The sequence below is a fragment of the Methanotorris formicicus Mc-S-70 genome, from assembly GCF_000243455.1.
GTDB lineage: Archaea > AGJL01 > Methanococci > Methanococcales > Methanococcaceae > Methanotorris > Methanotorris formicicus.
The window spans coordinates 1-43300 of record NZ_AGJL01000009.1; the positions used below are offsets into that span (position 1 = coordinate 1).

49 protein-coding genes and 1 pseudogene are annotated in these 43300 nt (G+C 32.4%); 34 read left to right on the top strand and 16 right to left on the bottom strand.

From position 1 onward, the window contains the following. Positions 1–203: 203 nt before the first annotated feature. Positions 204–1877 (bottom strand): glutamate--tRNA ligase, encoded by a 1674-nt coding sequence (locus tag METFODRAFT_RS02310; RefSeq protein WP_007043919.1) that lies wholly within the window; start codon positions 1875–1877, stop codon positions 204–206. Between the two features lie 198 nt (positions 1878–2075). Here METFODRAFT_RS02310 and carB (METFODRAFT_RS02315) point away from each other — a divergent pair, with 198 nt between their 5' ends. Genes carB (METFODRAFT_RS02315) through carB (METFODRAFT_RS02335) form a run of 5 tightly spaced genes read left to right on the top strand, consistent with a single transcriptional unit; the run spans position 2076 to position 6172 of the window. Continuing rightward, positions 2076–3521: a carbamoyl-phosphate synthase large subunit gene (carB, locus tag METFODRAFT_RS02315; RefSeq protein WP_007043920.1), complete on the top strand. Its 1446-nt coding sequence runs from the start codon at positions 2076–2078 to the stop codon at positions 3519–3521. A 9-nt stretch (positions 3522–3530) separates the two neighbouring features. Beyond that, positions 3531–3692 carry a hypothetical protein gene (locus METFODRAFT_RS02320; RefSeq protein WP_007043921.1) on the top strand — a complete coding sequence of 54 codons (162 nt, stop codon included), beginning with the start codon at positions 3531–3533 and terminating at the stop codon, positions 3690–3692. A 9-nt stretch (positions 3693–3701) separates the two neighbouring features. After that, entirely contained in the window at positions 3702–3998 is a 297-nt protein-coding gene (locus METFODRAFT_RS02325; protein ID WP_007043922.1) for a nucleotidyltransferase family protein, read from the top strand. A 9-nt stretch (positions 3999–4007) separates the two neighbouring features. Beyond that, the gene (locus METFODRAFT_RS02330) at positions 4008–4349 is read left to right on the top strand and encodes a HepT-like ribonuclease domain-containing protein (RefSeq protein ID WP_007043923.1); all 342 of its coding nucleotides are present in this window, start codon (positions 4008–4010) and stop codon (positions 4347–4349) included. Between the two features lie 32 nt (positions 4350–4381). Beyond that, complete coding sequence (carB, locus tag METFODRAFT_RS02335; RefSeq protein WP_394296031.1) at positions 4382–6172, top strand: carbamoyl-phosphate synthase large subunit; 1791 nt, start codon at positions 4382–4384, stop codon at positions 6170–6172. A 5-nt stretch (positions 6173–6177) separates the two neighbouring features. Here carB (METFODRAFT_RS02335) and serA read toward each other — a convergent pair whose 3' ends face one another. Further along, a complete protein-coding gene (gene serA / locus METFODRAFT_RS02340; protein ID WP_007043925.1) occupies positions 6178–7749 on the bottom strand; it encodes a phosphoglycerate dehydrogenase in 1572 nt (523 codons plus the stop codon). Between the two features lie 283 nt (positions 7750–8032). Between serA and carA the strand changes: the two genes are divergently transcribed. Next, positions 8033–9103: a glutamine-hydrolyzing carbamoyl-phosphate synthase small subunit gene (carA, locus tag METFODRAFT_RS02345; protein ID WP_007043926.1), complete on the top strand. Its 1071-nt coding sequence runs from the start codon at positions 8033–8035 to the stop codon at positions 9101–9103. Between the two features lie 240 nt (positions 9104–9343). Continuing rightward, a complete protein-coding gene (gene eif5A / locus METFODRAFT_RS02350; protein WP_007043927.1) occupies positions 9344–9742 on the top strand; it encodes a translation initiation factor IF-5A in 399 nt (132 codons plus the stop codon). Between the two features lie 108 nt (positions 9743–9850). Here the strand turns inward: eif5A and METFODRAFT_RS02355 are convergent, their stop codons facing one another. The 3 genes from METFODRAFT_RS02355 to METFODRAFT_RS02365 all read right to left on the bottom strand — a co-directional run bounded on the left by METFODRAFT_RS02355 (position 9851) and on the right by METFODRAFT_RS02365 (position 11753). Then, on the bottom strand, positions 9851–10009 hold the full coding sequence (locus tag METFODRAFT_RS02355; protein ID WP_007043928.1) for an AbrB/MazE/SpoVT family DNA-binding domain-containing protein: 159 nt from the start codon (positions 10007–10009) through the stop codon (positions 9851–9853). Positions 10010–10121: 112 nt separating this feature from the next. After that, entirely contained in the window at positions 10122–10460 is a 339-nt protein-coding gene (locus tag METFODRAFT_RS02360) for a P-II family nitrogen regulator (RefSeq protein WP_007043929.1), read from the bottom strand. Positions 10461–10502: 42 nt separating this feature from the next. Beyond that, positions 10503–11753 (bottom strand): ammonium transporter, encoded by a 1251-nt coding sequence (locus METFODRAFT_RS02365; protein ID WP_007043930.1) that lies wholly within the window; start codon positions 11751–11753, stop codon positions 10503–10505. Positions 11754–11965: 212 nt separating this feature from the next. On the opposite strand from METFODRAFT_RS02365, the gene METFODRAFT_RS02370 reads away from it, so the two are divergent. After that, positions 11966–12970: an AI-2E family transporter gene (locus METFODRAFT_RS02370; protein ID WP_007043931.1), complete on the top strand. Its 1005-nt coding sequence runs from the start codon at positions 11966–11968 to the stop codon at positions 12968–12970. Between the two features lie 18 nt (positions 12971–12988). After that, positions 12989–13438 carry an adenylyltransferase/cytidyltransferase family protein gene (locus tag METFODRAFT_RS02375; RefSeq protein ID WP_007043932.1) on the top strand — a complete coding sequence of 150 codons (450 nt, stop codon included), beginning with the start codon at positions 12989–12991 and terminating at the stop codon, positions 13436–13438. A 338-nt stretch (positions 13439–13776) separates the two neighbouring features. Here the strand turns inward: METFODRAFT_RS02375 and METFODRAFT_RS02380 are convergent, their stop codons facing one another. Both METFODRAFT_RS02380 and METFODRAFT_RS02385 read right to left on the bottom strand, forming a co-directional pair. Continuing rightward, a complete protein-coding gene (locus METFODRAFT_RS02380; protein ID WP_007043933.1) occupies positions 13777–14376 on the bottom strand; it encodes a 16S rRNA methyltransferase in 600 nt (199 codons plus the stop codon). An 8-nt stretch (positions 14377–14384) separates the two neighbouring features. Further along, positions 14385–15167: a DUF7839 domain-containing protein gene (locus tag METFODRAFT_RS02385; protein ID WP_007043934.1), complete on the bottom strand. Its 783-nt coding sequence runs from the start codon at positions 15165–15167 to the stop codon at positions 14385–14387. Positions 15168–15307: 140 nt separating this feature from the next. On the opposite strand from METFODRAFT_RS02385, the gene surE reads away from it, so the two are divergent. From surE to METFODRAFT_RS09895, 7 genes are all read left to right on the top strand, one after another. Further along, the gene (surE, locus tag METFODRAFT_RS02390; RefSeq protein ID WP_048115381.1) at positions 15308–16105 is read left to right on the top strand and encodes a 5'/3'-nucleotidase SurE; all 798 of its coding nucleotides are present in this window, start codon (positions 15308–15310) and stop codon (positions 16103–16105) included. 152 nt (positions 16106–16257) lie between these two features. Continuing rightward, on the top strand, positions 16258–17097 hold the full coding sequence (locus METFODRAFT_RS02395) for a histone deacetylase family protein (RefSeq protein ID WP_007043936.1): 840 nt from the start codon (positions 16258–16260) through the stop codon (positions 17095–17097). After that, a complete protein-coding gene (locus METFODRAFT_RS02400; protein ID WP_007043937.1) occupies positions 17094–17396 on the top strand; it encodes a DUF167 family protein in 303 nt (100 codons plus the stop codon). The genes METFODRAFT_RS02395 and METFODRAFT_RS02400 overlap by 4 nt, the downstream gene beginning before the upstream one ends. A 46-nt stretch (positions 17397–17442) precedes the next feature. Further along, positions 17443–18615 carry a YcaO-related McrA-glycine thioamidation protein gene (locus METFODRAFT_RS02405; RefSeq protein ID WP_007043938.1) on the top strand — a complete coding sequence of 391 codons (1173 nt, stop codon included), beginning with the start codon at positions 17443–17445 and terminating at the stop codon, positions 18613–18615. Between the two features lie 4 nt (positions 18616–18619). Continuing rightward, positions 18620–18784 carry an AAA family ATPase gene (locus METFODRAFT_RS11295; protein ID WP_007043939.1) on the top strand — a complete coding sequence of 55 codons (165 nt, stop codon included), beginning with the start codon at positions 18620–18622 and terminating at the stop codon, positions 18782–18784. After that, on the top strand, positions 18744–18995 hold the full coding sequence (locus METFODRAFT_RS11300; RefSeq protein ID WP_007043940.1) for a hypothetical protein: 252 nt from the start codon (positions 18744–18746) through the stop codon (positions 18993–18995). Before METFODRAFT_RS11295 ends, METFODRAFT_RS11300 begins: the two co-directional genes overlap by 41 nt. A 153-nt stretch (positions 18996–19148) precedes the next feature. Then, positions 19149–19349 (top strand): hypothetical protein, encoded by a 201-nt coding sequence (locus METFODRAFT_RS09895; RefSeq protein ID WP_083820831.1) that lies wholly within the window; start codon positions 19149–19151, stop codon positions 19347–19349. A gap of 68 nt (positions 19350–19417) precedes the next feature. Here METFODRAFT_RS09895 and METFODRAFT_RS02415 read toward each other — a convergent pair whose 3' ends face one another. Next, a complete protein-coding gene (locus METFODRAFT_RS02415) occupies positions 19418–20749 on the bottom strand; it encodes a phosphomannomutase/phosphoglucomutase (protein WP_007043941.1) in 1332 nt (443 codons plus the stop codon). Positions 20750–20839: 90 nt separating this feature from the next. On the opposite strand from METFODRAFT_RS02415, the gene METFODRAFT_RS02420 reads away from it, so the two are divergent. The 7 genes from METFODRAFT_RS02420 to atwA all read left to right on the top strand — a co-directional run bounded on the left by METFODRAFT_RS02420 (position 20840) and on the right by atwA (position 25977). Further along, the gene (locus METFODRAFT_RS02420; RefSeq protein ID WP_007043942.1) at positions 20840–22093 is read left to right on the top strand and encodes a tRNA(Ile)(2)-agmatinylcytidine synthase; all 1254 of its coding nucleotides are present in this window, start codon (positions 20840–20842) and stop codon (positions 22091–22093) included. Between the two features lie 172 nt (positions 22094–22265). Continuing rightward, positions 22266–22907: a DNA repair and recombination protein RadB gene (gene radB / locus METFODRAFT_RS02425; RefSeq protein ID WP_007043943.1), complete on the top strand. Its 642-nt coding sequence runs from the start codon at positions 22266–22268 to the stop codon at positions 22905–22907. A gap of 13 nt (positions 22908–22920) precedes the next feature. Next, positions 22921–23136 (top strand): FeoA family protein, encoded by a 216-nt coding sequence (locus tag METFODRAFT_RS02430; protein ID WP_007043944.1) that lies wholly within the window; start codon positions 22921–22923, stop codon positions 23134–23136. Between the two features lie 146 nt (positions 23137–23282). Beyond that, the gene (locus METFODRAFT_RS02435) at positions 23283–23606 is read left to right on the top strand and encodes an MJ1244 family protein (protein ID WP_007043945.1); all 324 of its coding nucleotides are present in this window, start codon (positions 23283–23285) and stop codon (positions 23604–23606) included. Positions 23607–23618: 12 nt separating this feature from the next. Further along, a complete protein-coding gene (locus METFODRAFT_RS02440) occupies positions 23619–23951 on the top strand; it encodes an MJ1244 family protein (protein ID WP_007043946.1) in 333 nt (110 codons plus the stop codon). A 25-nt stretch (positions 23952–23976) separates the two neighbouring features. Next, positions 23977–24369, top strand: coding sequence for a DUF134 domain-containing protein (locus METFODRAFT_RS02445; RefSeq protein ID WP_007043947.1), 393 nt, complete (start codon positions 23977–23979; stop codon positions 24367–24369). 12 nt (positions 24370–24381) lie between these two features. Continuing rightward, entirely contained in the window at positions 24382–25977 is a 1596-nt protein-coding gene (gene atwA / locus METFODRAFT_RS02450) for a methyl coenzyme M reductase system, component A2 (protein ID WP_007043948.1), read from the top strand. 3 nt (positions 25978–25980) lie between these two features. Here the strand turns inward: atwA and METFODRAFT_RS02455 are convergent, their stop codons facing one another. The 4 genes from METFODRAFT_RS02455 to METFODRAFT_RS02470 all read right to left on the bottom strand — a co-directional run bounded on the left by METFODRAFT_RS02455 (position 25981) and on the right by METFODRAFT_RS02470 (position 30024). Beyond that, positions 25981–26601, bottom strand: a complete 621-nt coding sequence (locus tag METFODRAFT_RS02455; protein WP_007043949.1) for a fumarylacetoacetate hydrolase family protein — start codon at positions 26599–26601, stop codon at positions 25981–25983. Between the two features lie 18 nt (positions 26602–26619). Then, entirely contained in the window at positions 26620–27888 is a 1269-nt protein-coding gene (locus tag METFODRAFT_RS02460) for a WD40 repeat domain-containing protein (protein ID WP_007043950.1), read from the bottom strand. A 50-nt stretch (positions 27889–27938) separates the two neighbouring features. Further along, positions 27939–28490, bottom strand: a complete 552-nt coding sequence (gene hpt / locus METFODRAFT_RS02465; protein WP_007043951.1) for a hypoxanthine/guanine phosphoribosyltransferase — start codon at positions 28488–28490, stop codon at positions 27939–27941. A 283-nt stretch (positions 28491–28773) separates the two neighbouring features. Then, complete coding sequence (locus METFODRAFT_RS02470) at positions 28774–30024, bottom strand: M20 family metallo-hydrolase (RefSeq protein WP_007043952.1); 1251 nt, start codon at positions 30022–30024, stop codon at positions 28774–28776. 67 nt (positions 30025–30091) lie between these two features. Between METFODRAFT_RS02470 and METFODRAFT_RS02475 the strand changes: the two genes are divergently transcribed. From METFODRAFT_RS02475 to METFODRAFT_RS11305, 3 genes are all read left to right on the top strand, one after another. Beyond that, a complete protein-coding gene (locus tag METFODRAFT_RS02475; protein ID WP_007043953.1) occupies positions 30092–30661 on the top strand; it encodes a DUF1847 domain-containing protein in 570 nt (189 codons plus the stop codon). A 236-nt stretch (positions 30662–30897) separates the two neighbouring features. Next, positions 30898–31233 (top strand): hypothetical protein, encoded by a 336-nt coding sequence (locus tag METFODRAFT_RS11135; RefSeq protein WP_007043954.1) that lies wholly within the window; start codon positions 30898–30900, stop codon positions 31231–31233. Next, positions 31212–31388: a hypothetical protein gene (locus METFODRAFT_RS11305; protein WP_245528887.1), complete on the top strand. Its 177-nt coding sequence runs from the start codon at positions 31212–31214 to the stop codon at positions 31386–31388. The genes METFODRAFT_RS11135 and METFODRAFT_RS11305 overlap by 22 nt, the downstream gene beginning before the upstream one ends. Positions 31389–31396: 8 nt before the next feature. On the opposite strand, the gene METFODRAFT_RS02485 is transcribed toward METFODRAFT_RS11305, so the two are convergent. The 4 genes from METFODRAFT_RS02485 to METFODRAFT_RS11315 all read right to left on the bottom strand — a co-directional run bounded on the left by METFODRAFT_RS02485 (position 31397) and on the right by METFODRAFT_RS11315 (position 32442). Continuing rightward, positions 31397–31615 (bottom strand): hypothetical protein, encoded by a 219-nt coding sequence (locus tag METFODRAFT_RS02485; RefSeq protein WP_007043956.1) that lies wholly within the window; start codon positions 31613–31615, stop codon positions 31397–31399. Between the two features lie 11 nt (positions 31616–31626). Further along, entirely contained in the window at positions 31627–31914 is a 288-nt protein-coding gene (locus tag METFODRAFT_RS11020; protein ID WP_007043957.1) for a hypothetical protein, read from the bottom strand. A gap of 110 nt (positions 31915–32024) precedes the next feature. After that, positions 32025–32249, bottom strand: coding sequence for a hypothetical protein (locus METFODRAFT_RS11310; RefSeq protein ID WP_245528882.1), 225 nt, complete (start codon positions 32247–32249; stop codon positions 32025–32027). Next, complete coding sequence (locus tag METFODRAFT_RS11315) at positions 32209–32442, bottom strand: hypothetical protein (protein WP_245528884.1); 234 nt, start codon at positions 32440–32442, stop codon at positions 32209–32211. Before METFODRAFT_RS11315 ends, METFODRAFT_RS11310 begins: the two co-directional genes overlap by 41 nt. A gap of 90 nt (positions 32443–32532) precedes the next feature. On the opposite strand from METFODRAFT_RS11315, the pseudogene METFODRAFT_RS11925 reads away from it, so the two are divergent. The 8 genes and pseudogenes from METFODRAFT_RS11925 to METFODRAFT_RS02525 form a co-directional block, all read left to right on the top strand. Continuing rightward, positions 32533–34598 (top strand): annotated as a pseudogene (locus tag METFODRAFT_RS11925) (DUF1156 domain-containing protein); the annotation flags it as partial. A gap of 39 nt (positions 34599–34637) precedes the next feature. Further along, positions 34638–35666 (top strand): ATP-binding protein, encoded by a 1029-nt coding sequence (locus tag METFODRAFT_RS02505; RefSeq protein ID WP_007043960.1) that lies wholly within the window; start codon positions 34638–34640, stop codon positions 35664–35666. 15 nt (positions 35667–35681) lie between these two features. Beyond that, a complete protein-coding gene (locus METFODRAFT_RS02510; protein WP_007043961.1) occupies positions 35682–38996 on the top strand; it encodes a DUF499 domain-containing protein in 3315 nt (1104 codons plus the stop codon). 51 nt (positions 38997–39047) lie between these two features. Continuing rightward, a complete protein-coding gene (locus METFODRAFT_RS02515; RefSeq protein WP_007043962.1) occupies positions 39048–39506 on the top strand; it encodes a hypothetical protein in 459 nt (152 codons plus the stop codon). Positions 39507–39527: 21 nt separating this feature from the next. Continuing rightward, the gene (locus METFODRAFT_RS11700; protein WP_007043963.1) at positions 39528–39929 is read left to right on the top strand and encodes an SNF2-related protein; all 402 of its coding nucleotides are present in this window, start codon (positions 39528–39530) and stop codon (positions 39927–39929) included. Beyond that, positions 39929–41605: a helicase-related protein gene (locus METFODRAFT_RS11705; protein WP_007043964.1), complete on the top strand. Its 1677-nt coding sequence runs from the start codon at positions 39929–39931 to the stop codon at positions 41603–41605. The genes METFODRAFT_RS11700 and METFODRAFT_RS11705 overlap by 1 nt, the downstream gene beginning before the upstream one ends. Positions 41606–41607: 2 nt before the next feature. After that, positions 41608–42525, top strand: coding sequence for a DUF3883 domain-containing protein (locus tag METFODRAFT_RS11340; protein WP_007043965.1), 918 nt, complete (start codon positions 41608–41610; stop codon positions 42523–42525). 61 nt (positions 42526–42586) lie between these two features. Further along, positions 42587–43018, top strand: coding sequence for an EVE domain-containing protein (locus METFODRAFT_RS02525; RefSeq protein ID WP_007043966.1), 432 nt, complete (start codon positions 42587–42589; stop codon positions 43016–43018). The last annotated feature ends 282 nt before the right edge of the window (positions 43019–43300 follow it).

Genomic DNA, 43300 nt, shown 5'->3' on the forward strand with positions numbered 1-43300 from the left:
ATAATTGCAATACACTCCTCATCCTTTGGTATGAATAACTTATATACTTCGACGCTCATAAAATTATATATTGCGATTATTATTTATATATGTAATTGTAAGTGAAGATGGGCGATCCGCAGAATTCACAAAACAACTCAAAAAAAAGAATAAAATGGATTTACTAAAATGATAGGATGCCTCGCTTTGCTCAGCATCCTCTCTTATTTATGTGCGAAATAACAGATAACTTCATCATCTTTCTTATTATCAACTCTAACGAATCCAACTCTCTCAAATTGCACAATTTCATCAACATTGACTACTTTAAAGTCCTTTTCAGCAAATCCAATATGTTCTTTTGCATCGGTGTCTATTATAATTGTTTTTATGCAGTCTTTTGTAGGAATCCAGTGGATGATTTTTGCCTTATTTTCCCTACCTGTTTTGAAATCTCTACTGTGGTATTTTGTATAGATAATGTTGTTTTCAACCTTCTCAACAACGATATTAAACAACTCCATCAACCTATACATCTTTCCCTCTTCCAATTCATCTGCAACATATATTTCCCCATCAAAAATCAATTCCCTTGTTCCCAACTCCTTGTTATCAGGATGCATTCTTAGATGTAAAACTTCTTTCTCCGCATCTTTAACAACAACTTTCTTTGGATTTTCAACAAAGAAGAACCTTCTTGCATCTTTGTCAATAATATCTTTGTTTATTGCATATAGGTTTTCCCATGAGAATCTAACATCCGCCTGCTTTATTCCAATCCTTTTCATGATCTCATATATTGCCTCACTTTTAATACCTCTTCTTCTTAAAGCCCTCAATGTTCCCAATCTTGGGTCATCCCAGCCCTTATAAATTCCCTCTTTAATCCCCTCATGCATCTTTGAAGTGCTTAAAACCATTCCCTCAATCTTCAAAATTCCATAGTGGATGTATTCTGGCATTTCCCATCCAAAGTGGTTGTATATGTATGATTGCTTTTCAGTATTTACAATGTGGTCTTTTCCTCTTAAAACATGTGTCATTCCAAGTAAATGGTCATCAATTGGAACTGAGAAGTTCATTAATGGATAAACAACATATTTATCCCCTGTTCTTGGATGTGGTGTTTTTTCAATTCTAAATATTGGAAAGTCCCTTATTGATGGGTTTTTGTGTTTTATGTCTGTTTTTAACCTAACAGCAACATTTTCAATTTCCCCATTTAGCATCTTTTCCCAAAGTTCAAGGTTCTCCTCAATATCTCTCTCCCTACATTTGCATGGAATTCCCTTATTCCTCAACTCCCTAAACTCCTCTGGGTTACATGCACAAACATAAGCATGTCCCATCTCAATTAATTTTTTTCCATACTCATAGTAAATATGCATCCTATCGGATTGGATAACAATCTCATCAACCTTAACCCCCAACCACTCCAAATCTTCCTTAATCATATCATAAGCATCAGGTAGAACTCTCTTTGGATCTGTATCCTCTAATCTTAAAATTAATTTTCCACCATATTTTTTAACAAAGTAATCATTTAAAACTGCTGCCCTCGCATGTCCAATATGCAAAGGTCCTGAAGGATTTGGGGCAAATCTCATAATTACTTTTCCTTTTACGTCTTTTAATTCTAAATCTTTATCTTTTTCTTTCTTACCTTTATCTTCTTCAAGCATCTCTGGTGCAATTTCTTTTAATTTTGCTATTTGTTCTTCAACTGATAATTTCTCAACTTCTTTTGATAATTCTTCTATTATACTTAAAACTTCTTTTGCATTTTTTCTATACTCTGCATTCTCTGCCAAAAACTTCCCTAAAACTGCCTTTGGATTTGCCTTTCCACTGTATTTTATCGCATTTTGGAGAACATATTTTAAAATTGCGTCTCTCAATTTATCACCATTCCATTAAATTTAAAAATGATGTGTGATATATTATGTTGAAGATGTATATATCTCCCAAAATTATATAAATAAAATTCACGTATTTTGGATAAATTCAATTTGAATAATAATGATTTATACTTATCGTTTTTTGAGCATCAATATTTTACTATGACATGAGTATGCAAAAATCCCAAAGGTGGAATTTTGAAGAGGGAAGATATAAATAAGGTTATGATTTTGGGTTCTGGGCCTATTGTAATAGGTCAGGCAGCAGAGTTCGATTTTTCTGGTTCTCAGGCATGTAAGGCATTAAGAGAAGAGGGGATATACACTATTTTAGTGAATTCAAACCCTGCAACAATCCAAACTGACACAAATATTGCAGATAAAGTTTACTTAGAGCCACTACATCCAAAGATTGTTGAGAAGATTATTGAAAAGGAAAGACCAGATGCCATATTACCAACAATGGGAGGTCAGACGGGACTTAATCTTGCAATGGAGTTATATAAAAGAGGTGTTTTGGAGAAATACAATGTTGAGTTAATTGGTTCTAATGCAAAGGTAATTGAAATTTCTGAGGATAGGGCATTGTTCGATAAGGCAATGAAGGAAATAGGGGAGCCAACAACAAAATCAAAGGCAGTTAATAGCGTAGAGGAGGCTTTGGAGTTCGTTGAAGAGATTGGTTATCCAGTTATTGTAAGACCCGCGTTTACATTAGGAGGAACTGGAGGGGGAATTGCCCACAATGAAGAGGAACTTATAGAGATTGTTAAGAAGGGTTTAAAATACTCATTAATTGGGCAAGTTTTGATTGATGAAAGTGTTTTGGGTTGGAAAGAGTTTGAGTATGAAGTTATGAGAGACAGAAAAAATACATGTATAGTTGTTTGTAACATGGAGAATATTGATCCAATGGGAATACACACAGGAGAAAGTATAGTTGTTGCTCCAGCACAAACATTGAGCGATGAATTCCACCAAAAATTAAGGAATGCTGCATTAAAAATCATTAGGCATTTGGGGATTGAAGGAGGGTGTAATGTTCAATTTGCAGTAAATAAAGAGATGACAGAGTATAGGGTTATTGAGGTAAACCCGAGGGTTTCAAGGAGTTCAGCATTGGCAAGTAAGGCAACTGGTTACCCAATAGCAAGGATTGCAGCAAAGATAGCAATAGGTATGACATTGGATGAGATTAGAAATGACGTCACAAAAGAAACACCAGCAAGTTTTGAGCCAACATTGGATTATGTTGTTGTGAAAATCCCAAGATGGCCATTTGATAAATTTAGGACAGTTGATAAGAGATTGGGAACAAGTATGAAATCAACTGGAGAAGTTATGGCAATTGGTAGAAGTTTTGAAGAGGCCTTGCAAAAAGCAATTAGAAGTTTAGACATTGGAAGATTTGGTTTAATTGGAGATGGAAAGGATAAAGAATATAGCGATGAGGAGACTGAAAAAATATTAAAGAACCCAACAGATGAGAGGATATTTGTTATTGCTCATGCATTGGATAAGGGTTGGAGTGTTGAGAAGATTTGTGAGTTATCAAATATTAACGAGTTCTTCATTAAAAAAATCAAGAATATTGTGGATATGAAGAAGGAGTTAGAGAAACTTGGAAAGAAATTAAATGCCTAATGGGAGATTATGAAAAAAGAAACCAAAATCAAAATAATTATTTTTATGAATACTATACTTATAGCGATGACTTTATACGCCCTGCTAACCGGGAGGATATTGGTAACTTTAGTTGGGATTGTATGTATAATTAATGGAATTTTGGCATTAAAGAGAGCCAAAGAAGAGTAAAGTGGGACTATGAAGACACTCTCTGAGATTAAAGAAATTCTTAGAAAGCATAAAAAGGAGTTAAAGGATAGGTATAAAGTTAAATCTATTGCTATATTTGGCAGTTATGCAAGAGGAGAGCAAAAAGAGACATCAGACATTGATATATTAGTAGAGTTTTATGAAACTCCTGACTATCTTAAATTTTTTGAGTTAGAAGATTATTTATCAAATTTATTGGGGATTCAGGTAGATTTAGTTATTAAAGGAACTATAAAAAATCCTTACATCAAAAAATCAATTGAAGAGGACTTAATCTATGTTTAGGTGGGTTAAATGCCTAAAAAAGATGTTAGAGCATTTTTGTATGATATTTTAGAAAATATGAACGACATAATTGAATTCACAAAATATATGGACTTTGATGAATTTTTAAAAGATAAAAAGACACAAAAGGCAGTAATTAGAAGTTTAGAAGTTATTGGAGAGGCGGTTAAAAACCTTCCAGAGGACTTCATAAATAAATATCCACAAGTTCCATGGAAAGGAATGGCAAGGTTAAGAGATAAGTTGATTCATCACTATTTTGGAATAAATTATGAAATAATTTGGGATATTGCAGCCAATAAAATCCCCAAAGATATAAAACATATAGAAAAAATTTTAAAAGAATATTGAAAATGACAAATAAGGTGATTATAATGGATATGGTGGAAATATTATTAAAAGCAAAAAAAATGGGTTTCTCTGATGCTCAATTATCACATTTGTTAGGAATGAGCGAAAATGAGGTTAGGGAGTTGAGAAAAAAGTATGGAATAACTCCGACCTACAAAATGGTGGATACATGTGCTGCTGAGTTTGAGGCAAAAACTCCATACTACTACTCTGCCTATGAAAGAATAATTTATAAGGAGCAAGATGAAAGCAACCCATCTCCAAACAAAAAGGTTATCATCCTCGGTTCTGGACCTATAAGAATTGGGCAGGGAGTAGAGTTTGATTACTCAACAGTTCACGCAATATTCGCCTTAAAGGAAATGGGAATTGAGGCAACCATAATAAACAATAACCCAGAGACGGTTTCAACCGATTATGATACATCAGACAAACTCTACTTTGAACCAATAACCTTTGAAGATGTGATGAATATTGTTGAAAAAGAGAGGGAAAATGGAGAATTGTTGGGAGTTATGGTTCAATTTGGTGGACAGACAGCAATAAACTTAGCAATGAAACTCCATAAAGCAGGAGTTAAAATATTAGGAACTTCTCCTGAAAGTATAGATTTAGCAGAAGATAGAGAGCAATTCTCTAAACTCCTGAATAAATTGGGCATCCCACAGGCAGAGGGAGGGACTGCATTTACTGAAGAAGAAGCAATAAAAATTGCAGAGAGGATTGGGTATCCCGTATTGGTTAGACCTTCCTATGTCCTTGGTGGAAGGGCAATGCAGATAGTTTATAATACAGATGAATTGAAAGATTACATGAGAGAGGCAGTTAGAGTTTCCCCAGAGCATCCTGTTTTGATTGATAAGTTTTTGGAGGATGCCATTGAGATTGATGTTGATGCTGTGTGTGATGGGGAAGATGTGTTTATTGGAGCAATAATGGAGCATATTGAGGAAGCGGGAGTGCACAGTGGAGATAGTGCCTGTGTAATCCCTCCTCAAACACTGCCAAAAGAAGTTATTGATACAATAATAGATTACACAACAAAATTGGCAAGGGCATTAAATATTGTTGGTTTAATAAATATCCAATATGCAGTTAAGGATGGGAAGGTTTATATCTTAGAGGCAAACCCAAGGGCATCAAGAACAGTTCCTTATGTAAGTAAATCAATTGGTATTCCACTTGCAAAGATTGCTACAAAGGTAATTATGGGGCAAAAACTTAAAGATTTAGGATATGTTGGAATAGCAAAACCAAAATATGTTTCAGTTAAAGAGGCAGTATTCCCATTCCAAAAATTGCCCGGGGTTGATCCTGTTTTAGGGCCAGAGATGAAATCCACTGGAGAGGCAATAGGTATTGATATTGATTTTGGTAGGGCATACTACAAATCTCAACTATCAGCAAATATGGAATTGCCAATGTCAGGAACAGTGTTTATAAGCGTTAAGGATAGGGATAAGAAATATATTGGAGATATTGCTAAGAAGTTCCATGAATTGGGCTTTGAGATATTTGCAACAAAGGGAACTGGTGAAATTATAAGAAAAGAGGGTATTCCAGTTAGGGAGGTTAAGAAAATCTCTGAAAGCACAAGCGACAATATCCTAACATTAATTCAGCAGGGTAAGGTTGATTTGATAATAAATACTTCCTCTGGAGATGCTGCAAAAACAGATGGCTATTATATAAGAAGGGCTGCAGTGGAGTTCAATATCCCATACATAACCACAATACAAGGTGCAAAAGCAGCAATTAAAGCAATTGAAGCAGTTAAAGATGGATTGTTGGGAGTTTATTCCTTAAATGAAATGGAAAATTAAAATAATTATAGATTGATAACCTTCATATCTTTTATATTTTCAAGTTTCTTTATTTTCTCCACAACTTCTTCTGGAACCACGTGGTCAACATCCAACAACATAATGCTTCCCCCACCAGGTGATTCCCTACCAACCTGCATTCCAGCAATGTTTATTCCATAATCTCCAAGGGTTAGGCAAACCTTCCCAATTGTGCCAGGTCTGTCTATGTGTTTTATGATGCAGAATATCCCCTCTGGACTGAAGTTAACTTTATATCCATTGATTTCACATAGCATTGGTTTTTCATTTGTAATAGTGCCAGTGATTGAGATTTTATCTGTTTCTCCCTCTGCAATAACTTTTATTGCATTTCCATATTCACTCTCTGATAAAGTCCCTTCAACAACCTTGATGTTTCTATTCTTTGCAACAACTGGAGCGTTGACTAAGTTGATTCCCGCAAGTAATATTGGTGACAAAAGACCTTTTAAAAATGCTCTTTTTATTAAATCTGTTTTTTCCTTTGCCAATTCTCCAGCATAGATAATCTCTATTTTTCTTACAGATTTGTCAAGCAATTGCATAGTTATATTTCCTAACTTCTCTGCCAACACCATATATGGCTTTATCTTACTCATCTTTTCAGGAGGAATCATTGGTAGATTAACGATATTTTCAGCAGGTTCTCCTCTCAATATTTTTTTTATCTGCTCAGCAACTATTGTTCCTGCACTTTTTTGTGCCTCCTCTGTTGAAGCACCTTGGTGTGGGGTTCCTATAACGTTATCCAAGGTTAATAATGGATTGTCTTTTGGTGGTTCTTCTTCAAAGACATCAAGTGCAGCCGCTCTTATTCTCTTTTCTTTTAATGCCTCATACAATGCCTTCTCATCAATTAATCCACCTCTTGCACAGTTTACAATTATGGTGTTTTTCTTCATCAAGTCAATCTGTTCTTTTCCAATCATGTGTTTTGTTTTTGGTGTCAATGGAACGTGGAGGGTTATGAAATCACTCTCTTTGCAGAGGTCATTTATACTAACCAACCTTATTCCAAGTGAATTGGCAATTTCCTCAGGGATATATGGGTCGTAGGCAATTATATTCATTCCAAATGCCTGTGCTCTTTTAGCAACTTGTTGCCCAATCCTTCCTAAACCAACAATTCCAAGTGTTTTTCCATACAACTCAATTCCTTTAAATCTCTTCCTGTCCCATTCTCCTCTTTTTAATGATTCTGTTGCCTGTGGGATGTTTCTCGCTGCTGCAAGCATTAAACCCATTGTCAACTCTGCAACTGAAATTGATGATGCGTCTGGGGCATTGACAACAATAATCCCTTTCTCAGTTGCAGTATCTAAGTCAATATTATCAACACCAACCCCTGCTCTACCAATAACTTTTAATTTTTCTGCATGTTCAATGACTTCCCTTGTTACTTTTGTTCCACTTCTAACGACTAAAACTTCTGCATCTTTAATTTTCTCCAACAACTCTTCTTTACTTAAACCAGTTGCTACCTCAACATCACCAACTTCCTTTAAAATCTTTATAGCATCTTCATGCAACGGGTCTGTTACCAGTATCTTCACCATTTTATCACCCAAATTCCAATAATCTGAATTTTTATAACCGTTCTGCAATAAAGAATTTAAATTCAAATGTTTTTTGTTAAACAATAAATTAAGTTAAGTTAATAATTACTTGCAGAACGACACAATCGAACAAAAAATATAAATAAAGATAAGGCGTATTGATTTCATGATTATGTTTTCTTATTTAAATAGTTAATTTTTATCGATTCATCTATGTTTGCATATGAGGTTAATTATACGCTGAATAACTTATACTTAATAAATATATATCTTTGGTGGAAAAATGTATGCTGTTTTGGTTTTGGAAGATGGAACTGTTTTTAAAGGAATTGGTCATGGTTCTGAAAGAGAGATTTTGGGAGAATTGGTATTTAACACAAGTATGACCGGGTATGTTGAAATCTTAACAGACCCTTCATATAAAGGACAGATAGTCACAATGACTTACCCATTAGAAGGGAACTATGGGGTTAGTAAGGAGTGGTATGAATCTGATGGAATAAAGGCAGAAGGTTTTGTTATTAGAGAATTAACCGGTAAAGAATTGAATGATTTTTTGAAAGAATATGATATTCCATGCATATCCAATATTGATACAAGGTTTATAACAAGAAAGATTAGGGATAAAGGGGTTGTAAGAGCAGCGTTAAAAACATCATCAGAACCAATAGGCGATGAGGATATTGAAGAACTATTAAAAAAAGCAAGAGAGCATAAGGATTTATCAGAAATTGATTTAGTTCCAATGGTATCTACAAAAGAGGTAAAAATCAATGAACCTATTGGGGAGAAAAAGGCAAGATGTGTCTTAATTGATTGTGGGGTTAAGAATAGCATAATAAAATGTTTGGTTGAGAGGGGTTGTGAGGTTATCCAAGTTCCATACAACACAAAGGCAGATGAAATCTTAGAGTATAAGGCAGATTTCGTTTTGGTTTCAAACGGTCCAGGAGATCCTGTTAGGGTTGAAGAGACAATAAACACAGTAAAAGAATTAATTGGAGTGGTCCCAATAACTGGAATTTGTTTAGGGCATCAAATTATTACTTTAGCATTAGGAGGAGAAACATACAAACTCAAATTTGGACATAGGGGAGGAAACCAGCCAGTTAAAGATCTAACAACTGGAAGAGTATATATAACCTCCCAAAACCATGGATTTGCAACAAAAGAAGAATCTCTCCCTGATGATGTTGAAATTATGCATATAAATCTAAACGACAATACCATTGAAGGAATAAAACATAAGGATTTACCAATTTGGAGCATCCAATACCACCCAGAAGCAGGGCCTGGGCCACACGATGCCAAGTTTTTGTTTGATGAGATGATTAAGTTGAGACATGCTAAATAAACTTATGAATTTGAATTCGTAATAATAAAACAAACCAAAGTTTTATATATAAAATTTTGGTTAATTATAGTCATTCTGTAAATTGGTTATTTAAACAGACCAAAATCTAAAGTAAGAAAATGATTAATACTTAATTAGGAAATTTTTAGTCGTTGCGTTATATAAAGCATAAATCTTGCTTCATTTAAAATTTTATGGTTATTTGTTGTTTTTATGCTAAAAAGATGAAAGGTGATATAAATGGCAGGAACAAAGCAAGTAAACTTAGGTTCATTGAAAAAAGGGCAATACATCATGATAGATGGAGTACCATGTGAAATTGTAGATATAAGCGTATCAAAACCAGGAAAACACGGAGGAGCAAAGGCAAGAGTTACAGCAATTGGTATTTTTGAACCAATTAAAAAAGAACATGTAGGACCTACAGCATCAAAAGTAGAAGTTCCAATCATTGACAAAAGAAAAGGGCAAGTTTTAGCATTAATGGGTGATTTAGTCCAAATTATGGATTTGGAAAGTTATGAAACATTAGAACTTCCAATTCCAGAGGGCATGGAAGGTTTGGAACCAGGTGCTGAAGTAGAGTACTTTGAGGCAGTTGGAAGATACAAAATAACGAGGGTTATTGGCGGAAAATAACTCCAATAATTGTTTTATTTTATTCAAATTAATTTTTATTTAGTAATTCAAATTATTGTTGATTATATATAATCAAACATTTAAGATTTAAATTTATGGTTATGTACTTTAATCGGAGAACTCCAATTCCTCTTTTTTAAACACTTTTTTAATTTCAACCTCAACGAGATCTTCGGTTTCAAGATTAAATTTTTTTCGAATAGATGCAGGAATTGTTATTTTTCCTTTTTTATCTATTTTTTGTGTAAATGATACGCTAATATTCATAATACCACCACATTTGTTGTGAGATAATACCCCTTTTTAATTATTCAAACCCACTTTAAAAAGGAATTTTCTGAAAATTAAACTGGATAAAAATAAAAAAATAATATAGGAATTATAAGGCATCTTTTCCTCTTTCTCCGGTTCTTACCCTTACAACTTCCTCTACTGGAACGACAAATATCTTACCATCTCCAAACTCTCCTGTTTTAGCATTTTCGCAAATTATACCAATGAATTTCTCTACATCCTCATCGTTGACAACCATCTCAAGTTTTACCTTTGGCAATAAATCAACAACGTATTCTCTCCCCCTGTATCTCTCAACAATTCCTCCTTGGACTCCTCTTCCTTTAACCTCACTAACTGTTAAACCTTTACATCCTTCTTTGATTAATGCATTTTTTACATCCTCTAACTTTGAAGTTCTTATAATTGCCTCTATCTTTTTCATCATTTCACCCACCTATTTTGTAAAAATTAAAATTTAAGGATTTTATGCCATTGAGGTTTCTTCTTCTGGGTAAGCAGGCATTTTGTGTTCTGCCAAGTCAAGACCTTTAAATTCTTCTTCTTCACTAACTCTCAATCCACCACATACGATTCCTGCTATTTTAGCAATGATGAAACCTAATCCAGTACCGTAGATGATACAGAATACTGATGCAATTATTTGGTCAACTAAACTTACATCACCTGCCCCACCTAAAGCAGTCATTCCAAAGATACCTGCTAATACAGCCCCAACAACCCCTGCTGTTCCGTGGACTGGAACGACACCACAAACGTCATCCAATTTAGCATTTTCTAATAATCTGTAAACAATTGGTACTTGGATTCCTGCTGCCAATCCAATTAATAAACCACCAATTGGACTTACGATATCTGTTCCTGAACAAATTGCAACTAAACCAGCAACAATACCGTTTGCTGTGAATAGAACATCTTTCTTAGATGCAAGTAATGCCCCGATTCCTCCTCCAGCCATTGCTAATGTTGTTGTTGCACAAACTAACCCACTAATATCTCCTAATGCTAATGAACTCCCTACGTTGAATCCATACCAACCAATTGCTAATGCAAATGCCCCAAATACAGCCATTGGGATGTTGTGTCCTAAAATTGGAACTGGTTTTCCATCTTTAAATCTTCCAACTCTTGGACCTAATGCCATTATTGCCCCTAATGCTAAGAATCCACCTAAACCGTGGACGACTAAACTTCCTGCATAGTCATGCCATGGAACTACACTTGCTCCCCAAGGACCTAAGTAAACGAACAGAGGATACAAGAACGCTGTAATAATCAATGATATCAATACATAAGCACTGAACTTAATTCTCTCTGCAACTCCTCCTGAGACGATTGTTGCAGCAGTAGCACAGAATACCAAACCAAAGAACCAGTTTGCTAAATCAAGTCCATTATTTGCCCAGTTTGTTCCGAATATCTGTTGCCACCAACTTATGAAATCAGCCGGATTTATTGATGCACATAAAACACCACCAATTAACAACCATGAAACACAACCAATAAACCAATCAACCATGTTCTTCATCATAACATTGTTAACATTTTTCTTCCTAACCTGCCCTCCTTCAAGCATTGCAAAGCCCCATTGCATCATGAAGACGAGGACACCCATAACAACGAGGAAGAATACATCACTTGCATTAGCCATTGCAGTTAAAGCCTGCACAATTGAATTTATATCCGTTGCATTTTGGAACAGATCTGCAGTCGCCATTTATATCACCTTTGTTGTATTTTTCATACAAGGTATTCGGATATCGGAAAGTTGTTTCCGTTTTCCTATAATTCATTTATTATATATAAAGGTTATGAATTTGTGTAATATAATGTCATAACTATACTCAATTATTAAATTACCAATATTTTTAAATCTTATGATGTGCAAATTTATATCGAATTTTTGATAGTAAAGAAGAGTGTGATTATATGAACATTGAAGAATTTAAATTATTAAAAAGAGTTGTTGCTATTGCGGTATTTTTATCTTGTTTTTACATGGTATGGCCGTTTATTGATGTTTTGGCGTTTTCATGTGCATTTGCATATATGACAAAACCAATATACGATAAATTGCATCCCTACATTGGGAAATCTATATCTGCACTTGCATGTTTATTGCTCTTTACAATCCCAACAGTAGTTTTAATGCTTGTGGTGTTGAAGGAAATTTTGTTGTATATGCAAACCATCGATATTAATGCCATAACCAACGACATCATAAGATTGCTCAATTATTTTGGTATTAACAAAACTTCAGTAGGGGAGTTTAACCAGATTTTAATCCAAGGTTGGGAACTTATAAAACCGTCGATTAAGGGCATGATAAATCAAATTTCCCTACTCCCACATATAGCAATTAAAATAGTCATGATTTTTTTCACAACATACTACTTTCTCAAAGATGGACACAAACTTAAAGATGTTATACTATCCCACATCCCGGAAGAGCACCAATACAAAACAAAGATATTTTTGGAACATCTAAATGAATCATACAAAAACCTATTCATAGGAAATGCCTTAACTTCATTGGTAATTGGTATTGTTGCTGGGATGGGGTATTATTTGATTGATGTTCCAAATGCATTATTTTTGGCTATATTGACAGGATTGTTTGCATTACTTCCTATCGTTGGAGGTTGGACAGTCTATATCCCACTTACAATATACTACATCATAAGCAAAGATTATATAAAGGCATTAGAAATCTTCATCTTTGGGGCAGTGTTCCTCTCCACAATGCCGGATTTTGTTATAAGGCCATTTGTTGTTAAAAAAGAGGCTGATTTACACCCAGTTTTGATACTAATTGCGTTTTTAATAGGGCCTTTAACACTTGGCATAAAGGGTTTCGCATTAGGGCCAATGATTGTTGGGGCATTGAATGCAATATTTGCTATGAAAACACGGAGGAATATGGATTCCCAATAAGTTATAATAGGGGATATTATGGAAAAGAAAAAGATTGTAGTAACAGCAGGGACATTCGATTTACTCCATCCTGGACATTATGAGACACTAAAATTTGCAAAAAGTCTTGGGGATGAGTTGATTGTTATTATAGCGAGAGATGAAACAGTTAAAAAAATAAAAGGAAGAAAGCCTGTAATACCAGAAGAACAGAGGAGAATTATGGTTGAAGCATTGAAACCTGTTGATAAAGCAATTCTTGGGAGTTTAAAGGACAAGTTAGAACCAATATTAAAAATAAAACCAGATATTATTGTCCTTGGCCCAGATCAAACAACATTTGATGTTGGGGAATTAAAGAGGGAATTGGCAAAGCACAATCTATTCCCAGAGGTTATTAAAGTTAAAGAATATACAAAATGCCCATTCCATAGTTCATTTGATATTGTAAAGGAGATTGTTAGAAGATTTGGAGGATGCAAAAAATAGTTAATTCATCATCATTGGATATAATCATTATTTTTAACTTCATTTATTTTAAATATATTTAAATGATATATTTTTAAATAATCTAATGAAAAGTTTACACATAACTTCTGTTATAGTAATAACTGTTAATTTTTAATCTTTAAACCGACTTTTAGAATATTAAAAGCACCATTTACATCGGCGTGGAAGATTAAGGCGACCTCTGCCCTTCTAATGGGACGGTGGAGGTTGGTCTGTCCTCTCTATAGAGAGGGGCGGGTATCGATGAAAGAGACATTCAGATTATCAAATTATATCTTATGAAAGGTTTGAATATATTTGAATGCATCCTGAGATACCTAATAACTTAAAAAACTACAACAAATTCCACAAACTGTCCATGCCATTAATCCCTCTGGATAGATGGAGATTTTATCGATATTTTCAAAATCAACATTTAATGTCCCCTTAGGAAAGCCCCCAATTATAAACGTATCATAATCCATAATAGAGGATGGGTGGGAGAATTTTCCTTCTTTACTAAATAGAACAACTCTTTTTGCATTAATTTCATGTAAGAGTTCTTCCAATGTTTTCTCTTCAATTTTCATCAATGGATTTGGATTTCCCTTTAACAACTTCTCCATAACTCCTAAAAATCTAAAGTAATTTCTCGGCAATCGTGTTTTTGGATTTATATAGATGACTTTATCATTGTAAGTGTGGACATAGACATTCAATTTTCCCTCTCTGCATATAGGGCTGTCTAAAATTGTTAAAAGAGAAAAATGAATGATATCCGGCCTTCCCCTCATCTCCCAGTCTTTCAAATCTTTCATAAATTTGTAGTGGTAATTTGAATCTAATATATCATATTTAAATGATTTTGTTTTAATTTTGCCCTTAATTTCCTTTGGAATGAGTTCCAGTGCAGATTTTGCTAATATGATGTTTTTCATTCTCTCACTTAATCCTCTTTTGTAGCATCCAATACCGTATAACTTATTTTATGCTTGTCAAGAACCCTAACAACTTTTTCAGTCATCTTCCCTGTTATCAATGCCAAAACATCACAACCCCTATTACAAGCAGCAACAATTCCATCTGAAACCGCAAATCTAATATCTGGATGTAGGTTTATCTTAGATGCAACGACATTTGCAACAGTCCCCATTGTGGCAATTGCTAAATCTTCATTATCTTTAAGGATATTCTCAATCATCTCATAGTTTGTGTTTTTTGAGCCGCCTTTTATTCTTGGGGGGATTTTTATTATTGTTACTTTTCCTCTTGGCACATCTATAATTCCTTTAATATCACATATAGCAATGTCTTCTCCCTTTTTCCCTCCTTCAAGAACCTTCCCCTTAGCATCTGTTTTTATATTCTTTGAAGCATAGAGCAATCCCCCCTTCATAAACAAATAAACCTCATCCCCCTCATTTAAATCTTCATTCGCTATTGCAGGCCATATATCCTTATATTTATATAAATCCTGGGTAACATCATCTAAATATCTTTTAAGCTCAGAAATCCATCCTTTTAAAACCCTCATACCTTTTTCTGTAATTATATACTCCCCTCTACCTCTTGATTTGATATATCCTTTTTTTAGGAGATTTCTCATGTGCTCTGAAACTGCCTGAATTGTTATATCCAAAACATCTGCTATTTCCTTCTGCTTCACGTGTGGCTGTTTTCTAACGATTTCAGATAATATTTGAAATTCAGTAATATTCCTTTTCTTCATCATACCACCAAATAACTTTAAACCAAGTTTAGTATATATAAGACCTTATATAAAAATAATTATTTAAATATAGTTATTCTGGGAAAATTTGATGCTAATTACAAACTACGTAGAACTGATAAATGTTAAGTGGTGATGTAATGTTAGATATACTACTTGTTAATGATGATGGCATTTATTCAAATGGATTAATAGCATTGAAGGATGCATTGTTGGAAAAATTTAATGCGAGGATTACTATTGTAGCCCCAACGAATCAGCAGAGTGGTATTGGTAGGGCAATAAGTTTATTTGAGCCGTTGAGGGTAACTAAAACCAAATTAGCAGATGGTTCTTGGGGATATGCAGTTTCAGGAACCCCAACAGATTGTGTTATATTGGGTATTTATGAGATATTAAAGAAGGTTCCTGATGTAGTTATATCTGGAATAAATGTTGGAGAAAATCTTGGAACTGAAATAACAACTTCTGGAACATTGGGGGCTGCGTTTGAAGGGTCTCATCATGGAGCAAAGGCAATTGCATCATCACTCCAAGTTACCTCTGACCATTTGAAGTTTAGGGAAGGGGAGACTCCAATAGATTTTACAATTCCAGCAAAAATTACTGCAAATGTTGTTGAGAAGATGTTGGATTGTGATTTTCCATGTGATGTTGTCAACTTAAACATTCCAGAAGGTGCAACAGAGAAGACACCAATTGAAATAACAAGGTTAGCAAGAAAGATGTATACAACACACGTTGAGGAAAGAGTAGACCCAAGAGGAAGGAGTTATTATTGGATTGATGGGTATCCAATTTTAGAGGAGGAGGAAGACACTGACGTCTATGTTGTTAGGAGGAAGAGGCATATTTCCCTAACTCCATTAACATTAGACACAACAATTAAAAATTTGGAGGAATTTAAGAAGAAATATGAGAGAATATTAAATGAATAAAATATTAAATTAATAGGGGGAATATGAAAGTATAGTTGTTTGCGTTACATATGACTACAATCATCAATGAAGTTCATATGATGGATTATGATTTATTTTGAAATTCACACTTAATTTATTATTCTTTCAAAAATCTTGTAGAGTTGGATAATATGGCACAAATTCCGCAAACAACTATAGTTTTCCCAAAGGACTGCATTAAATATTGCATTGAAGGACATCCAGAGAGTCCAAAGAGGGTGGAATTGATTTATAATGCATTAATAGATAAATTTGAATTTGTAGATGCAAAACCTGCAAAAAAGGAAGATATATTATTATGCCATACTGAGGAACACTACAACAGGGTTTTAAATAAAGATTATTTTGATTGGGATACGCCTGTTATAGAGCCATACTATCCACTACTCTCTGCAGGAAGTGCCATAAAAGCGGCAAAAATAAACGGTTTTTCCTTATCAAGACCCCCCGGACATCATGCTGGAAGGAACTTTTTAGAGGGATTTTGCTACTTCAACAATATATGCATAGCCACTAAAAAATTGGGGAAGAGAACGGTAATCTTAGATTTGGATGTGCATCATGGCAATGGTACAGAGGATATTGTTTTTGGAGATGAAGATATTTTATATGTTTCCATTCACCAACATCCACTCTATCCTGGAACTGGATTAGAAAGTAGAGAGAATCGCGTAAATTTTCCCCTTCCTCCACAAACTGGTGAGGATTTATATTTAAAAATATTAAAAAAGGCACTTGAACATGTTGTAGATTTTAAACCTGAAGTTCTTGCAATATCACTTGGATTTGATACATATATTGGAGACCCCCTTGCAAACTTTGCATTAAAAGAGGAGAGTTATGAAAAAATTGGAAAGTTGGTTGGAGATGTTGTAAATGAATTTGGCATTAATTACTTCATCGTTCTTGAAGGGGGATACAGCAGCAAAATTGGAGATTTAGCGTTAAAGTTCTTTGAGGGATTTTTATGATTGAGAAAATAATAAAAGAAACAAAAGAAGGTATATTGATTAATATTGATGTCACGCCAAACGCCAAAAAGAATGAAATTGGCAGCATAAATGAGTGGAGAAATAAGTTAGAGGTAAAGATAAAGGCAATGGCAAAGGATGGGAAGGCAAACAAAGAGATTGTAAAATTCTTTAAGGACATTTTTAAGAAAGACGTTGAGATTGTAAGTGGTTCAACTTCCCCACAAAAAACTCTGTTGATAAAAGACGCAAAAAAAGAAGAGGTTGTTAAAATTTTGGAAAGTTTAATTAAAAAATAAAATAAAACAACAAAAAATAACAAAAAATAAAAACAACAGTGGTATCATGGATGAGATAACTTACACATTAGCATCTTATAGGGTTTGCTCCCCAGAAGAGACGTGGAAAAAAATTGAACCAATATTGAAAGACATTGGAGTTACAAGGATTGCGAGGATTGATGGGTTGGATAGGGTAGGTATTCCTGTTTACTCAGCAATTAGACCAACTGCAAAGGAAGGTGCAATAAGCGTCTATTCTGGAAAGGGTGCAACTGACATACAGGCGAGGGTTTCATCTGCAATGGAAGCAATTGAAAGATACTCGGCAGAGATGGATGAAAAGACAAATGTAAAAACTACCCAAAACCCAAAAAACCCAATAGATGTTAACGAACTCATCCTTCCACCAAACACAAAGCCAAATGTTGATGTATGGGTTGAGGGATATGATATAATTAATGATGAATTTGTTGAAGTCCCTGCAAACGCTGTATTCCACCCTTATGAGGGTAGAAGGTTATTTAGGAGCAATACAAATGGCTTAGCATCTGGAAATACAAGAGATGAAGCAATTTTTCATGGAATGTTGGAAGTTATTGAGAGGGATGCATGGAGTATAGCAGAACTCTCAAGAAGAACATATAGGAGAGTTAGTATAGAGGATGCAAAAAATCCCCTAATCCACGAACTCATGGAAAAATTTAGAAAGGCAAAGATAAATGTCATTTTAAAAGATTTGACAAGTGAGGTAGGAATTCCAACAATTGCTGCGATATCTGATGATGATGTTTTGAGAGACCCTGCTTTACTATGCATGGGAGTGGGATGCCATATCCATCCTGAGATTGCTGTTTTAAGGGCATTGACGGAGGTTGCTCAAAGTAGGGCAACGCAAATCCATGGAGCAAGGGAAGATACTGTTAGGGGAGATATCGTTAGGAGAGTTAGTTATGAAAGAATGAAAAGAATCCATAAGAGATGGTTTGAATATAAGGAAGAAATTAGCATTTCAGACATTCCAAACAATGCAAAACTAAACCTAAAAAAGGACATGAAATTTGTTAAGGAGAGGTTGGTTGAGAGCGGTTTTGAGAGGGTTGTTGTAGTGGATTTAAAAAAGGTTAATGTGGATGTTGTTAGAGTTATAATCCCAAAAATGGAGGTTTATTGCATAGATAGGGACAGGATTTCCCCGTGGGTAAGGGAAAGGATAAGAAAGATAATGGACAAATTGTGAAATTATGCTAATTAATGAAACTAAAAGCATTAAAGAATTTAGGGGAATAAAAGAACTTAAAGAACCATTAAAATTGAGCAAATTTAATATTTTAATTGGGAAAAATAACTCTGGAAAGACGGCAATACTTGAAAGTTTTTTTATTTCCAAGTCCCGGAAGGGGTTATAAACTAATAAATAAAACTGCCTTGGATTTTATTTCAAGTGGAAGAAATGGTATAAAAAGTTTAGTTTATAAATATGATGGAACTGCGGAACTTGAGTTTAAAGTAAGTTTAAACAATAAATCTCATAGATGGAAAATTATTGTGGAATCAGAAGGAATAGTCAACATTTTTAAAGATGAAAAAAATGTAACAGAATCGAAGGAAATTATTTAGAATTTTTAATAACTGATAGTGTGATTTAACACTATTAAAATTAAAACCAAAAAATAGAAATAGGTAGCACTTAAATCGGTTTTTCGTAACTCGCCTTGTTATCACAAGGCGAAAACATCGATTGGGTGAAATACTAAGTATTTCACTGCTCGCTTGCTCCGCAAGCGAAGAGATAAATCGATTTTAGAAATCGAAGGAAACTATCTAACGTCTGAAAAGAGCAATATTGGATTCGTTAGATTTATGGCGATAGTATCAAACTGCATAGAATATTTGAGATACAAATATGGACTATCGTTTTATGAAGTGGTTAAAGAGTGTAGTAAAGAACTAATAAAGAGGGGAATATTGTAATCACACTGTCAGTTTAAAAAAGTAAACGGGATAGGATGCCTCGCTACACTCGGCATCCTCTCTTATGCTTATTTATTTAGTTCTTCAATGTATTTTCTTATTTCCTCAACCTTCTCCTTCATAATTTCCTCTTTTTCTGCCTCCAAATTCAACCTCAAAAGTGGCTCAGTGTTTGAAGGTCTAATGTTAAACCAAAAATCTTCGCAATAAATTGATATACCATCAATCTCTTCAATTTTGCAGTTTTTGTATCTTTCTTTTATCTTTTCCATGATGTATTTTTGGTCTTTTACTTTAAAGTTAATCTCCCCACTATGGAAGTATTTTTTGTATTCCTTTGCTATTTCTGAGAGTTTTTTACCCTCTTCTTCCATTGCTTTTAATATATAGTTTAATGCCAACAATGGACTTTCAAAGTAACCAACCTCCTTAAAGTAGAAGTGATTACTCAACTCTCCAGCAAAGACGGCATCGATTTCATGCATGAGTTTTTTTATGAAGTAATGCCCAACTCTGCACTTAACCCCTCCCCCCCCAAATTTCTCAATGATTTCAGGAACTATCTTACTGCATCTTAAATCATATATTATCTTTGCATTTTTTTGTTCTTTCAAAATTTCCTTTGCGATGATACCTGTTAAAATATCCCCCTGCAAAACATTACCTTCTTCATCAATAATACCGATCCTATCTCCATCCCCATCAAAGATAATTCCTAAATCAGAGTTGTTCTCTTTAACTGCCTTAATTATATCCTCTAAGCATTCCATCTTTAATGTATCTGGTTGATGGGCAGGGAAGGTTCCATCAGGATAGTCGTTTATGAAAACTCTATTCTCAAACAACTCCCCCAATATCTCTTTTTCAGCGATGGTTGTTGCACCATTTGCAAAATCAACAGTTATTTTTTTATCTGATTTTTCACATCTTTTTAAGAAGAACCTCTTATAATCCCCAATAATATCAACTTTTAATGTTTCCAAATCAACATCTTCAATCTCCTTAATTTTCTCCTCATTTAGTCCATAATTTTTAAATATTGGTTTAATCTTTTCGATTGGAGATAATGGTATTGCATCTTTATCGCACATCTTAAATCCAGTGTATTGTGGAGGATTGTGGGAAGCAGTTAGAATAACCCCCAAATCATAATTACCCTTTGTTCCAAAGTACATTAGGGGTGTTGAGATGACTCCTGCGTATCTTACATTACAACCCTCCTCTAAAAGTCCATAGATAAATGGTTTAACCAAGATTTTTGAACCAATTCTCACATCAATTCCAACCAAAATTTCTTTGCCATTGTATTCTTTACCAATACTCCTTCCTAAAGAATATGCGAATTTAGTATCTAATTCCTTATCAAAAATTCCCCTTATATCATACGCTTTAAATACCAAACTTACCCCTCCAATATATTTGGATATTAATCAATATTATAGAATAATCCATATATACATTTAACATTTAAATTTAATAAAGGTGATAATTTGTTTATTGGAATTGATGATACAGACAGCCCAAATAAATACTGCACAACATACATAGCAACTCTATTGATTGAGGAATTTAAAGAGTTGGGTTATAAGGTTGAGATGCCAAAGTTGATAAGAATGAACCCAACGGTTAAATATAAAACAAGAGGAAATGGTGGAGTATCTATAAGAATAATTGAAGATAAAAAATTAGATGATGAGAAAAAAGAAATAAAAAATATTGTTGTTGAATATGTGGAAAATTATGCAGATTTTGAATATGAAACAACAAACCCTGGAATTGTTTTTTTGGATGAGGAGAATTATGCAAAAAACAAAGATTTACTAAACAGTTATTACAAAAAGGTTCTTTATGATATTGTATCAATAGATTATGCTGAAAACATTTTGAAAAAAATTAATGCTGAGTATATTAAATACAAAAAGGGATATGGAATAATAGGGGCATTAGGGGCGATATCATCAAACCCACCATACACCTATGAACTATTGGCATATAGGAAGAGAGAAAATTGGGGAAAAGAGAGATTTGTGGATGAAAAATCAGTATTTGAGATGGATGAGAAGACATTTCCCTTTACCTTTAACAATGTGGATTATGATGAAGGGAAGTCAATAATTGCCCCGCACACAAAATGCCCGGTTTTGTATGGGATAAGAGGAATAGACAAGGATATCTTAATAGAGGCAATGAACATGATAAAGAGTGAGGGGATAGATAGATATATGATATTCAAAACCAACCAAGGAACTGATGTGCATTTAAGATATATGAAAATAAAAAACATATATCCAAACATTGGTGTAATTATTTATGGAAAAGTTGTTAAAGAACCAAAAAACCTGCCTGGAGGACATGTAGTGTTTAGAGTGAGTGATGGCACGGGAGAGATTGACTGTATTGCCTATGAGCCAACCAAAAAATTCAGAAATATCGTTAGGAAGTTGATAGTTGAGGATTTAATTGGAGTTTATGGGACTGTTAGAGAGGAGCCGTTTGAAATAAATATAGAGAAGTTAAAAATAATTAAACTTGCTAAAAAATACATAAAAGACAAAAAATGTGAGTGTGGAGGAACTTTAAGGGCAAAAGGAAAAAAAGGAGGCTACAAATGCAAAAAATGTGGAAAAGTTATAAAATATGATGAGATAAAGTTAATTGAAGTTGAGAGAGACATTACAGAGGGATTTTATGAAGTTCCACCATCTGCAAGAAGGCATCTAAGTAAACCGATTTTGTTATTCTAATTAAACTTTTAGAAAAGGTTTCATCAAACAGATAGATATGGTTGTCATCTTTAAAATAAAATTTTAATTTTATGACTAAACGCTAATTAGAATGGATATCCAATCTAAATTCACTTATTTGGTTTTGAATGAATTTTTAGTTTCATCAAAATAAATAAAACAAGTGATCTGCATGCTAAAGAATATTTTAAAAGGAGAGATTGAGAAGAAAACAATAACTCAACTTTACGGACCTCCTGGAGTAGGGAAGACAAATATCTGCATAATATCATCAATAAACACAATAAAAAAAGGAAAAAAGGTTGTTTATATTGATACTGAAGGTAGTTTGTCCTTAGAGAGGATAAAACAAATCTGTCCCAATGATTTTGAAGATATTTTAAAGAATATGATTATATATGAACCTCATGATTTTGAAGAACAAACTGAGATTATTGAAAAAAAAGTCCCATTATTATATAATATTGGGTTAATAGTTGTTGATAGTATAGCATCTTTGTATAGGTTGGAGTTGAGTGATGATGTAAATAAAAACGCAAGGTTAAATAGAATTTTAGGTAGACAGATTTTAAATTTGCTAAAGGTAGCAAAAAAGAATGATTTGGCAATACTAATAACCAATCAAATTAGGGATACTTTAGATGGATTTGAAGCAACAGGAGGGAGGATTTTAGAATATTGGAGTAAAACCATTGTAAGAATTGAGAAATATGAGCAATACCGAGAGACAATATTGGAAAAGCATAGATATGCAAAGGAAGGTGAAAAAGTAAGGTTTAGAATTGTTGACAAAGGTATTGAAATTATTGAGTGAGAGAGGGGAAATCATGGAAAACTTATTGAACAAAAAACCTGGGGTTTATGTGGTTAAAGATATCTTAGGAGGACATGGGTGTAAGATGAGATTCTATGAGTTGGGTATCTACCCAGGGAAGAGAATAACATTAATAAGTTCTGGAGATAAGGGACCAATATTGGTGAGGATTGGAAATACTAAAATAGCACTCGGCAAAGGTTTGGCAGGTAGGATAATTGTGGAGTGAAAAGTTCAAACAATACACTTTTATTAAAGTATTATTAAAATTTAACTAATTGCCTCAACTACCATGCATATTTATATAATATTTTTGCACATATGTGAATGTATATTTTTAATATTTAAAACCTAATGGAGTTTTGGTGGTTAATTATGTTGCTAATTAAATTATTTGTTGAAAAAGACAATGTTGGAAAGGCAATAAACGCATTAACTGAGGGAGGTATTACTGGGTTTTTTCTCCATGAATGCAAAGGAGTATCTCCAAAAAAATTTAAAGTGATTTTAGAAGATTTGGATGAGGTTGTAGAAGCAATTAGGGAGTTGAGCGACGCTGTAATCATCAAGACGGTTGTAGATGAAAAGAAGATAAAAACCTTGGAGGACGTAATTGGAGAAAAATTAAGTAATGAAAAATACACTGTAATAAAAATACCAATAAGAAAAATAAAAATCAACACCTGCAAAAAAAGGTAAAGGGGAGGTATTATGAAAGTTCTTATTTACCTATTCATTAGGAGCGAGGACGTTGGAAAGGCAATAAACGCATTAACTGAAGGAGGTATTACTGGGTTTTTCTTATATGATTATAGAGGTATGTCTCCACAGGATTGGAAGGGTTTTTTGTTGGATGAGGATCCAGAAAGTACTATAAAGATTATCAATGACCTATCTGAAAACGCTATTTTAATAGGAACGGTTGTTGATTACAAGAATGTTGAAACATTAGAAAAGGTTATCCACAATAGATTAGCAAATGATAAGTATACAATAATTGAGATTCCAATTGAAGGTATTAAGGTAAATATGCCAGAAGATTAACAAAAAGATTGTAGTTGTGATGTTTATGAGATTTAGAAGAGGAAGGCCAAAAATTCCACGTTTAATATCAGAAGAACCAAAATTAAAGATATTTAAACCACAAGGAATTCCAGGAAATGATTTAGAGATAATAAAGATGGAGGTTGATGAATTAGAAACAATAAGGTTGGTGGATTTACTTGGATATGAGCATGAAGAGGCAGCAAGAGCAATGGGTATTTCAAGGAGGGTTTTTTGGAATATCTTAAAATCAGCAAGAAAGAAGATTGCAGACGCGTTGATTAATGGAAAGGGCTTAAAGATAGAAGGTGGATTCTATAAAATAAGGAAATGTAAATTTGATGAAAAATGTGGTAAATACAAATATTGCAGATTCAAACCGAAACCTTGTAGGGTGTTTGAAAGTTATGAAGGATAAAAGGTGGTTGCTATGCTATTGTTGGAAGTAAAAAATGTTTCAAAGGTTTATGGGGATAACGTAGTACTTAAAAATATAAACTTTGAACTCAGAGAAGGAGAGGTTTTAGGTATTTTAGGGAAAAGTGGTGCTGGGAAATCAGTTCTATTGCACATGTTGAGAGGAATGGATGGTTATGAGCCAACAGAAGGACAAATAATCTATCACGTCTCAATATGTCCTAAATGTGGATATGTTGATGTTCCATCAAAAGAAGGAGAAAAATGTAAGTGTGGAGGAACTTTTGAAAAAATAACCGTTGATTTTTGGAATGATAAGAAATACACATACAACTTAAAGAAAAAAATTGCCATCATGCTTCAAAGAACCTTTGCTTTATATGGAGAAAAGTCAGTTATTGAAAATATCTTAGAATCCCTTTCCAATGTTGGATATGAAGGAAGTGAAGCGATAGATTATGCGTTAAAATTAATCAAAATGGTTAAGTTGGAGCATAGGGTAACACATATTGCAAGAGATTTAAGTGGTGGAGAAAAGCAGAGAGTTGTTTTGGCAAGGCAAATTGCAAAAGAACCATTCATATTCCTTGCTGATGAACCAACAGGAACACTCGATCCGCAAACCGCTAAGTTAGTGCACGATGCATTGAAGAATTTAGTTATAGATAAGAATATAGCGATGGTTATCACATCCCACTGGCCAGAGGTTATTGCAGAACTTGCTCAAAGGGCAATTTGGCTTGAGAAGGGAGAAATTAAGATGCAGGGTAGTGCTGAAGAGATTGTAAATGAATTCATGAAAACGGTCACTGAATTTAAGAAATTTGAGGATGTTGAGATTAAAGATGAGATAATAAAACTTGAAAATATTGAGAAAAAATACTGTTCAGTTGAAAGAGGTATTGTTAAGGCAGTTGATGGGGTAACTTTAACAATAAACGAAAGGGAGATATTTGGTCTTGTTGGTTTAAGTGGAGCAGGAAAAACAACACTATCAAAAATCATTGCTGGGGTTTTACCTCCATCAAAAGGCAAATACTTCTTCAGGTTGGGAGATGAATGGATCGACATGACAAAACCAGGACCAATGCATAGAGGGAGAGTTAAGAGATATATAGGGATTTTGTATCAGGAATATACCCTATACCCACACAGAACTATCTTATACAACTTAACTGAGTCCATTGGTTTAGAGTTACCTGGGGAATTTGCAAGGATGAAGGCAATTCACGTATTAACATCAGTTGGGTTTTCTGAGGAGGAGGCAGAGGCAATACTCGAGAAATATCCAAAAGAATTGAGTGTTGGGGAAAGGCATAGGGTTGCATTAGCACAGGTCTTAATTAGGGAGCCGCACGTTGTTATCTTAGATGAGCCAACAGGAACTATGGATCCTATTACAAGAAACACTGTTGCAGAGTCAATCCATAAATCAAGAGTCGAATTAGATCAAACATACATCATCGTTTCCCACGATATGGACTTTGTTATGAATGTTTGTGATAGGGCAGCATTGATGAGAAATGGTAAAATTGTAAAACTTGGAAAACCAGAAGAAATAGTTAAAATATTAACAGAAGAAGAAAAAGAAGAAATGTTTGGGCATTAAAATTTATTCATCAACATAATTTCTTAAAATTCCCATGCCTTCAATCTCACACTCAACAATATCCCCTTTTTTAAGTTCTCCAACTCCTGGTGGAGTTCCAGTTGAGATAATATCTCCAGAGTAGAGTGTCATTATTGAAGATACAAATTCAACCAATTCATAAACGTCAAAAATCATGTTTTTGGTGTTTGATTTTTGCTTTATTTCCCCATTTACTCTGCATTCAATATTTAAATTCATTGGATCAATATCCTTAACTATTCTTGGACCTATTGGGCAGAAGGTGTCGAATGATTTTGCTCTTGTCCATTGTCCATCTTTTTGTTGTAAATCTCTTGCTGTTACGTCATTTAATATTGTATATCCCATTATATAATCATCTGCCTCTTCTTTTTTAATGTTTTTTCCTTTTTTCCCAATAATCACTGCTAATTCAACCTCATAATCCACTCTTTTTGAAATTTTGGGTTTTATTATTGTGTCTTCATGATAGATTATTGATGATGTTGGTTTCATGAATATTACCGGCTCTTCTGGGATTTCCATGTTTAGTTCCTTTGCATGGTCGATGTAATTTAACCCAACGCAGATAATTTTTGTTGGTTTAATCTCCTTTATATCCATTATTTCACCATTTTTGTTTTATTGTCTATTTTTCTGTTTCTTTTCTAACTTAATCAAACATAAAACTAAAATCAACAAGAAAATCAATCCTGCCAATACGACCATTATAATGTATATGATATAAATTAAATCGTTGTTTATTAAACCAACCATTGTATTACTGTTTGGATTGTAACTTTTTATGCATTTTTGATTATCAAAGAAGTATATCTTACCACCTATCGATGCAACAACATACTTACCATCATCTGTTATCTTAACACTATCCACATAATAATCTGCAGGATAGTACCACACAACATTTCCAGTGCTATTTATCACATACAATCCTTCATGATTACTCATAAGGAATGGGCAATCCACATAGTCGTTATATAATACTATATAACTTCCATTAAGTGTAGTGTCTATGAAATTTATATAATATGAGTTACCCCCATAACTCCATAAAACGTCCAAATTTTTATTTAAGCAATATATCTTCATGCAGTTGTATGCTATAATATTATTATCTGTTAATTTGATGTAATATACACTATAATTTAAACTCCTTTTATTCAATAAAGTTCCATTGTAATTGAAGAGATAGATGTATGTATCCTGTCCCCCAGCACCAATAAGTTTGGTATTTGGATTTATTGAAACTGTCTCAACACTACCGTTCGTTTGATATTTCCACAACAACCCAGATTTGTTGAATACATAAATGTTACCATCACAACTGCCTGCAACCGCATAGTTACCATTTGGGGTTATATCCACCGAGTTTATTAAGTCGTTAGTTTCATAATCCCATAAAATCCCCCTATCTTTATCTATAAAGCAACAGTGCATATCAATTCCTGCAAATATGTATTTTCCATCTGAGGATATAGAAATCATTGTTAATCCATTTTTAATGGGATATTTTCTTACAACCTTCCCGTCCTTATTGAAAATATAGATAGTGTTGTTTCTAATTCCAAACTTACCACTATACTCTATTGATGCAACCACATACTCCCCATTATTTGATATCTTTATATCTTGGATCTTATATCCATAAGATAAATTATCCTCCCCCAATAAGTGATATTTCCACAAAACATTCCCTTTTTTGTTAAGGCAACATATCCAGTTTTCAGGTGTTCCTCCAGATCCCACAACAATGTATTCCCCATCTGGAGTAATTGACAAAACATCGGCATGCGCATCTATACCATACACCCATTCTGGACTAAATTCAGTAAGAATACATCCAAAAGAACATAAAGTAACCAATAAAACCATTAGTTTTAAAATTCCCATAATAACCCCCACTTTTTAAAAAAATTAAGTAATTGCAAAATCAAAAATAATTACAAAATCATAACCTTTCCATCCTTGACATCCAACTTAACCAATGTTTTGATTTTATGCCCTGTTTTCTTTTCAACAATTTTCTTCCCCTCCCCTCTTTCAATAACACATACAATGTCCTTTACCTCAGCACCTGCCCTTTTTAATGCGTTTATTATTGCAATCATCGTTCCTCCAGTTGAGATAACATCATCAACAATCAAAACCCTATCTCCTTCCTCAATTCCATTTAGATATAGTTGCCCTTTGCTGTATCCAGTTTCTTGGTGAACTGGGATTTCCCCTTCTAATTTATACTCCCTCTTTCTCATAATTACATAGGGAACATCCGTGTATAGGGAGAGTGTTGTAACCAATGGAATCCCCATAGCCTCTGCAGTCACCATTTTATCAATATTTTCAAAGTCAACTTCCTTTATTATCCTTATAGCAACCTCCCTAAGCAATTCTGGATTTACAATAGGAACTCCATCAGATATTGGATGGATGAAGTATTCATACTTCCCTCTTTTTACTATTGGGCATGATTTTAAGGTCTCTTCTAATAACATCTATCCCACCATTTGAGTCTCTGTTATAAGTTTAGTTGTTTGCGAATTTTACTAAAATTTATTTATATACTTCGAAATTCTTATGCTGTATTTGTCTTAAAATTTTAAAATAGGTTGTATCTTCATTAAATTTATTAAGTATTTTTCCAATATTTAACGCAAACAACTTATATTGTTTATGTTAAAATTAAACGAAATCATCATTTTCCAATTTTATTATATCTAACATTGACATAATCCATAAACAACCATACCTTTTATGACTGTATTGGGTATTTATTTTTTATGCTTTCAAAATTTCATAAAATATCTCTGCCATTTTTATTAGATCCTCTATTTTTATATGTTCGTTTGGTTGATGTGCCGTTTCCTTACCAATGCCCCAAACTACTGTATCATATCCCTTCTCTCTTAAAAATGCTGCCACTGTTCCTCCACCCATTCCACAAAGTTTTGGTTCTTTATTTAAAACCTTTTTTATGGCATCCTTTAACTCTAAAACTACTGTGGAATCTTCTTTTGTTCTTTGAGATTTTTCTTTTTTAAGTATTTCATAGGCAATCTCAACATCATCCTCATTCTTTTTATCGTAAAGGATGAGGTATTTATCAATATTTTTCTTAAAATCATCAATATATTCCTCAATAAATTTCAAAACCTCATCTACATCATAATCTGGCAAAATCCTACAATCGAAGCAAACCTCAACATATCCCGGGATTGTATTGGTGTTTTCTACATTATTTACAATAACCGTTGGTTCAAACGTTGATTGTGGTGGAGAAAAAATGTCATCCTTATTGTTATATTTTTCATATAATTTTTTATAAAGTTCATTTGCAAAGTTAAACATTAAGATATCTGCGTTAATCCCATCATCTGGCATACTTCCATGGCACTGCTTTCCTTTTATTTTAAATTTAATCCATAATATGCTTTTCTCTGCAATCTCAATGTAGTTTCCTTCTGGTGTACCAAAATCTGGGACAATTATTAAATCATCCTTTTTGAATATCTCTTTTTCATAATTATCTAATAGATATTTTAACCCATACTCACTGCCATCCTCCTCATCAGACACAAATATTAAAGATAAATTGTATTTTGGGGAAATATTACTTTCAAAAATCATCTTCAACAGCAAAAATGAAGAAACGATTGCCTTATGGTTATCTTCACTTCCCCTCCCATATATCATGCCATCTTTTACAACTGGCTCATAAGGATTGGTTTCCCATAAACTTAAATCCCCTTCTGGAACCGTATCGAGGTGAGAAATAATATGTAAGGTCTTTTCTTTTCCAAAATCAAATTTTGCAACAATATTCGGCCTCTCTATACCATATTTATCCACAACGTTGTATGTTTTTATGGAGTGGTTTTCTATGTTGTATTTTTTGATATATTCATTTAATTTGTTCAATACATATTCCGCCTTTTCTTTCTCTCCTTTTCCTCCAAATGTTGGATTTACTGAATTTATTTTGATTAAATTGGATGATATCCTTATAGTTTCTTCTACAATATCCCTCATGTAGACACCTTTTTAATTTTTTATATATTTGTTTTAATAATTATATTTTAAATATTAAGGTGATGGTATGAGATGTGCAAGATGCAATAAAAAGGATTGCTCAAATGGAAAAAACTGCAAAGATGATATTTTAGAGAATGTTATGGAGGAATATAAAAAAGAAGAAAACTTAAAAATAGCAAAAGTTGCTTCTTTTATCGAAGGAAATTTCTACATGAAAAAAACAAGGTTAGAGGAGATTATTGAATTTTGTAAAATGATGGATTATAAAAGAATCGGTATTGCCTTTTGCATTGGATTAGAAAGAGAAGCAAAAATTTTAGATGAAATACTATCCAAGAGTTTTGATGTTTATTCTGTCTGTTGTAAGGTTTGTGGTGTTGATAAGGATGAATTTGGACTAACCTACATTAATAAAAATCAAAAAGAAACCATGTGCAATCCAATCGCTCAAGCATTAATTTTAAATGAAAAAAAGACAGATTTAAATATTATTTTGGGACTTTGTATTGGGCATGACATCCTATTTCAAAAATACTCCAACGCCCCAACAACAACCTTTGCAGTTAAGGACAGGGTTCTCGCTCACAATCCTTTAGGGGTTATTTATAGTGGATATTATTTGAAAAGATTTTGATTTAAACGGTAGTTCCCATCAAATAGATAAATATATAACTATATGATTATAGATTACTACAAAAAAATAGTTGGAGGGTAATAACATCGTAGATAAATCTAAAATTCCGAGAATTAAGCGTTTAATAAATCTTATGCGAGCTAAGTTTTACCTAATAGTCGTCAAATACAAAATCGCCATACACACGCAGAGAGAAAATATCTCTCTTAGACTTAATAATCTTTTCGGTTCTTTGTATGATATACTTTTCGGGAGTTTATAAGAGGGATTATGAAATACTAATCGAATATTTAGGACTATTTACAAAAATTAGATATAACAAGATTGTTGAACGAATAAATAGATATGAACAACTTTTATTCGAGATTCAAAAGACTTTCCTAAACAAAAATTGTTTATTATTCATATATACAATCCCAATTGAAACGAAAAAATCCGTAAGAAAGGGAAGACATGAAAAAATTGGATACTCGGAACTTATTAAAAAAACGGCAGTGTTGGATATAACCCATCGAAAAGACTGTGGTATTATGGATACAAAGCAACTTATATTACCGATGGGTTGTATCTAATGTTGATATCCATAAATCCTGCAAATCAGCATGATTTGGACATTCTAAAAGAAAATTTTAGAGGGTTTGTTCGGGAATTTATGAACTGCAGTATAATCGGAGACAAAGGATATATAGATAAGGGCTTCGAAAACTTATTAAGGCAGGGGAACTGACAGTGTGATTACGAGAATCCTTTCCTTATTAGTTCTTTACTACACTCTTTAATCACTTCATAGAATGATAATCCATATTTGTGGCTTAAATATTCTATACAGTTTGATACCATTGCTATAAACCTAACAAACCCAATATTGCTCTTTTCAGACGTTAGGTAATTTCCCTCAACATCTAAAATCGATTTATCTCTTCTATGCTTTTCTTCTATCTTTGGTCTCTTCATATACTCGCTTATTATGTTCTCTGCCTTCTTTTTATGGTTTGTAGAGACCAGATACTAGGTTTTTTCTGATTTTCCATCAACACTGCAACGATTTTAACTCTACCAACATCGGGAATATTGACCACTTTCTCGGATAATCTAAACTTTATTCCATTAATAGTCCTTAATTTAAGCTTTTCTTTCTCGAAATCCCTCTTAAATAGTCCTTCTACCTTAACCTTCTTACCGAAATATTCAACTATCAGGTTTTTCCTAAGTTTACCAATATATTCCATTCCCAATTCTTTAGATTCCTTCATAATTTTCTTTGTCGTTACAAAAGTGTCTACTACGACCGTCCCGATATCTATATGAGTTAAGAATCTAATAATTTCGATGAATATGTCTGTGGATTTTTTGCCAAGTGGTTTTATTGTAGTGTAAATCGAATATATCCCTTTTTTTCGTGATAAATACAGCAGTTTATCTGCTCTTGATATGGTTTGCTATGTCTTTCGATGTAGTTATATCGAATATTGCAACCATAAACCTTTTTACTCCATCTCCTTAGTAGCGTTGAATCGATTATTGCAGTGTATTTAAATCTATTGTCATCAAAATATCGGGAAGGTTGGATAGTTGAGTATACAAACAAACTCATTTCTGATAGTTTGTAGGTTTTTAACGATAGTCGTTCTGTGAATTCCCGAGACATACTCTGAAAATGCTTTGATAGTTTTTATTGGCGTTAGTGTTCTAACCTGTGCGAACCTAGATAACTCCTCCGAACAGTTAAATCCTAAACTATTTATAGAATTAGTGAGTATATTATTAAGTGCTGCTAGCATGGAGGCTTCACCGTTTTTTAACGAGTTATTTAAGTACTACCTATTTCTATTTTTTGGTCTTAATTTTAATAGTGTTAAATCACACTATCAGTAAAGAAATATCATGAAGGGGATGAGAGGTTTGCAAGGCAGAGGTTGTTGGTTAAGGTTAAAGTTGAAGATGGGGATTTAATTTTTGAAAAAGCATCTTTAGAGGATAATAAAAAATTAGATATTGCTAAGGAGAAAGTTAAAAAGCTTATAGAGTGTGGAGATGTCGATGTGCCTAGTGAAAATTTATGGAATTACTCTGCAAGTGGTGGAGGAGCATTAAGTATATTTATTTGGGGATTTAATAAATTTTATAAACTCTTTAACCCAAGGCAGTTATTAACTTTGATAAAAATTACAAAATTGATTAGAGAAGTTGGTAAAAGAGTTGAAGAAGAAAAATTAAAAGAGGGTTGGAATAAAGAGAAAGCTTTTAAATATTCTGAGGCAATTGCTACTTATTTGAGTATTGCGTTGTTAAAACATTTAGATTATAATACCACTGTTACATTGTGGAATGCAGGTTCATGGAGTTTATGCAAAATAGCCCATACTCTTACTAACAGAGGAATATCAATGCAATGGAATTGGTGTGAGATGTATCCTATTGTTAATATTCCTTTAGCTTATCCGAGCACATTAAAAACAACTATTAATAGTTTAGAATATCTAACCTCTGCACTATCAAATAAACCAAATAACTTAGATGGCTATTTAAATAATTCAAACAACAAAACCCAATCTATAAAAATCATTCAAGGGGATGCAACAGCCTTAAACTTAAATGAAAAGTTTGATGTTATAGTTACAGACCCCCTTATGCCGATGATGTCCCTTACACTGAACTATCTGACTTCTATTATGTTTGGCTTAAAAGGGCTTTGTCTGATGTTGAAAACAACAAACTAATCCCAAGATATCATAAAGAGGCATTTTTCAAAAAGATAGGCAAAAAATACAAAGAGATAAAAACACAATGGCAAGAGTTTGCTAAAAAAGAAGTCTCTGAAAATGCTGGTAGATTTATGGACTTAAATAATAAAAAAGAAGTAGCAAAGCATCACTTTGAAAATCTCTTCTCACAAGCATTCATATCAATGAAAAATCATCTAAAAGATGATGGTTTATTAGTTACCTACTATGCACACACAAACCCTGACTCATGGGCAAATCTTTTAGAAGCTGGCTGGAAGAGGGCAAAATTAACAATAACAAGAGCTCTACCTTTAACAACTGAATCAAAAACAAACATTGTATCAAGAGGAAAGTTATCTTTAGACACTTCAATAATTGCAGTTTGGAAAAAGAAAGAACTAAAAGATAAAGCTCTAATAACATCTTTACTACCAAAATTAAGAGAGAAAGGAAGAGAAACAGCAGAACTATTAATAAAACATGGACAACACGATTTAGATTTGCTTTATGGTGTAATGGCAGGAATTTTGGAAGAGATAACTCAATACAACGAAATTGTAAGCCCAGAAGGAAAATTAACAACAAAAGACATTTTAGATAAATATGTATATCCAATTACAATATACAGCATTATAGATGCAATTTCAAAAGAAAAAGAGGGAATATTAAAAATCTCTTCAAAACCAGCCCTATTCTACACAACTTACAAAATCCTATTTGGTAGTAAAACTTTAGGTAGTGGAGACCTAATATTATTAAATATTTCAACTGGTATTGATAAAAGAGCAGCAGTTGACTACAAACTAATAAAAGAGGAGAGTAAAGGATATACCTTAAACTCTCCCGACTTAATAAAAGAACTCAACAACAAATATCTATATCAGTTTTTAATTGAAAAGGGCATAAATCCAACAAACCCTGAGATAGAGACATCAATAGACATCCTTCACTTACTTGAATTCTATGCCTTTGCATATCCAATGGATGCATTTAAATCTAAGCTTGAAGAGTTAAAAAATAAATACCCAACAGAGGTTGATGAGGCAATAAATATCGCCAAACTAATAAACAAATATTATGAAAGCGTATTTAAGGGGTTATACACAGGCAAAAAAGATAGTGAGATTGACAAACTACTCCAAAAAGATAAAATTTATGAACTATATTTAATAAGAAGATTAGTAAGATTCTTAGAAGGAAAGGCATTTTAAATTTTAACTTTTTTAATTTTTATTTTTGCGGGTGGTAAAATGAAATTCTACAATAGAGAAAAAGAACTCAACTACTTAAAAACTTATGTTCAATTAGAACCAAACTCTATATTGTTTGTTTATGGTCCTAAATCATCTGGAAAATCAACAGTTATGCTAAGGGTTATTGAAGAGTTATCTAAGAGAGAAGATTTAATATTTTTTTATTACGATTTAAGAAAATATGCAACACCAACAAAGGAAGAGTTTTTAAAAATATTTTTTGAAAAGTCGGATAAAAAATATCTTCTCAATAAGTTGGAGATTAATTTAGGAATCTGCAAATTCGGAGTAGAGGAGAATTTTGATTTTAACAACTTATCTTTGAATGATGTTTTTGATAAGATAAATGAGAGTATAAATGCTGTTGTTAAAGATGGGAAGAAGCCAGTTTTAATAATAGATGAATTGCAGAAGTTAAAAAATATCTATTTCAATGGAAATGGCAAAGGAGATAAGTCCTTGTTGAGTGAGTTGTTTAATCTCTTTGTTCATTTAACTAAAGTTAGGCATCTATGCCATGTTATTTGTTTAACATCTGATACTTTGTTTATTGATGAAATATATAGAAATTCAACTTTAAAAAATGCTTCTGAATATTATTTAATTGATTGGTTGAGAAAAGGGAGTATAAGAAATATCTTAAAAGAAGAGGGATTTAATGAGGAAGAAATAAACTATTGCTTAGATTATCTATCATTACCTTATGAAATCTCCCAATTGATAAATAATAAAAAATTAGGCGTTTCAGTTGAAGAAACAATAAAACAATGGATTAATGTTGAAGCAGATGGGTTAAGGTTTTTAATAGCAAACATGCCAGAAGATTTGGATGAAAATAAAATAAATGAGATTTTAAACAAATTTAAAAACAACATTAAAGTTAGGGATTATGAAATAATAAAAAGAGACCTCATCAAAGAAGTTAAGTTTTTAATTGAGAATGAGATTTTGTTTTATGATGTGATTAATGGCATAATCAAACCAACTTCAATAATAGAGTGGTATGCTATTAAAGAAGTCATCTAAAAGGGGGGGAGAATTATGCAAAAATTAAAAGTTTGGGAGGATGTTTTAGATGAGACCTTAGATATGCAAGTTGCTCCTGAATTAGGAGATGTTGTAAATAAAACAGCCCATAAAATTTATACAGAACCAGAAGAATTCTTTAAAAGAACTTACTTTACTGACTCTATGGTGCAAATACTTAGTAGGTTATTAAATACCTTAAGTGGAGAAGAAAGACACAATATATTCTTGATATACTCTCTTTTTGGGGGAGGGAAAACTCATACAATATTAACAATATATCATGCAATTAACAATCCTGAATCTCTTATAAATGAAAATACTCTAAAAGATTATCCTGAAGATAAAAAAGAAAAGATAAAAAGCATTGGATTAAAATTAAAAGACCTTCAAAATCAAAACATAAAAATACTTCCAATATATGGAAAAGGAAAATTAGGACAGCCAAGCAATCCATTAAACTTTGAACCCTACAAAATCAAAACATTATGGGGATACATAGGGCATTGTTTAGGAAAATATGCACTTGTTGAAAACGATGACAAAAACTTAACAGTCCCTACCATAGACACAATTAGAGAGCTTTTAAAAGGAAATAAAGTGGTGTTTTTAGTTGATGAGATTGTTCATTATATAGATAATTTATACAACAGTGGAAATGAAGATGATAGAAGATATGCAAAAAATATCTGCAAGTTTTTTGATGCTCTATCCACTGCTTTAATTGGGACTGATAGTGTAATGATTCTAACTTTACCAATGGAAAAAGATGGAGAAAAAGTTGAAAAAGGATATAATAAGGAAATAGTTCTTTCTCTCCATAGGGCAGTTGAGAGAGTTGGAGGGGCTGAGCTTTATTCTCCATTGAGAACAGAAGGTATTTCAGGAGGAGAAATTGTTGAAATTTTAAAGAAAAGGATTTTTGAAAACATAGATAATGACTTTAAAGAAAAAATAATTGAGAAATACAGAGAAGCTTATGCAAACACTGACATATTTGGAAGATTTGAAGAAAATTTATCAAAAACATATCCTTTCCATCCAGAGTATATAGCAACATTAAGAACTATTGTTGAAAGAGGTAACTTGCAAAAAACAAGGGATATGGTTAGAATAACAAGAATTGTTGTAAGAAACTTATTACAGGAAGATGAGTTTCCAACCTTAATAATGCCATATCACATAAATCCAAGAAATGAAAAACTAAAAGGGATATTGTTTGGAAAAAATCAAATATTTGCTGACTATGGAGGAGCAGTGTTGGATGTGGATTTATCCCTTGAAAAATTCAAAAGATTTTCAAAACCAGAATTGGCAGAGGTTATTTTGAGGTATATATTCTTAAAAACCTATCCTTATGATTCTCCAACACCACTTGAAGGATTTCCAAAAAAAGATAGTATTGCAAGGGCTGTTTATGAAATCAACTTCTTTGAAAAACATGCATTGCAATTAACCGATATTCCAAACATTATAAGTGAGATTGAAAAAAGCTCATCATTCATATATTTAAACAAAAAGGATGAAATCTTCTGGTTTTGGAGAGTTGCAAATGTATCTCAAATGGTTGAAAGCAAAAAAGAAGAGTTGCTCACGCTCAATATAGTTAGTGTTCATAAGAAACTTGAAGAATTTGTTAAAAAATTTGCTGTTGAAGGAAAGGGTCTAAAGACTAAAAAAATTGGAAATAATATAACATTTTTCAAAAAGAATGATATTATAGTGTCAAGAGACCCACAAGAATTCCAAGATGATGAGGATTATAAATTGCAAATACTCATAAGAGATGATGTTGATAAATCCACACTTTACAGGATAATCTACCAATATGGAACTGGAACGAGAACATATAGAAATACAATAACTGTTTGCTATGCAGATAAAGTCCTAAACAAATTACTTGAAATAACTGCCCGTATAATTGCCTGTGATAAAGTAAAAGGAGACATTAAAGCAAAATATAAATCTTATGGAGAGGAAGTAGTTCAAATACAAACAAATATGGTAAGAAGTATTGAAGATGATGCAAAGGCAGAGTTTGATGAATTTGTAGCAAATACATTTAAAAAAATTGCATATCCTAAAGATAATGATGTAGAGATTGTTGATGCCACTCCAACATCCAAGTCAATACTTGAAAACGTGTATTCCACATTAGTTGAGTGGGGAAAAATCCCATCCAATCTAACTTTTGAAGGTCTTATGTATAATTTAAATGAAGTAAATATAACTTTTGATAAACCGATAATGTTTTCAGAACTTAGAAGCATTATTAGAACAAATACAAAACTTCCATTTATTACTGATGAGCAATTAAAAGGGGCGATAAAAGAAGGTGTTGAAGATTTAAAAATTGGTATTGAGAGTGATGGAAAAGTTCTATTCAAAAGAATCTATCCAAATGTCCCAAATCATGATGAAGCAGGAGTTCCTATCCCCGATATAAAAGAAAATGACATAATCTTGCCTAAAATAAAGGCATTAAACAAACAAATAAATCAGATTTTAAAAGATGAAAGGGATGAAGTTGTTGATAACAAGTATATAAAAGTTTGGTATGAAGTTCATATTTCAGATTCTGAGTCATTGCCATTAAGAGAACTTGTTGAAGAGACAGAAGAGGGCTTTGTAGTTAAACCTGAGTTTGTAGATTTATTGATAAATGGCTACATAGTAAGAAAAACTGAAGAAAAGATTATTGGAGAAAGAAATGAATTCTCTTTAAAGATAGATAGGCACAATATTGAAGGAAAACCTGGAGAAGATGTGAGTGTAAAAGTAGTAATAACTCCATTAAAAGGTAGTGGTTTTGAAGTAAACCTTGAAGTTGAAGAAGGAGAATTGGATGTAAGTTATGGAAAAGCTCCTTATGAAACAACATGGCACGTCAAAATCCCCGAAGTCAAGAAAACTTATGAGATAAAGGCAGTATCAGAAGATGGTGTTGTAAAAACTGATAAAATAACCCTTACCCCAAGAACTGATATTGTAGAAGTTCATGAATTATCTGAAAACTTAAAGGGTGGCATATTATTAGAAATAAAGGGCATCAAATCCTATGATGATTTAAACATTATCCCTGAAAACTTGGATGCCAAAGTTAGAGGAGGATTTATTATTGAAAACGATGAATACTTTAAAGCAAATTTCAATAATTTATCTCTCGATGTTGTAAAGTATCTTATTGAAGAGATAGAGGGGGTTATGGGTCATAAGCCAAATTTAAATGTTGAGGTTACTTTTGTAGATGGTGTGAAAATTGATGATTTGATATTTGAGAAACTCAGAAGTTTAAATAAAAAAGTAGTGTTCAAAATTAAGAAATGCTAAATTATTTTTTGTTATTTTTTTAGATTATTTTATTGTCTGTGAGGTGATGCTGTGGAGAGTAAAAACACCCAGTATATAGTTAAACTTAAATATGCTAAACCAGTAAAATTACCAATAGTAAAAGAACAAAAATTGGCAGAATTTATTCCAATAATACCTCTTGAAGATGATAAATACATAAAAGGTAAAATTGAGGGGGTTGCAAGAGTATTTCTCCCAGAGTTTATTAATTTTGCTAAACACCTTGGCTTTAAAGTTTCTGGTGAGAAGAGAGTTACATTAAAAACTGATGATGATTATGCATATTTGAGATTGTTTGTTTATGCCATGGTTATGCAAGCATTAAGAGATAATACAATGTGGGGAAAATTAGAAGACCATGTCCTTTCTATGGAGCCTCTATCTTTACGTTATTGGGCATCAACTTTTAGAAATAACTATTGGAAACATAATAATAGAAGAAAATTATTAAAAATTGCAAAATGTTTTTTGGAGGTTGAAGAACTCTAAATTTATGTGAGGGGATGAAAATTGCATGATAAAATAAAAAACTATCTCACAAAAAAGATATTTTTGCACAATCCCTTACTATTCTTCTATGCTTTAAACCATCCAGCATCAAAAAAGAAGATAAAGCCATTTATACATCAAATCCATCTTTTACATAATTCAATGCTTCTCCGTCCAGTCCGTTTTTTAATTGCAGATGAGATAGGTTTGGGTAAAACAATAGAATCTCTTGCAATAACAAGATATTTAGAGCTAAAACATGGAATAAGAAGGGTTTTAGTTTTAACTCCAAAGATTTTAAGAGAACAGTGGGAATCTGAAATAGGGAGAGTTGGAGGAGTCCCAAGGATTATTAAGGATGGGAATGATGTGGCAATATTAAAAATTATATACAATATTACGATTCTGCGGTCTATATTATAATGTCAATAGACCTTGCAAAGAGGTATGTTGATAAAATATTACAAATTGATTGGGATTTGGTTATTGTTGATGAAGCCCATAACATTACTAAAAATACTCAAAGAGGAAAATTGGTAGAAAAACTTTCAAAAAAAGTAAGAAATATACTTTTACTTTCTGCTACTCCGCACAGAGGAGACCCTCAAGATTATCTATATAGATTGAAAATATTGGATTACACACTTATAAATGATTTTGATAGGTTAAATACTCAAAATTTCTATCGTAAAACTCACGATATATTGGTTTTTAGAAGGACGAAAAAATTAGTAAATGCTCTTGAGAATAAAAGGGTCTTTAAAGATTGCCAGTTTAATGCAGTTGTAGTGGATATATCAGAAGAGGAAAAGAGATTTTTTGACCTTCTTGAAAATACTCTTAAAAATATACTGAAAAATACAAAAAGGAACTCTCCAATAGCTCTTTTAGCAGTAATTTTAAGTAAAAGAGCTTCTTCAAGTTATAAAGCAGCAATTGAAACACTGAATAGGATTATAAAAACTAACATTTTAAAAACTGATGATATTGATGTGTCAGAATGCATTAAAAACCTATTCTCATTAAGTTTTGAAGAAATGGAATTTGAAGATTATAGGGAAATATCTGACATAATAAATAATATTGTTGATAAATATTCGCCCTACTTAACCCAAGAACAAAAAGAATTATTTGAAAATCTCCTCAAAACAACAACTAACATCATAGCCAAAAAAGATAGTAAAATTGACGCTTTAGCAAAAATTATTGCAGAACATATTAAAAATAATGAGAAAATTGTAGTATTTACTGAATATGTTGATACCCTTAAATATCTTCAAGAAAATCTGCCTAAGTATCTAAATAACTATGGTATTGATATAACTCCAAATGAAATATTAACACTTTCAGGAGAGGATAAAAACAGGATGGAAAATATTACTGAGGAGATTAATAAAAAATTTGAGGACTATGGAAAAATTTTACTGGCAACAGATGTTGCTTCTGAGGGGCTTAATTTACAAATTGCAAGTGTTTTGATAAATTATGATTCTCCATGGAGTCCTATAAAATTAGAACAGAGAATCGGTAGAGTTTGGAGGTTAGGACAAGAAAAGGATGTATCTGTTTATAATATTTTCCTTTCAAATAGGATGGATTTGGAATTGCTTAACAATCTCTATAAAAAAATTATGAATATTAGAACTGCACTTGATAATCAATTGGCAATAGATAAGGAGATATATATTGCAAACGCTGAAAATCTATTTAACTTAGAAGAATTCGCATACATAAAAAACTTATCTGAATATGATATTATAATTTCAGCAATAATGGGGGACTTAAACATTTATACTGAAGAGATTATCAAAACACTAAAAACTATTAGGAGTAAGCTAAAAATGATGAGTATTTTTCCAGAAGAGCGTGCTGAAGAAATTAAAAAAGAAGTTTTAAATGTTATTCAAAATGAAGATTATTTGAATATTGAGAAGATTGAAGAAATTTTGAGAAACTATCAAAAGAAGGTTTTAAATGAGAATATACCTACCCAAAATAGCCTATACCAAATCATAAAATCAAAAGATGATGAAGATTTACAAATATCAAGAATCGTTGTAAAAAGTCAATTTAAAATAGAGAATATCTATTTTTTGTAAAGGTGTTAAATGAAGATGGCGAAGTTGTTTGGGAAATTCCATTGATAACCTCTCATCAAGAAAAAGATGTTAAGTTAATGACGGGTGTTGAATTATTAAAACATTTAACAACAATATTTAGCAAAGACGTATTTTTCGCGGAATATGAAATACCTTATGAGAAACAGATATTAGCCATAAAAGGGAAGATTCTTACTTATGCAAAAAATATTATAAATAACATAGACAAAAGAATTTCAAATTACGAAAATCTTAAGAATTTGGGTTTAAAAGATGGTAAATTATTTAAAAATTTTAAAATAAGTGTTAGTAATCCTATAATTATTGATTATCTGCCAGAGGATGAGTTTTCAATTGAAAAAATTATTCCTTTAGATATTGTGAGTAAATTAGTTTTAGATATGGATAATATTATTTTAACAGATGAAAATGATTTAAAATCTATAGATAGGAATTTTATTCCCCTCGAAGAACTTGTAAAAATCGAAAAAATGGCTATGAATATTATAATGAATCTCGAAGAAAAAAGATTAGCAAGTAAATACGGATATGAAAATAGGGGTAAGGTTTGGGATGTTTTGGATGTTTCCCTACATGAGCATTATGATATAAAGGTTATTGAAAATGGAGAGGAGAAATATATTGAAGTAAAGGGACATAAAGGATTATTACCAATTGCAGAACTTACAGAGGCGGAATATAAATTTGCTATGGAAAATGAAGACAAATACTATTTGTATGTAGTTTGTAACCTTGTAAAAGATGATAAAAATGCAATAATATTTGAAATTCACAAACTCCCCAACAAAGAACATATAAAAATATACCTAATTAAAAACGGAGAAAAAATAGACGTGAGCAAATACTATAATAATATAAATATAACTGAAAAAAAGAGATATTTGTTTAGACTTGTATAAGATTGAAAAATAATACAATAATATAAATCATAACTTCCATAATAATTAAAGGTGGGATATTATGACCTACTGGCTCTGTATAACCAATGAAGACAACTGGAAGGTAATAAAAGAAAAGAAGATTTGGGGAGTTTCTGAAAGACACAGGAATACAATAGAAAAAGTTAAAGTTGGAGATAAGTTAGTTATTTATGAGATTCAGAGGAGTGGAAAGGATTATAAGCCTCCTTATATTAGAGGAGTTTATGAAGTTGTTTCAGAGGTTTATAAAGATAGTTCTAAAATTTTTAAGCCAACTCCAAGAAATCCTAATGAGAAATTCCCATATAGGGTTAAATTAAAAGAGATTAAGGTTTTTGAGCCACCAATTAACTTTAAGGATTTGATTCCAAAACTTAAATTTATCACAAACAAGAAGAAGTGGAGTGGGCATTTAATGGGAAAGGCGATGAGGGAGATTCCTGAAGAGGATTATAAGTTGATTATAAGTTGAAATATTAGGTTTAGAGATTTGTGCATTTATCTATAAAGTTTTCAATAAATTGTTTTAATTTTGCTAATTCATCATTTTCATTTTTATAGGACTTTCGCAAGCATATTCGAATATAATGATATAGCATTTATGATAAGATATTTCTACCACAACATTTTACTATTTTTCGAATAAAAATTGTTTATGGTGAGAATATTCTCAAAAAGCGAATGCAATTGTTTATATGCTCTTTCTTCTATTGTCAGAGTTTAATTCGTGTATAGAACTATCTAAAACATTACG

Bases quoted from the DNA above. Each gene is read 5' to 3' on its own strand.
- METFODRAFT_RS11705 (WP_007043964.1), top strand. From the start codon at position 39,929: ATGTCAATAGACCTTGCAAAGAGGTATGTTGATAAAATATTACAAATT.
- METFODRAFT_RS02435 (WP_007043945.1), top strand. From the start codon at position 23,283: ATGTTGCTAATTAAATTATTTGTTGAAAAAGACAATGTTGGAAAGGCA.
- surE (WP_048115381.1), top strand. From the start codon at position 15,308: ATGTTAGATATACTACTTGTTAATGATGATGGCATTTATTCAAATGGA.
- atwA (WP_007043948.1), top strand. From the start codon at position 24,382: ATGCTATTGTTGGAAGTAAAAAATGTTTCAAAGGTTTATGGGGATAAC.
- METFODRAFT_RS02325 (WP_007043922.1), top strand. From the start codon at position 3,702: ATGAAGACACTCTCTGAGATTAAAGAAATTCTTAGAAAGCATAAAAAG.
- METFODRAFT_RS02395 (WP_007043936.1), top strand. From the start codon at position 16,258: ATGGCACAAATTCCGCAAACAACTATAGTTTTCCCAAAGGACTGCATT.
- METFODRAFT_RS02400 (WP_007043937.1), top strand. From the start codon at position 17,094: ATGATTGAGAAAATAATAAAAGAAACAAAAGAAGGTATATTGATTAAT.
- METFODRAFT_RS02460 (WP_007043950.1), bottom strand. From the start codon at position 27,888: ATGGGAATTTTAAAACTAATGGTTTTATTGGTTACTTTATGTTCTTTT.
- METFODRAFT_RS02330 (WP_007043923.1), top strand. From the start codon at position 4,008: ATGCCTAAAAAAGATGTTAGAGCATTTTTGTATGATATTTTAGAAAAT.
- METFODRAFT_RS02405 (WP_007043938.1), top strand. From the start codon at position 17,443: ATGGATGAGATAACTTACACATTAGCATCTTATAGGGTTTGCTCCCCA.
- radB (WP_007043943.1), top strand. From the start codon at position 22,266: ATGCTAAAGAATATTTTAAAAGGAGAGATTGAGAAGAAAACAATAACT.
- METFODRAFT_RS02510 (WP_007043961.1), top strand. From the start codon at position 35,682: ATGCAAAAATTAAAAGTTTGGGAGGATGTTTTAGATGAGACCTTAGAT.
- METFODRAFT_RS02375 (WP_007043932.1), top strand. From the start codon at position 12,989: ATGGAAAAGAAAAAGATTGTAGTAACAGCAGGGACATTCGATTTACTC.
- METFODRAFT_RS02470 (WP_007043952.1), bottom strand. From the start codon at position 30,024: ATGAGGGATATTGTAGAAGAAACTATAAGGATATCATCCAATTTAATC.
- METFODRAFT_RS11315 (WP_245528884.1), bottom strand. From the start codon at position 32,442: ATGCTAGCAGCACTTAATAATATACTCACTAATTCTATAAATAGTTTA.
- METFODRAFT_RS11020 (WP_007043957.1), bottom strand. From the start codon at position 31,914: ATGAAGGAATCTAAAGAATTGGGAATGGAATATATTGGTAAACTTAGG.
- METFODRAFT_RS02360 (WP_007043929.1), bottom strand. From the start codon at position 10,460: ATGAAAAAGATAGAGGCAATTATAAGAACTTCAAAGTTAGAGGATGTA.
- METFODRAFT_RS02455 (WP_007043949.1), bottom strand. From the start codon at position 26,601: ATGGATATAAAGGAGATTAAACCAACAAAAATTATCTGCGTTGGGTTA.
- METFODRAFT_RS02430 (WP_007043944.1), top strand. From the start codon at position 22,921: ATGGAAAACTTATTGAACAAAAAACCTGGGGTTTATGTGGTTAAAGAT.
- METFODRAFT_RS02505 (WP_007043960.1), top strand. From the start codon at position 34,638: ATGAAATTCTACAATAGAGAAAAAGAACTCAACTACTTAAAAACTTAT.
- hpt (WP_007043951.1), bottom strand. From the start codon at position 28,490: ATGTTATTAGAAGAGACCTTAAAATCATGCCCAATAGTAAAAAGAGGG.
- METFODRAFT_RS02380 (WP_007043933.1), bottom strand. From the start codon at position 14,376: ATGAAAAACATCATATTAGCAAAATCTGCACTGGAACTCATTCCAAAG.
- serA (WP_007043925.1), bottom strand. From the start codon at position 7,749: ATGGTGAAGATACTGGTAACAGACCCGTTGCATGAAGATGCTATAAAG.
- METFODRAFT_RS02445 (WP_007043947.1), top strand. From the start codon at position 23,977: ATGAGATTTAGAAGAGGAAGGCCAAAAATTCCACGTTTAATATCAGAA.
- METFODRAFT_RS02355 (WP_007043928.1), bottom strand. From the start codon at position 10,009: ATGAATATTAGCGTATCATTTACACAAAAAATAGATAAAAAAGGAAAA.
- METFODRAFT_RS02475 (WP_007043953.1), top strand. From the start codon at position 30,092: ATGAGATGTGCAAGATGCAATAAAAAGGATTGCTCAAATGGAAAAAAC.
- METFODRAFT_RS02525 (WP_007043966.1), top strand. From the start codon at position 42,587: ATGACCTACTGGCTCTGTATAACCAATGAAGACAACTGGAAGGTAATA.
- METFODRAFT_RS11135 (WP_007043954.1), top strand. From the start codon at position 30,898: ATGATATACTTTTCGGGAGTTTATAAGAGGGATTATGAAATACTAATC.
- eif5A (WP_007043927.1), top strand. From the start codon at position 9,344: ATGGCAGGAACAAAGCAAGTAAACTTAGGTTCATTGAAAAAAGGGCAA.
- METFODRAFT_RS02365 (WP_007043930.1), bottom strand. From the start codon at position 11,753: ATGGCGACTGCAGATCTGTTCCAAAATGCAACGGATATAAATTCAATT.
- METFODRAFT_RS02440 (WP_007043946.1), top strand. From the start codon at position 23,619: ATGAAAGTTCTTATTTACCTATTCATTAGGAGCGAGGACGTTGGAAAG.
- METFODRAFT_RS11295 (WP_007043939.1), top strand. From the start codon at position 18,620: ATGCTAATTAATGAAACTAAAAGCATTAAAGAATTTAGGGGAATAAAA.
- METFODRAFT_RS02320 (WP_007043921.1), top strand. From the start codon at position 3,531: ATGAAAAAAGAAACCAAAATCAAAATAATTATTTTTATGAATACTATA.
- METFODRAFT_RS02370 (WP_007043931.1), top strand. From the start codon at position 11,966: ATGAACATTGAAGAATTTAAATTATTAAAAAGAGTTGTTGCTATTGCG.
- METFODRAFT_RS02385 (WP_007043934.1), bottom strand. From the start codon at position 15,167: ATGAAGAAAAGGAATATTACTGAATTTCAAATATTATCTGAAATCGTT.
- carA (WP_007043926.1), top strand. From the start codon at position 8,033: ATGTATGCTGTTTTGGTTTTGGAAGATGGAACTGTTTTTAAAGGAATT.
- METFODRAFT_RS02485 (WP_007043956.1), bottom strand. From the start codon at position 31,615: ATGAAGAGACCAAAGATAGAAGAAAAGCATAGAAGAGATAAATCGATT.